At 61.5% G+C, this 55,808-nt stretch carries 54 protein-coding genes, 1 tRNA gene and 2 pseudogenes; 24 read left to right on the top strand and 33 right to left on the bottom strand.

From position 1 onward, the window contains the following. Positions 1-139: 139 nt before the first annotated feature. The 7 genes from ACVWVY_RS13105 to ACVWVY_RS13075 all read right to left on the bottom strand — a co-directional run bounded on the left by ACVWVY_RS13105 (position 140) and on the right by ACVWVY_RS13075 (position 7,073). On the bottom strand, positions 140-973 hold the full coding sequence (locus ACVWVY_RS13105) for a class I SAM-dependent methyltransferase (protein WP_456626757.1): 834 nt from the start codon (positions 971-973) through the stop codon (positions 140-142). Between the two features lie 1,198 nt (positions 974-2,171). Beyond that, positions 2,172-2,366 carry a hypothetical protein gene (locus tag ACVWVY_RS13100; RefSeq protein WP_456626756.1) on the bottom strand — a complete coding sequence of 65 codons (195 nt, stop codon included), beginning with the start codon at positions 2,364-2,366 and terminating at the stop codon, positions 2,172-2,174. A 590-nt stretch (positions 2,367-2,956) separates the two neighbouring features. Continuing rightward, positions 2,957-3,160: a cold-shock protein gene (locus tag ACVWVY_RS13095; protein ID WP_456632192.1), complete on the bottom strand. Its 204-nt coding sequence runs from the start codon at positions 3,158-3,160 to the stop codon at positions 2,957-2,959. Between the two features lie 717 nt (positions 3,161-3,877). Next, positions 3,878-4,342: a recombinase-like helix-turn-helix domain-containing protein gene (locus ACVWVY_RS13090; protein WP_456626755.1), complete on the bottom strand. Its 465-nt coding sequence runs from the start codon at positions 4,340-4,342 to the stop codon at positions 3,878-3,880. Between the two features lie 431 nt (positions 4,343-4,773). Continuing rightward, a complete protein-coding gene (locus ACVWVY_RS13085) occupies positions 4,774-5,430 on the bottom strand; it encodes a helix-turn-helix domain-containing protein (protein ID WP_456626754.1) in 657 nt (218 codons plus the stop codon). A gap of 202 nt (positions 5,431-5,632) precedes the next feature. Beyond that, positions 5,633-5,851, bottom strand: a complete 219-nt coding sequence (locus ACVWVY_RS13080) for a helix-turn-helix transcriptional regulator (RefSeq protein ID WP_456626753.1) — start codon at positions 5,849-5,851, stop codon at positions 5,633-5,635. An 85-nt stretch (positions 5,852-5,936) separates the two neighbouring features. Then, positions 5,937-7,073 (bottom strand): hypothetical protein, encoded by a 1,137-nt coding sequence (locus ACVWVY_RS13075; RefSeq protein ID WP_456626752.1) that lies wholly within the window; start codon positions 7,071-7,073, stop codon positions 5,937-5,939. 382 nt (positions 7,074-7,455) lie between these two features. Here ACVWVY_RS13075 and ACVWVY_RS13070 point away from each other — a divergent pair, with 382 nt between their 5' ends. Genes ACVWVY_RS13070 through ACVWVY_RS13060 form a run of 3 tightly spaced genes read left to right on the top strand, consistent with a single transcriptional unit; the run spans position 7,456 to position 9,628 of the window. After that, entirely contained in the window at positions 7,456-7,902 is a 447-nt protein-coding gene (locus tag ACVWVY_RS13070) for a DUF2924 domain-containing protein (RefSeq protein ID WP_456626751.1), read from the top strand. After that, positions 7,899-9,233 carry a recombinase family protein gene (locus ACVWVY_RS13065; protein ID WP_456626750.1) on the top strand — a complete coding sequence of 445 codons (1,335 nt, stop codon included), beginning with the start codon at positions 7,899-7,901 and terminating at the stop codon, positions 9,231-9,233. The genes ACVWVY_RS13070 and ACVWVY_RS13065 overlap by 4 nt, the downstream gene beginning before the upstream one ends. Next, on the top strand, positions 9,230-9,628 hold the full coding sequence (locus tag ACVWVY_RS13060) for a hypothetical protein (RefSeq protein ID WP_456626749.1): 399 nt from the start codon (positions 9,230-9,232) through the stop codon (positions 9,626-9,628). Before ACVWVY_RS13065 ends, ACVWVY_RS13060 begins: the two co-directional genes overlap by 4 nt. A 111-nt stretch (positions 9,629-9,739) precedes the next feature. On the opposite strand, the gene ACVWVY_RS13055 is transcribed toward ACVWVY_RS13060, so the two are convergent. From ACVWVY_RS13055 to ACVWVY_RS13045, 3 genes are all read right to left on the bottom strand, one after another. Beyond that, positions 9,740-10,030: a hypothetical protein gene (locus ACVWVY_RS13055; RefSeq protein ID WP_456626748.1), complete on the bottom strand. Its 291-nt coding sequence runs from the start codon at positions 10,028-10,030 to the stop codon at positions 9,740-9,742. 415 nt (positions 10,031-10,445) lie between these two features. Beyond that, positions 10,446-10,979, bottom strand: a complete 534-nt coding sequence (locus ACVWVY_RS13050) for a hypothetical protein (RefSeq protein ID WP_456626747.1) — start codon at positions 10,977-10,979, stop codon at positions 10,446-10,448. Between the two features lie 73 nt (positions 10,980-11,052). Then, positions 11,053-11,203, bottom strand: a tRNA-Met gene (locus ACVWVY_RS13045). Between the two features lie 131 nt (positions 11,204-11,334). On the opposite strand from ACVWVY_RS13045, the gene ACVWVY_RS13040 reads away from it, so the two are divergent. Beyond that, a complete protein-coding gene (locus ACVWVY_RS13040; protein ID WP_456626746.1) occupies positions 11,335-11,703 on the top strand; it encodes a hypothetical protein in 369 nt (122 codons plus the stop codon). On the opposite strand, the gene ACVWVY_RS13035 is transcribed toward ACVWVY_RS13040, so the two are convergent. Continuing rightward, positions 11,648-13,006 (bottom strand): tyrosine-type recombinase/integrase, encoded by a 1,359-nt coding sequence (locus ACVWVY_RS13035; protein ID WP_456626745.1) that lies wholly within the window; start codon positions 13,004-13,006, stop codon positions 11,648-11,650. The two genes, ACVWVY_RS13040 and ACVWVY_RS13035, sit on opposite strands and share 56 nt — an antisense overlap. A 1,399-nt stretch (positions 13,007-14,405) precedes the next feature. On the opposite strand from ACVWVY_RS13035, the gene ACVWVY_RS13030 reads away from it, so the two are divergent. After that, positions 14,406-14,636: a hypothetical protein gene (locus ACVWVY_RS13030; protein WP_456626744.1), complete on the top strand. Its 231-nt coding sequence runs from the start codon at positions 14,406-14,408 to the stop codon at positions 14,634-14,636. A gap of 7 nt (positions 14,637-14,643) precedes the next feature. Here the strand turns inward: ACVWVY_RS13030 and ACVWVY_RS13025 are convergent, their stop codons facing one another. From ACVWVY_RS13025 to ACVWVY_RS13005, 5 genes are all read right to left on the bottom strand, one after another. Beyond that, positions 14,644-14,784, bottom strand: a complete 141-nt coding sequence (locus ACVWVY_RS13025; protein WP_456626743.1) for a hypothetical protein — start codon at positions 14,782-14,784, stop codon at positions 14,644-14,646. Between the two features lie 113 nt (positions 14,785-14,897). Continuing rightward, positions 14,898-15,089 carry a hypothetical protein gene (locus ACVWVY_RS13020; protein WP_456626742.1) on the bottom strand — a complete coding sequence of 64 codons (192 nt, stop codon included), beginning with the start codon at positions 15,087-15,089 and terminating at the stop codon, positions 14,898-14,900. 122 nt (positions 15,090-15,211) lie between these two features. Continuing rightward, positions 15,212-16,534 (bottom strand): M20/M25/M40 family metallo-hydrolase, encoded by a 1,323-nt coding sequence (locus ACVWVY_RS13015; RefSeq protein WP_456626741.1) that lies wholly within the window; start codon positions 16,532-16,534, stop codon positions 15,212-15,214. A 23-nt stretch (positions 16,535-16,557) separates the two neighbouring features. Next, the gene (locus ACVWVY_RS13010; RefSeq protein ID WP_456626740.1) at positions 16,558-17,073 is read right to left on the bottom strand and encodes a hypothetical protein; all 516 of its coding nucleotides are present in this window, start codon (positions 17,071-17,073) and stop codon (positions 16,558-16,560) included. Positions 17,074-17,106: 33 nt separating this feature from the next. Beyond that, positions 17,107-18,654, bottom strand: coding sequence for an acetolactate synthase large subunit (locus ACVWVY_RS13005; RefSeq protein ID WP_456626739.1), 1,548 nt, complete (start codon positions 18,652-18,654; stop codon positions 17,107-17,109). Positions 18,655-18,882: 228 nt separating this feature from the next. Between ACVWVY_RS13005 and ACVWVY_RS13000 the strand changes: the two genes are divergently transcribed. From ACVWVY_RS13000 to ACVWVY_RS12990, 3 genes are all read left to right on the top strand, one after another. Beyond that, complete coding sequence (locus ACVWVY_RS13000) at positions 18,883-19,473, top strand: L,D-transpeptidase (protein WP_456626738.1); 591 nt, start codon at positions 18,883-18,885, stop codon at positions 19,471-19,473. Between the two features lie 123 nt (positions 19,474-19,596). Further along, positions 19,597-20,382, top strand: coding sequence for a DUF2927 domain-containing protein (locus tag ACVWVY_RS12995; protein WP_456626737.1), 786 nt, complete (start codon positions 19,597-19,599; stop codon positions 20,380-20,382). A gap of 331 nt (positions 20,383-20,713) precedes the next feature. Next, a complete protein-coding gene (locus tag ACVWVY_RS12990) occupies positions 20,714-21,712 on the top strand; it encodes a LysR family transcriptional regulator (protein WP_456626736.1) in 999 nt (332 codons plus the stop codon). 10 nt (positions 21,713-21,722) lie between these two features. On the opposite strand, the gene ACVWVY_RS12985 is transcribed toward ACVWVY_RS12990, so the two are convergent. The 3 genes from ACVWVY_RS12985 to ACVWVY_RS12975 form a co-directional block, all read right to left on the bottom strand. Next, positions 21,723-22,874, bottom strand: a complete 1,152-nt coding sequence (locus ACVWVY_RS12985; RefSeq protein ID WP_456632191.1) for a M48 family metallopeptidase — start codon at positions 22,872-22,874, stop codon at positions 21,723-21,725. A 12-nt stretch (positions 22,875-22,886) separates the two neighbouring features. Next, positions 22,887-24,047, bottom strand: coding sequence for a DUF898 family protein (locus ACVWVY_RS12980; protein ID WP_456626735.1), 1,161 nt, complete (start codon positions 24,045-24,047; stop codon positions 22,887-22,889). 74 nt (positions 24,048-24,121) lie between these two features. Beyond that, positions 24,122-25,294: an isovaleryl-CoA dehydrogenase gene (locus tag ACVWVY_RS12975; protein WP_456626734.1), complete on the bottom strand. Its 1,173-nt coding sequence runs from the start codon at positions 25,292-25,294 to the stop codon at positions 24,122-24,124. Between the two features lie 222 nt (positions 25,295-25,516). On the opposite strand from ACVWVY_RS12975, the gene ACVWVY_RS12970 reads away from it, so the two are divergent. Together ACVWVY_RS12970 and ACVWVY_RS12965 are read left to right on the top strand one after the other, a co-directional pair. Beyond that, the gene (locus ACVWVY_RS12970) at positions 25,517-26,788 is read left to right on the top strand and encodes a cytochrome P450 (protein WP_456626733.1); all 1,272 of its coding nucleotides are present in this window, start codon (positions 25,517-25,519) and stop codon (positions 26,786-26,788) included. A 38-nt stretch (positions 26,789-26,826) separates the two neighbouring features. Continuing rightward, the gene (locus tag ACVWVY_RS12965; protein WP_456626732.1) at positions 26,827-28,101 is read left to right on the top strand and encodes a cytochrome P450; all 1,275 of its coding nucleotides are present in this window, start codon (positions 26,827-26,829) and stop codon (positions 28,099-28,101) included. Positions 28,102-28,189: 88 nt separating this feature from the next. On the opposite strand, the gene ACVWVY_RS12960 is transcribed toward ACVWVY_RS12965, so the two are convergent. Continuing rightward, positions 28,190-29,281, bottom strand: coding sequence for a sensor histidine kinase (locus tag ACVWVY_RS12960; protein ID WP_456626731.1), 1,092 nt, complete (start codon positions 29,279-29,281; stop codon positions 28,190-28,192). A 206-nt stretch (positions 29,282-29,487) separates the two neighbouring features. Between ACVWVY_RS12960 and ACVWVY_RS12955 the strand changes: the two genes are divergently transcribed. Then, positions 29,488-30,957: an FAD-dependent monooxygenase gene (locus tag ACVWVY_RS12955; protein WP_456632190.1), complete on the top strand. Its 1,470-nt coding sequence runs from the start codon at positions 29,488-29,490 to the stop codon at positions 30,955-30,957. A 622-nt stretch (positions 30,958-31,579) separates the two neighbouring features. After that, positions 31,580-33,052, top strand: a complete 1,473-nt coding sequence (locus tag ACVWVY_RS12950; RefSeq protein ID WP_456626730.1) for a tetratricopeptide repeat protein — start codon at positions 31,580-31,582, stop codon at positions 33,050-33,052. A gap of 184 nt (positions 33,053-33,236) precedes the next feature. Here ACVWVY_RS12950 and ACVWVY_RS12945 read toward each other — a convergent pair whose 3' ends face one another. Beyond that, entirely contained in the window at positions 33,237-34,160 is a 924-nt protein-coding gene (locus ACVWVY_RS12945; RefSeq protein ID WP_456626729.1) for a LysR family transcriptional regulator, read from the bottom strand. Positions 34,161-34,286: 126 nt separating this feature from the next. Here ACVWVY_RS12945 and ACVWVY_RS12940 point away from each other — a divergent pair, with 126 nt between their 5' ends. The 5 genes from ACVWVY_RS12940 (at position 34,287) to ACVWVY_RS12920 (ending at position 39,451) form a co-directional block, all read left to right on the top strand. Further along, positions 34,287-35,453: an acyl-CoA dehydrogenase family protein gene (locus tag ACVWVY_RS12940; protein WP_456626728.1), complete on the top strand. Its 1,167-nt coding sequence runs from the start codon at positions 34,287-34,289 to the stop codon at positions 35,451-35,453. 9 nt (positions 35,454-35,462) lie between these two features. Then, the gene (locus tag ACVWVY_RS12935) at positions 35,463-36,593 is read left to right on the top strand and encodes a CaiB/BaiF CoA transferase family protein (RefSeq protein WP_456626727.1); all 1,131 of its coding nucleotides are present in this window, start codon (positions 35,463-35,465) and stop codon (positions 36,591-36,593) included. Further along, entirely contained in the window at positions 36,590-37,453 is an 864-nt protein-coding gene (locus ACVWVY_RS12930; RefSeq protein ID WP_456626726.1) for an FAS1-like dehydratase domain-containing protein, read from the top strand. The genes ACVWVY_RS12935 and ACVWVY_RS12930 overlap by 4 nt, the downstream gene beginning before the upstream one ends. A gap of 115 nt (positions 37,454-37,568) precedes the next feature. Beyond that, positions 37,569-38,606, top strand: coding sequence for an aldo/keto reductase (locus ACVWVY_RS12925; RefSeq protein WP_456632189.1), 1,038 nt, complete (start codon positions 37,569-37,571; stop codon positions 38,604-38,606). Continuing rightward, on the top strand, positions 38,606-39,451 hold the full coding sequence (locus ACVWVY_RS12920; protein ID WP_456626725.1) for an amidohydrolase family protein: 846 nt from the start codon (positions 38,606-38,608) through the stop codon (positions 39,449-39,451). The genes ACVWVY_RS12925 and ACVWVY_RS12920 overlap by 1 nt, the downstream gene beginning before the upstream one ends. 41 nt (positions 39,452-39,492) lie before the next feature. Here ACVWVY_RS12920 and ACVWVY_RS12915 read toward each other — a convergent pair whose 3' ends face one another. The 4 genes and pseudogenes from ACVWVY_RS12915 to ACVWVY_RS12900 form a co-directional block, all read right to left on the bottom strand. Then, the gene (locus ACVWVY_RS12915) at positions 39,493-40,776 is read right to left on the bottom strand and encodes a cystathionine gamma-synthase family protein (RefSeq protein WP_456626724.1); all 1,284 of its coding nucleotides are present in this window, start codon (positions 40,774-40,776) and stop codon (positions 39,493-39,495) included. A 107-nt stretch (positions 40,777-40,883) separates the two neighbouring features. Continuing rightward, positions 40,884-41,783 carry an NAD-dependent epimerase/dehydratase family protein gene (locus tag ACVWVY_RS12910; protein WP_456626723.1) on the bottom strand — a complete coding sequence of 300 codons (900 nt, stop codon included), beginning with the start codon at positions 41,781-41,783 and terminating at the stop codon, positions 40,884-40,886. A gap of 58 nt (positions 41,784-41,841) precedes the next feature. Next, positions 41,842-42,777: pseudogene (locus ACVWVY_RS12905) on the bottom strand (ABC transporter permease); the annotation flags it as partial. 104 nt (positions 42,778-42,881) lie between these two features. Further along, complete coding sequence (locus ACVWVY_RS12900; RefSeq protein WP_456626722.1) at positions 42,882-43,622, bottom strand: ATP-binding cassette domain-containing protein; 741 nt, start codon at positions 43,620-43,622, stop codon at positions 42,882-42,884. A 392-nt stretch (positions 43,623-44,014) separates the two neighbouring features. On the opposite strand from ACVWVY_RS12900, the gene ACVWVY_RS12895 reads away from it, so the two are divergent. Further along, a complete protein-coding gene (locus tag ACVWVY_RS12895; protein WP_456626721.1) occupies positions 44,015-45,007 on the top strand; it encodes a sugar-binding protein in 993 nt (330 codons plus the stop codon). A gap of 190 nt (positions 45,008-45,197) precedes the next feature. Then, positions 45,198-46,820, top strand: coding sequence for a benzoylformate decarboxylase (mdlC, locus tag ACVWVY_RS12890; protein WP_456626720.1), 1,623 nt, complete (start codon positions 45,198-45,200; stop codon positions 46,818-46,820). Here the strand turns inward: mdlC and ACVWVY_RS12885 are convergent. Continuing rightward, complete coding sequence (locus ACVWVY_RS12885) at positions 46,817-47,437, bottom strand: hypothetical protein (RefSeq protein ID WP_456626719.1); 621 nt, start codon at positions 47,435-47,437, stop codon at positions 46,817-46,819. The two genes, mdlC and ACVWVY_RS12885, sit on opposite strands and share 4 nt — an antisense overlap. A gap of 120 nt (positions 47,438-47,557) precedes the next feature. On the opposite strand from ACVWVY_RS12885, the gene ACVWVY_RS12880 reads away from it, so the two are divergent. Beyond that, positions 47,558-47,962, top strand: coding sequence for a hypothetical protein (locus ACVWVY_RS12880; protein WP_456626718.1), 405 nt, complete (start codon positions 47,558-47,560; stop codon positions 47,960-47,962). A gap of 403 nt (positions 47,963-48,365) precedes the next feature. Beyond that, positions 48,366-48,764, top strand: a complete 399-nt coding sequence (locus ACVWVY_RS12875; RefSeq protein WP_456626717.1) for a hypothetical protein — start codon at positions 48,366-48,368, stop codon at positions 48,762-48,764. A gap of 49 nt (positions 48,765-48,813) precedes the next feature. Here the strand turns inward: ACVWVY_RS12875 and ACVWVY_RS12870 are convergent, their stop codons facing one another. Further along, complete coding sequence (locus ACVWVY_RS12870) at positions 48,814-49,608, bottom strand: SDR family oxidoreductase (protein ID WP_456626716.1); 795 nt, start codon at positions 49,606-49,608, stop codon at positions 48,814-48,816. Between the two features lie 25 nt (positions 49,609-49,633). After that, on the bottom strand, positions 49,634-50,329 hold the full coding sequence (gene trhA, locus ACVWVY_RS12865) for a PAQR family membrane homeostasis protein TrhA (RefSeq protein ID WP_456626715.1): 696 nt from the start codon (positions 50,327-50,329) through the stop codon (positions 49,634-49,636). A 171-nt stretch (positions 50,330-50,500) separates the two neighbouring features. Between trhA and ACVWVY_RS12860 the strand changes: the two genes are divergently transcribed. The 3 genes and pseudogenes from ACVWVY_RS12860 to ACVWVY_RS12850 all read left to right on the top strand — a co-directional run. Continuing rightward, positions 50,501-51,964, top strand: a complete 1,464-nt coding sequence (locus ACVWVY_RS12860) for a YcjX family protein (protein ID WP_456626714.1) — start codon at positions 50,501-50,503, stop codon at positions 51,962-51,964. After that, the gene (locus ACVWVY_RS12855) at positions 51,961-52,992 is read left to right on the top strand and encodes a YcjF family protein (RefSeq protein WP_456626713.1); all 1,032 of its coding nucleotides are present in this window, start codon (positions 51,961-51,963) and stop codon (positions 52,990-52,992) included. The genes ACVWVY_RS12860 and ACVWVY_RS12855 overlap by 4 nt, the downstream gene beginning before the upstream one ends. Positions 52,993-53,148: 156 nt before the next feature. Beyond that, positions 53,149-53,352: pseudogene (locus ACVWVY_RS12850) on the top strand (alcohol dehydrogenase catalytic domain-containing protein); the annotation flags it as partial. 102 nt (positions 53,353-53,454) lie between these two features. Here ACVWVY_RS12850 and ACVWVY_RS12845 read toward each other — a convergent pair. The 5 genes from ACVWVY_RS12845 to ACVWVY_RS12825 form a co-directional block, all read right to left on the bottom strand. Next, positions 53,455-53,679 (bottom strand): hypothetical protein, encoded by a 225-nt coding sequence (locus tag ACVWVY_RS12845; RefSeq protein WP_456626712.1) that lies wholly within the window; start codon positions 53,677-53,679, stop codon positions 53,455-53,457. A gap of 249 nt (positions 53,680-53,928) precedes the next feature. Beyond that, entirely contained in the window at positions 53,929-54,075 is a 147-nt protein-coding gene (locus tag ACVWVY_RS12840) for a hypothetical protein (protein WP_456626711.1), read from the bottom strand. A 78-nt stretch (positions 54,076-54,153) separates the two neighbouring features. Next, the gene (locus ACVWVY_RS12835; RefSeq protein WP_456626710.1) at positions 54,154-54,432 is read right to left on the bottom strand and encodes a DUF2934 domain-containing protein; all 279 of its coding nucleotides are present in this window, start codon (positions 54,430-54,432) and stop codon (positions 54,154-54,156) included. 179 nt (positions 54,433-54,611) lie between these two features. Next, positions 54,612-54,797 carry a DUF3606 domain-containing protein gene (locus tag ACVWVY_RS12830; RefSeq protein ID WP_456626709.1) on the bottom strand — a complete coding sequence of 62 codons (186 nt, stop codon included), beginning with the start codon at positions 54,795-54,797 and terminating at the stop codon, positions 54,612-54,614. Between the two features lie 299 nt (positions 54,798-55,096). After that, positions 55,097-55,693 carry a LabA-like NYN domain-containing protein gene (locus ACVWVY_RS12825; protein ID WP_456626708.1) on the bottom strand — a complete coding sequence of 199 codons (597 nt, stop codon included), beginning with the start codon at positions 55,691-55,693 and terminating at the stop codon, positions 55,097-55,099. Between the last annotated feature and the right edge of the window lie 115 nt (positions 55,694-55,808).

The raw sequence follows: 55,808 nt of genomic DNA, 5'->3' as shown, positions 1-55,808 counted from the left end.
TGGGTTGAGTGTCGCCTCGTGGCACTTTTCGGACCTGACAGGCCGGACTGACGATGTCCGTTGGGGGTAGAGCGGAAGTCGTCGGTACGCGGTCAAACCGACGCGATCGACCCTAAGCTGACTTCGCTTGTCCGCCCATTCAAATCGGTCGCTGGCCCGAGCCAATCTTGAAAGCGATAGGCAGGTTCAGCCCATCGACTGATTTGTAGACGCTGGCGCAACGTTCGAACGCGGTTCGGATCAAGTCTTGAGTCGCCTGATCCTGGTTTCTGATGACGGCGCCGGTCAGAATCAGACTGCCTAATCCGCCTCGCCAGAGAGTCTCCGTATCGGGGACGAAGTAGGTAGCAGCATGCTCGGTTACCTTAACTCCCGTGAGGCCAGCTCCGTCCAGCAACCGGAGGAATTCGCCCGAGTTGGAAAAACGAAACACATTGTGGCCCTGCGGCACGTCCAGCGGTGCCGGGACGCCAATCTCGGCAATGGCGTCGCGGAAGATACCTTGGATACGTTGGCGCGATGGATCATCCCACCACGAAAATGCAATGCGTCCGCCTTGCGATAGGGTTCGTATGCACTCTGCGACAGCAAGTTCCGGCCGGGGAAAATGTCCAAGCCCGAAAGCACAGACGATCGCGTCGAACGCATGATCAGGAAATGGGAGACGTTCTACGTCAGCCTCACGAAATTCGATCGTGGGGTGCAGTTGCTGGGCCAGTTCTATCATCCGCGGCGACAAATCAACGCCGACCGGGCGTGCGCCGCGGTTTGCGGCTTCGGCTGTAAGAGCACCGGGCCCGCTTGCGACATCCAGCAGACGCATAGCTGGATGCAAATGCACGTCGTCGAAAAGAGGATTGGTAGCCAGAGCAGTCACCGCCGCAAAAAATGCGTGATAGCTACTTGCCAAAGCATCATGTCCTTGGCGCTCAAAGGCTCGCAGTCGCTCCGCGTCGCTGCTCGACAGTTCCACTGGAGACACAATCATCATTCCCCTAGACGCATGTCGGCTCAACAATAACAGGCTCTAAGGGCGCAGCAACATCCTAGATGTCTGGATGTGGCACAAAGCGGACCAGCAGATCGCACTGGCGGATGTCCGCTTTCGGAATAGCGAACGCGGACTAAGTCCCTGCGACGCCGCGCGGCCTCGGTGTTGCGGGCAGACTATTTCTTCTTCTCGGTTTTGAATGAAACGCCCAGCCGCATTGCAACTTTGCGAATGCGCTCAGGTTTGCGCTTCATGATACGAGCGGCCTCCTCTAGGGACTTCGAGGCTTTGGCGAGTTCGATAACGTGACGATCATCTGCATAAACCAAGACTTGCCAGCCATCGGTGGCGCGCTCCTTTGAAGAAAAAGCCGCCAGCGGAATATGTTCGCTGACGGCTTTGCTTGGGGACCGGACGAGGGCAATTGCCCGGCGGTTCTTATCGATAGCTCAACTTCTCGATAGAGCAACGCATGTCGCGAGTTAAGCTAACTGCTCAACCTTACCGATGCAGTATCCAAACGGCGATTACGAAGACCTCCGTATTTTTACGCTAGATTGAATGCCGTTACGCGGCAGTCTGATCTTCTTTGTCATGGTGCCGCTCTTGCGGAACCGCTGACCTCTTCTTCATCCTGAACCATTCGCAATGTTGCTGAACATCCATTCAAAAAAGTTTCGACGTCGTTCCCGAAACATCACGGCCCGTCGTTCGTTTTCTTTCAGTGTCACTAACGAGAGGAGACGACACATGAGAAAGCTCTCTTACGTTCTCGCCGCGTTAGCAACCATCGCCATTGCGGCCCCTACAGTCGCAAGCGCTCAGGGTTTTAGTGTACGGATTGGCGGCGACCGAGACAACTATCGCGACCGCGACTATTACGGTCCGCGGGTTGGGTTCTATGGACACGACCGTGGTTGGCATCGCGGATGGGATCACCGCTATGGTGACCGTGACATAATCATCAGGCGTCACCATTACTGGGACTAAGGAAAGACTAACGCGGAAAATGGCCCCTTAACCGGGGCCATTTTTTTCGCCTGTTAAATTCGTTGAATGGGCACAACGGAAGCGACTGAGACGGATCAGGCCCGCAACACGGCATCCGCCACTGGGTGGCTGAACCCGGACACAAGAACGGCGGCGCCGCCGCCCACAACCTCGGAGCAAGCCAAATGGTTCAGGCTGTATGTCGAAGCGATCTTCCATAATGCTTGAAGAAGTTATCAAGCTTCACAGGTTCGCCGGTATCTCGCCAGAAAAGGCTCTTACCGAGGCTGGCCGCCTGCGAGAGGCGATGGTGGCCGCCGATCAAAGTATGGTCATCCGTTGCTTTGGCGATGATCTCGCCGGCCTCGTCGATGATGACTTTCATGCGCTGCCTCCAGTGCAACGCCCCTCGGCGCAGCCACGATCCTGCGAGATTTATCCAACCTCGCACCGGCCCCGGCGTTCCACAAGAAGGTCGCGGATTTCGTATTGCCATGCGCCACATCGCCCGGCTCCGAGGGGCATCTTTACTTTCGTTTGCGTCCTGTTCGGTTCCGGCTGAGACGTTTGGCGTTTGCCGCCACCTTTCTCCGATACTGCTCAAGGTATGCCGGAGGCGAGACCATGGCGGAGGTGGCCATAGACTACGGCTGCGGGGAGGCCACGATCTGGAGAGCCCTTGCCTGAAGGATGGGGCAGGCGGTTAAGCCCCTAAATTCTGAAAGTTGAGGCAGGCAGGGATCCGCAACGGGAGAATTCGGGCCTTTTTCAGCGATCTCAACCTTCCTGCTTAACTGGCGCTTTTTCAGAGGAACTAATGTTCCCGAAGGGAGTCTTGTTGTGGCTCTCAGCTGTTCCAGCCCCCAAAGCCCCAGCTGAGAGTTGGCGGCCCCGGTGAAGCGGAGAAACGCCGGGGCCGCTTCCAAAGAAAGCCCGCCAGCGTGAACCGGCGGGCCTCCATATGGATAACGACGGTCAACCTACCCTCAGGTTTTCGGCCGATTCCTTCCCGCGATTTGCCGTCACTTCGTAGCTTACCTTAGCGCCCTCATTCAGGCTGCTCAGACCTGCTCTCTCGACGGCCGAGATATGGACGAACACGTCCTTGCCGCCAGTGTCGGGCTGGATAAATCCATAGCCCTTCGTCGCGTTGAACCACTTCACTGTACCTGTCGCCACGTCGATTCTCCCGAGAATGATCGCGCGCGATAGGATGGGGCCGGTACTGAGCTGGTCGGTATCTTTCCACCCGTCGCCGTCTTTGTAGCTTTTGGATAGCACGGTGTTGTAGTGCTCGCCGTTTTGCCAAACGGCGGCAGTGACGTAACCCAAACGAAATTTCATCGGGTTGTTTAGGCATCATGTACCTCCATCCCGCCTTGGTTGGTGTGCGGGACGAAGCGGGTGAGGATGTGCGCCTCACAGTTTTCATACTCAGGTAGCTTCTCCCTTTCTGTATGTCCCTCGAAGGTATCTAGACGTAACGCTCGCCTAGGAGTGACATGCCTTATCTTTTCGGCCACCGCTTCATCCGAACACCAACGTACATCCACCTCCAACTCCCCAGGAGAACGAGGAGGACGAGAGCGACGCAGATTTTATTCCAGGCTACGATGACGGTGAGGCCGAGCCGTCAGAGGAAGATACTGATTTCGAATAGGTTATGGATACTATCATCATTTTTGCTGCGTTGGTGCTTGGGCTCTTTAGTGATGACTTGCTTATCATCAGCAGAGCCGCTGCTCGTTGGATCGTGCGGAAGTTGGAATCACGTTCATTACTCAAGTCAGAGTGTTGATTGGGCAACGCCAAAAGGAGTCTCTGACGCATCCACCCGGGAGCTGGCAAATCGTCGCGTTCAATAATGCAACTCCCGACAAGGCGCGAATTTCCCGTCTATAAAAAGGCCTGCTCCGTGGACCGTCCAGTCATATTGGCCACTGAAGAAGGATGCCATTCGCCTCCATTCGGCGACTTGATCCCTTGCCTATTCAACGCCGCCGCGATCGATCGAAGTGTAGTTGCCCCTTGCAACTGAATAGCCTGAAGGGAAGGCGCCAATTTCCTCGCGAAGTCGTCGGCCCGCTCGACCAGCCTGGATCGGCCGATCGCGCCAGCCTCGTTCAAATTCCGAACGTTGCCCAAAACACCCCCCGCGGATTTTTTTGCCGCCAGGGCCGCTTTGGTCCGCTCAGATATCAATCGGCGCTCTTTTTCGGCTAAGCACGAATGCTCCCCGCGATCTCGGCCGGGGCTATGGGTCCGCGCGTTGGGGGCGTAGGGGATCAAACGATTGAGCGGCCAGTATTCGATCTGCAATCGATGCGATGTGATTGCCGGTGTTGTGCTGGTTTGGTCCATTATTTAGTTTTCCTTCGCGTTCAATTCCATCACCGCGCTACCCCTCCCCTGCTGAATTACGCGACGTTTTTTCAAACGCACTGTCGGTGATTTGACTTACTTTTTCGCTCCGGCTTCTGCGATCTCTGTCCCGATGGTCGTTGCTCCAAAACAAAATAATTCCCAAAATATCGCGGCAAAAAATGCGTGCCTAACCCACCGGTCCCCGCTCTTAGCGTCCAAACTTTTGGGCGCCCCCCTACCCCATGTTGAGCCTCCGGCTCTTGCCGCCGACGCAGCGCTCAAGATCAGTTCTTGCAAAGCGCAGAATAGTGATGGGCTTTTTGTATTTAATTCCAGATTTTTGCGTGCGAACCACTGCAACCGGTCTACATCCCGATTGCCATATAGTTTTGGCGGCCCCCACATGTTTGATGGGCTGGTCATCGCCGTCATCGCGTACTTCCGAGGCGGATCTCAAGGACCGCCTTGATTAACGTCGCATCATCTAGGCGCCCCTGTCGCTCCAGCGTGGATAGACGTGAGCGCTGCCCATCGTTCATTTCGCCCAAAACAAGCCAACCGTCGCTCCCAATGCGGCGAGCTATGCGATTCTGAACAACCTCCGCTCCTTCTTGCTTCTTCTGGAAAGCCAACAGTCTTCCTGCGGAATTACTGTTCGCTTTTGTGCGTGAAGGTTCATATGGAGGTTCTATTGAAGGTTTAAGCCGCAAGCTCTGCGGCCTGGTGGGGGCGGAAATTGCGGCCTGGCCGAGCCGCACATCAGGACGCCGAGCCGCACTTTGCCCCCTCGGGCCGCAACCAGCGTGCAAGCATAGCGTATAACGATATCCCTGCCATTGACCGCGGCGTTTGGGCATGCGCTCACGCGTGAGAAGCTTCAGTTGCTCGAGGACATCAAGCTGGCGCTGAACGGTGTCTACCGACTGCTCGGTGTCTCGCGCCAAAGTCTCTTGTGATGGCCAGCAAACACCGGTTTCGTCTGCATAATTGGCGAGCGCTAGCAGGAGTAGCTTTCGCCTCGCAGCTCCGGTGGTCTGGCCGAGGGCCCAGGCTGTGGCTTTCCAACTCACGAGCGCCTCGCCCATGCTTTACGAATAGCGGCAAGTGCCCTCGTCCTGACACGAAAATTCCCCAAGGGGCGATCAAGGACGTCAAATGCTTTGAATCGTTTGCGATCGAGTTGAACGTATCGGCCAAGCCGTTCCCGACCAAGATAGAGCGAATGGTCAACGGCCTTCTGGCGCTTCTGGACATCGCGTGTGCTCTTTGATGCGGGCACTGGCGCCATCATGACCGCCCCGACCGCGCCCCGATCGTGTTCGCCTCAATCCAAGCGACGAGATCGCGACGGCGATAGCGGACCGCGCGACCAACCTGGACAAATGGGGGCCCGGCCAATCGGATACGCCAGGACTGAAGCGTCCGAACCGAAAGGCTCAGGAAGTCGGCTGCATCCTGCTCCCTAAAAAGGGCGTCTGCATCCTGGGAAATAGAGTTTGACGACATCTCAATGTTGCACCTGTTGCGATGCTTTGAGACTGCCTACGATCCAATGCGCTAAATAGCCGCTACGATTAACGGAGTGCGACGATTAAGAATGCGTCGATTTCGGCTTTCGACCCGCGGCTTTCCAAGCCCAAGCTTCGGTCAGCGAAATAGCGTGGTCCCGAGTCGTCAAAAATGCTCTTTTGGTTATTTTGCCAGGCCATCTTGACTGCACCTCATTCCATAGATCCTCCTTGGATCTGGGTGCGATCTCTGGATTAGACATCAGACCTTGGAGCCAAGTGAAACACTCAAGACGGGATTTCTCTTTGGTCTGAATTTGCCCAAAAGCTTTTTGAGCCGCCTGGGTGATTTTTCGGGCTGGAGCGTCCGGCGCATGATTCGCCGGATCGGGCACCTTTGGTAGCCGCAAATCCACACCGGTCCACTTGGGCACAGCGCGATAGTCCTCGCCGTGGCAGAGATCACCGCTTTCCACATCGATCGAGATTTCGCTACGGGTCCACTGGAAACGTCCGATTGGCCCCTCAATCCCTGTCTGCGCAAATGTGCCGAACGCCACGACTTGTCCGCTGGCGAGGAGGCGTCGCAACGCTCCAATGCGATCAGCGAGTACTTTGGATACCGCAGATATTGCTTTCGAAGCCGTTGGGAGAGGCGCATCGAGATATATCAAATGAGAATCGTCAAATCGATACTCGATCAACGATGCCGTTGTCTGAAGCGGCCAATGAAAGTCGCCAGACGGCCCCGGAGCCTGACCGTCCCGAAAGACGGCAGAGTGGCGATCGCCATCTTTGAGGACCCTCTTAGCTAGAGAGACAACTTCTGGATCTCGAATGACGTACCTTCGGAAGACCTCACGAAGTGATTGTCCATTCAATTTGGCTGGGGCATTTGGAGCGTGAAGAACTGGAAACACGCGAACATTGAATATCTGAACATCGGACCCGGCGATCCCGCGTAGTCCGGTCGAGATCGGTCCGGCCCAATTCAGAGTAGGGAAATCCTTTGGATCGATTGCAACGGGTGGCCCTGATGGAGTGTCGAAGCAACCCGTGGCAAGAAGGTCCCCTTCAGAAAGCCGCTTCCACATAGCGGTTCGTTGCAAGCCCAATGCACCCGCAGTTCCGTCCGCCGGAGCGATCACGTCCGGATCGGAGGTTCGTTCGATGGCCTCGGCAAGCGTCCAGCCGAGCGAAGAATCTGTTACGTCGTTCATGGCAAGCTCTGTCGGTGCGCCGGCGCTTCGGTGCGAATCACTTCGTTATGTTGCAACGGTCACGTCCCGATTTTTCACCTTGCTGATAATGGCGCACAGGCATTTTCGGGCGATGCTTGTTCGTCCGAGTACTATGACCTGCGCGGCTCTACCGTTTCATGTGAAATCGTAGACAGGATCTGAACGCTCACCGTTCAATGGCGTATGCCCGCCGCCCTCCAAAACGAACATCTGATCGAAATCGCCGAAATCCTGGCTGTCGGCCTCACGCGTCTGGAGGCCCGGAAGTCCGGTCGAAAACCTGCGGACTTCGGAGAAAGTTCGCTTCACTTCTCGCCCGACCAGAGCGCTGGTGTGCCTCCCTACTCTCCCGAGGCTTCCCATGAATGATCCTATTCTTGCCCAATTGGCTGCCCTCAAGGGCGCACCTGCGCCGGTCCTAAAGGCCAAATGGCGTACTTTGTTCGACACAGAGCCGCCGCCCTATAACCGGCGCTTTCTGGAAAGCCGGTTAGCCTACCGCATTCAGGAGCTGGCTTACGGCGGCCTGAAAAGAGAGACCGTCGAGCGGCTGCGGGTGCTCGGAAAGCAGTACGAGGGTAAAACCGGCGAAAGACCCAAGGGACGAAGCCAACGCCTCCCGATCGCTGGGACCCGCCTTATCCGCGAATGGCAGGGCGTAGAGCATGCGGTCACCGTTCGCGGTGACGATTTCGAATATCAGGGACGGCCCTATAAGTCGCTATCCGCAATTGCCCGGGAGATCACAGGCGTCCGTTGGAACGGCTGGGTATTCTTCGGGCTGAAGAACCACCGCGGTGCCGCATGACCAGGAAGCAGCCTGACAAGCCCTCCCCGCTGCAAAAGCTCCGGTGCGCGGTCTACACCCGCAAATCCACCGAGGAGGGGCTGGAAATGGAGTTTAATTCCCTGGATGCCCAGCGGGAGGCCTGTGAGGCCTACACGGCAAGCCAACGTGCTGAGGGCTGGCTTCTCGTGTCTGACCGGTATGACGATGGCGGATTCTCCGGCGGCACCCTCGATCGCCCTGCTCTGAAGCGATTGCTCATCGACATCGAGGCCGGCAAGGTCGATGTCGTGGTGGTCTACAAGATCGACCGGCTATCGCGCTCGCTGATGGATTTCTCCCGGCTAGTCGAAGTATTCGATCAGCACAAGGTCACATTTGTTTCAGTGACGCAGTCCTTCAATACGACAACGTCGATGGGCCGGCTCACGCTGAACATTCTACTGTCATTCGCACAGTTCGAGCGGGAGGTGATCGGCGAGCGGATCCGAGACAAGTTCGCGGCATCCCGTAAACGGGGTATGTGGATGGGCGGTTGGGCTCCGCTGGGCTACGAGGTCAAAGACCGGAAGCTGATCGTCAATGAGTTCGATGCCAAGCTCGTTCGGTCGATCTTTGAGCGCTTCCTCAAGATTGGCTCGGCCACCACGTTAGCACGGCAACTCATCGCGGAAAAAATTCGCAACAAATATGGCAAGCTGATCGACAAGGGCATGCTCTACAAACTGCTCAACAATCCCGTTTATGTCGGTGTCGCCCTGCATAAGGGTGTCTCATACCCCGGCGAGCATATCGGCATCATCGATCGTAAGATCTGGGACAAGGTGCAAGCCAAGTTTCAGGAAAGCCCACGCAAGCGCGCGGCCGCCGCACGGGCGCAAACGCCCGCGCTGCTAAAGGGGATCATCTATGGCCCCACCGGCACCGCCATGTCGCCGACACACACGCGGAAGAATGGAAGGCTCTATCGCTACTATCTCAGCCAGACCGTGCTGAAGCAGGGTCCGGATGATTGTCCCGTTGCCCGTGTGCCGGCCGCCGAGATCGAGAAAATTGTGATCGATCAGGTTCGACTTCTACTCCTTTCCCCCGAAATCATCGTCCAGACTTGGCGAAACGCCCGCAAATCCATCAAGGGCTTGACCGAGGCTGACGTCCTAAGCTCGCTGTTGGCATTCGACCCGCTTTGGAATGAACTATTCCCTGCCGAGCAATCCCGCATCATTGAACTCCTCGTCGAACGCGTGGATGTCCGGCCCGACCGTGTTGATATCAAGCTCCGGATCGATGGCGTCACCTCGCTCCTCGGCGAATTGACCGGCAATTCCATCACTCAGCAGGATGCCGCATGACGACCGGCGCTCAAGCAGGCAAAGCCCATATTAGCAAAGATGGGCGCACGGCGGTGGTCAGCATTTCCGTGAGCTTTCTTCAGCGCGGCGGCCGCAAGCAGATCCTGTCGCCTCCGGGAACGGCACCATGGTCGCCCGCCCCGCGTGTTGACGGCGCGGTGGTCAAGGCCGTGGTGCGTGCCCACCGCTGGCGACATATGCTCGAGAGTGGCGAATATTCCTCCTCGGCAGAACTAGCCAAAGCCGAAAAAGTCAACGATTCGTACCTGAGCCGCATCCTCCGGCTAACCTTGATCGCGCCAGACATCATCGAGGCGATCCTGGCCGGACGCCAGCCCCGCACGCTTCAGCTTGATGATCTGCTCAAACCTCTGCCTGCGGCATGGCAACGGTAGCGCTCCGAGCTGCTTTGACAGTAACGGAAATATTTCGATCGCGCTGAGCCTCCAAACCCGCAGCTTCGCTGATCCGGGGCGATGTTTCACTTGACATACCTAGCGGCAAGATCAGTTGCTTGCACGTTCCCGCTCATCTTTGATGCATTGCGCTGCTCGGCGGGCCACCCGGCCGAGAAGCCAGAATAACAACACTGGGACTGCCGCGATCACGAGCAGAATTTGAAGTTCGGCGGCCGTAGACCCCTTCGCGATGGCGAAAACCATCCCGAAGCACCAGAGGAACGCAATGAAATTGGCAACCGAACCGATCAAAGGACCGATCAGCACTGTCAGCGATTTGTCAGACTCGTGAATGGCGATCAAACGCCGCTCGTGGGCTGTTGGGCCGCGCCGCTTCACTTTGGCTTCCGAGGTTTCACCACGGCCTTAAAGGCGCGCTCGGCTCCCTTGGCCGTCTCTGTCAAGTGAAATATCGCCTGTCTCATCGGCACCAGCTCTCGCTCATAGCGCTTCCGTCTAACGTGGAATTCCGCCAATGTAGATGTCGTCGACGATCTTGCTCCATCTAGGCTCCATACGAACACCCGAGCCCGGATTTGCCCGCAAAAATTCCGCCACCTCATCCAGGGACGAGAGCTCGACGGCGTCCACGTTCGAACCCCGATGGTGACAATGATAGTTGCCGGTCTTACGGCTTCGCCCAGCACCAGCTACAACTAATCCGGCGACGATCTTCTCAACGCGAGTAATGGGCATTTTGTATCCGAATCATCAATGCTTGTTCGACAGCCGCGGTAGAATCTCTGAGGCTTGGCTAGGAAGCGATTGCTGCTATGCCGCGACTGAAACGCGGACGTCCGGTCGTGAAGAAGCCGCTACAGTTCTTCTTTTCGTCGCATCGGTCGCATTCTTCGACAAATGCATTCTTCCAATCTGATATCGACTGCAGCGCATGCGGCCAGACCGAACGGGACAGTACACACTTCGGAAGATTGTAAACCGACACATTCACACCAGCGGCGGCCAGGTGATCAACCGCTCTCGCCAGCCCCTCGCGATAGTCCATGGGATCCATCCAGAGCATCGCATCGTTCGCAATGGCAAAACCGGTGTTTTCGAGTCCCATCAACGCGACGTGATCGACAAACGGCAGATTTCGGGCGAGCCACCGACATGTCTCCGCGATAACCGGCGCGGTCAAGGCATGCAGGACAACGCGGATTTCAACGCGCTGGCCGCGATCTTTGAGCTTGAGAATTCCTAGCACGGTTTCGTCGAAAGCACCCTTGTCTGCCCTCGCCGTTTTTACGCTACGACTTTCCTCCTGGCGCTTCCACGGCGCTTCCACGAGCGAAATTTCTAGTCAAATTCGGAGCAGCAAAAAGCCCTCGAAAACGATGTGTTCTCAAGGGCTTGATGTCTGGTTGCGGGGATAGGATTTGAACCTATGACCTTCAGGTTATGAGCCTGACGAGCCGGTGATCTGGTACTTTAATTGGTATCGGCAGAAAGACGTTGATATTCTTCTTGGTTCCGAAAACACAAAAGGACGTTACGGGTCGACCTCCCGCAGACCGATTCCGGTTCGTCCTATTTGTTCGCCACAGCTACCCAGCAGCCATACCTACGCTCCAGATTTCTTTCTTGCTGGAGAAGACTACGATCTTATTGCCTCAGACCGATCGGTGGTTTGGGGCGGAGGCATGGGCGATAAGCACGAAAAGACTCGGATCGAGGGATTAGGGTCGCCAGGTAGTCGGAACATGCCACGTGCCACGAAGCGCCATCGCAAGAACCGTGGCATGCCGCCGCCCGCGTCGTTCGATATCGATACGCTGCCGGGCAGCTCTAATTTGACGGCATTAGAGGCGGCCGCGGTCATCCGGCGCACGCCCGGAGCGCTGGAGCAGTGGCGGCGCGATCCGAACCACCCGCTGAAATGGCGCTACGTCGATGGCCGCCCGCTCTATCGTGTCGATGCGGTGCGCGGCTATCTGGCCGGATGCGACAAGGCAACTAAGCGCCCCCAGCCGCATAATGCTCGCGGAGACGGCCAAGCAGCTCGGCCTTGATGGGGTCGAGCGGATTCGTCCGCTGCAGGCGCACGACCTTGCCGACCCGTTTCGCGCCGACCAACTCCGCGATGTAGTCATGAGCCGCTTCGAACGCCATCTTGCGGATGATCCACTGTTCGTCGTGATTGTAGACCTGATCGATTCCGCGTGGCTTTTGCCCGACACACAGCCGCTGGATTTCGTTGTCGTAACCGCAGCGTGACATGACGGTACGCAAGCTGCGTCTCAAATCATGCATGGTGAACTTGGCGACATCTGCTTCCTTGACCAGGCGGTTGACCATCTTGGTGAAGCCCGACATCTGGCCACCGGTCTTCGGTGACGGGAAGACATAGTCGGATGTCGCGCGCTGGAAATGTTTCGCGGCCGCGAGCACCTCGCCAACGAGGTGGGTGCGTGGCACGTCGTGGTGCAGGCCCATCTTGGTCCATGCTGCATCGAAGGTGATGCGGTCATCCATGATGTGCTTTCGCCACTCGATCATGGTTGGCTCGCTGCGGCGCGGGCCACCGAGTAGACACATGCGTGCTAATTGCCCAAAAGCCCCGAGCTTGCCCGACGCGTGCCAGACCTTGATGATCTCCTCATCGATCAGCGCGCGGCCCTTCGTTCGGCGCCCGACCCTCTGCGCCCGGGTTTCCTTGGGCGCGCGATAGCCAGCGAGCACGTTGTGCTCCACGTAACCTTCGCCGACACACCATTCGAGGAGTGTGTGCGTGTGCTTGCGCAAGTCCTTGGCTGCGCCGCGCTTACCGGTCTTGGCGATCCTCTCCACCGCCGCCATGATTTGCCGTCGCGTCAGCTCGCCGATGGCGAGATCGAAATGTTCCTTAAGACCGCGTCGCAGTGCCGACATTGCCGGTTTCCAGTTGACGACCTGGCGTCCGGTCAGGGACGTTTCATAGGGGCCGGATTCAATGATCAGGGTCGCCAACGTGGTGCACTGCTTCTCGGCCAGCTGTTGCCGCTTTGCCTCGCGTTTGGCATCGTTCGGATCGACCCCCATGACCACCTCGCCAGCGGCGACGGTGGCGGCCTTGCGCGCGGCCTTCTCATTGAACTTAGGCCATGCGCCCAGCGTCTTGCGTTGGGTGCCTCGCATCCCAGGCTTGGTGAACAGGAAGACCCAGGTCCGCCCACCAGTCGCGCGCATCCTGACGGCAAGCCCTGGCTGCTCTGTGTCGTGCAGATAGTGTTGCGATTTGCCTGGCGGCAGCGTGGCTGCACGTATCGCCGCGTCAGTGAGCCTCAGGTAGCTCGTCGTCACTTCGGCTCTGAGACCCTTCTCGCTATTTTCCATCGTTTGTGCCCTCGCTTCTTGTGCCCTGGGATACGTCGAGGGAGACCCAAGAAACGGATCACAAACCGTTCCCTCCACGTTCCCAGTTCTGTTGTGCCCCACGGGAGAATTCACGAAGGGCACAGCGCGGGCATACAAAACTTAGCAAGTCCAGCTATGGCTCACTATGGGCCGCTATGGCCGCAAATCCCTGCGCTGCAAGGACTTTTACAACTTTACTATGGCTGGATTTGGTCGGCTGAGGTCTACCGATTGTGGTTCACACGGGAGAGGTCCAAGGTTCGATCCCTTGTGCGTCCACCATTCAAAGCCCCGCTGTCGGGGCTTTTTGCATTTTTGAAACAGGCCCTATTGGGAAGCCGGTAGTGACGCTGCAATACGTCTAGCGGCGCCACGATCCGTTAGCCGCAATGGGAGATATGAAGTCCCTGTGCAGGCAAGTTGATCTTTTGGCGCCATCGAACAGCACGGTGACGCCCGTGGTACGAGGACTGACGTCGACAACGACGCCAGTCCGGCCAGCCAGCTCTGGGCATCGATCGGCTCCAAGCTCGCTCATTTTAAAGCGAGCGCCGACAACAATTCTGTCGGTGTCCTGAACCATCATCAAAACTTTTCAATAATGAAAACAATCGTCTTGGCGTAAAGCCCAAGTAAAAATCTGATTCGGGACTACAATGAGACGAGCTTGGGGAAGACCTTAGGGGACGTCCTGCATTGCGGCATTGATCCCCACATGACTTTTTTTGGCCATCAGATGCCGCATTGCAAAACCCCCGACCGATACGGGAATTCAGAAGACCCTGCCTAGCCCAACCGCGATGCCGGAAGGCAACGCTCCGACGGAAAGTGATTTCTGGCCCAATAATCTCGTTGGTTTTTCCCGGCACCTGGCGAATCATCCTGGCAGCCACTTTTGGGGGCGATCATGGATTTATTCCTCGCTGAGAAAGTCGCCGTCTTGCAAAGCGAGACGACGCACAAGACCTGCCGTTCCTGTGGTGAAAGATTGAAGCTGATTCGAACGATGGTCAACTCGCGCTCGGGCTCCATCGTCCACATGTTCGAATGCCGGTGCGGGGAGCGCACGTGGGACGACTAGAGACCAGGCCGAAGCGAGGTTGTGATCGCAATCTTTTCGGTGGCCGGGCTTAGAACAGTAGCTTGACGCGGTGCCGCGCGGGATGCCGCCAACTTTTTGATTGCGCCAACTTTTCGATTGCAGTGGCGGCGAGTTCGGAATGTGGGACGGGGTCTAAACAGTCGAGCTCTTCGGTGTATCTTGAGCGCGGCAACCGCTCAATGCCGTGAACTCTTTCGCACGCAAACGAGGCTGCGCACCTTCACGTCGTGTTTGCAGCCAGTCAATTTGCACGAAGCCATTGCCGGATAGCCGACGATGACCGCTCAGAAGCTTGTGATTGGTATCATCACCCTGAGCGGCGGCGCGATTGGATTGTTGGCGCCCATCGGCGTCGTCAAATGGCTGTTTCAAACCGATCCCGAAGACGCCGGCATCCTGACGCTGTTCTTCTTTCCGGTGTGGTGCCTGCTGGTAGTGATGGGCCTGTTGATCGGGCGCAAGGCAGGCCTGCTCGTGACCGGCGGCAAGCGGGTCGCGCAGAGGTAAGCGTAAGTCAGATCCCCAGCAGCCAGATCGCCACGATGGTGCCCAGCGTCGCAAGGCCGCTGATGGTCCATCCGGTTGCGTAGGAGACTTCGTTGTCGTCGACGCCGCTCATCAAGTCGGCATCCGTGGTTGCTGAGCGCCACTGCATGGCACCGCTCCTCAAAGCCCTGACCGTAACCACAACGCCGGCCGAGGCCGCCGGTTCCATCTCAAGGTCAGAGCTCTGCTCCGGGCCGGCCTATCGCCGCCGGGAGCGGAGAATCACGCGTAGGCCAGCAACCGGCGATTGGCCTGAACCGGCGGAACCATCTCCTGGTTCTGATCGCTAACGATGATGGTGACTTCCCAGCCTTCGCTTGCCCACACCCGCGCCTTGGCGACCGCCATCAGCGAACTGCTTCTGTCCATTCTGACGATCTCGTTTCCGCGTTCCGCCACGATCCTGTACGCCATGCCACACCCCCTACACACGTAGAACTACTGGGGAACGATGTTCGGTTACCGCTTTGGCCGCAATTGGCCGACAATTTGTCCAATCGGGGGCATGGTTAACGGCGCTGGGGGCGATTCAGGCCCTATTTGGCGGCTTTTCGTTCCACAAGCGCCGGTTTGGTGACGCCGTCGAGGCCGGTCAGGATCAGGACGGTCAACAGCGCGTTCTGCGGGCCGTACCAGGCGTTAACCGGTTTGTACCACTCGTTGCGCGAGTGCCAGTTGCCGCCCTCGCCGCCGCCGCCGATGGTGACGGCCGGGATGCCGAGCGACATCGCAATGTTGGAATCGGTCGAGGAGCCGGCAAAGGTCGGCCGCGGGCCGCGGGTGACGGCCGAAACCGCGCGCTGGGTTGCCTGCACGATCGGCGAATCCATCGCCACGATGCCCGCCGGCCGGTCGCCGATCAGCTTGGCCTCCACCGTCATCTTGTCCGATTTCCAGCGCGCGTTTTCATCCGCCACCGCCTCCTTGACGAGGTCGAGCAGCCGCGCCTCGAGCTTGAGCAGTTCGTCGGTCGAGTTCGAGCGCATGTCGACGGCCATCCGCGCTTCGACGGCAATCGCATTGACCGAGGTGCCGCCGTTCACGGTGCCGACGGTGAACGTCGTCTTGGGATCGGATGGCGGCTGCAACTCCGAGATTTTCGCAATCGCCCTACCCATCGCATGGATCGCGCTCGGCAATCCGAATTCCGCGAACGAATGCCCGCCGGGGCCCTTGAAGGTGAATTCGTAGCGGTGGCTGCCGGTCGCCTGGTTGACGACGCGGGTGACGCCGAGCCCGTCGATCGAGATGAAGCCGTCGATATCGGTGTGATCGCGGAACAGCGCCTTCACGCCGCGGAGATTGCCGAGTTCCTCCTCGCCGACCGTGCCGACGAACATGATGTCGCCGACCGTTGCGACCTGGTTTTCGTTCATCGCCTTGATCAGCGACAGCATCGCCGCAAGCCCGCGCGAATCGTCACCGATGCCCGGAGCTATGATGGCGCCGTCCTTCTCCTTTATGGTGACGTCGGTGCCTTCGGGAAACACCGTGTCGAGATGCGCCGACACCACGAGCCTGGGTCGACCGCCGCCACTGCCCTTGCGCAGCGCGATCACATTGCCTTCGCCGTCGATGGCCGCATCCTTGAAGCCGAGCTCCTGCATCCGCTTCTGATAATATTCGGCGCGGACTTTTTCCTTGAACGGCGGCGCCGGAATTTCGGTGATGCGCTTCTGTTCGGCAAAGGCCCGCTCGTCGTCGGCCTTGATGTCGTCGAGCGCCTTGACGATTTTGGGATGAGCGAGGATGGCTTCCAGGTCCGGCGCGGGAGCCGCCTGGGCCCGAACCTCTCGCATCGGCGCGTGCTGCGCGAGGGCGACAAGGGCGATGGCCAGGATCGATCGAGTAAGCGTCATCAGTAAATCTCCGTTGGCAGGTTTCATCCTGCGCTTAAGCCTGCATCCTTCAGCCGCGCCGCGAACCAGCCGGACAAGGCCTGGTCGAAGACGCCGCTGGTATAGACTTCCGACGTCGTGACCTGCGTCTTGCCCAGCGTCAGCAGCACGCCGATCCAGTAGGCGAACCACAAATGCGGATCGGTCAGCGCCCGCAGCTTGTGCTGGTCATGCTCGAGCGGCTGATGATTGGCCGATTTCCGCACCTCGACCGCGAGCAGGTTGTTGGGAATGGCGCGCTGGTGCACCACGATGTCGGGATAGATGGATTTGGCGAGATGATCGTCGGTCGAGACGATCGTTCCGTGCGGCAGCCGCAGCGTGCGATCGCCCAGCCGGTCGTATTCGCAGTCGATCTCCCACCCGGGGAACTGCTTTTCGAAATGCACCGCCAGCCGGTGCGTCAGCGCGCGCTCGCCGGCCTCCTTTTCGAGCAGAAAGGCTTCGTGCTCATAGAACTCGTGCAGGGCGGTGATGACCTTGTTCAGTTCGGTCTGCATGACGCCTCCACCAAGGCGAACCGTCAGGTCGCCTCACATCTGCACTTCGATCAACCGCGGTCCCGGTTCGGCGATCGCTTCCGCCAGGGCCTTGTTGAAATCGTCGGCATTGGCGACCGAGCGGCCCGGCACGCCCATGCCCTTGGCGAGCGCAACGAAATCGAGGTCCGGGCGGTCGAGCTTGAGCATGTCGAGCGCCCGCTGTCCCGGCTCGCCGGCGCCGACGCCGTCGAACTCGCCACGCAATATCTGGTAGATCTTGTTGGCAAATACAATCGTGACGACGTTGAGGCCTTCGCGCGCCTGTGTCCACAGCGATTGCAGCGTGTACATCGCGCTGCCGTCGCCGACCATGCAGATGACTTTACGATCGGGACACGCCACCGCGGCACCGGTCGCGACCGGGGTCGAGAAGCCGATCGAGCCGCCCATGTTCTGCAGCCAGTCATGCGGGGCGGCGGCGGCCGTCGGCGGAAAGAAGCCGCGGCCGGTGGTGACGGATTCGTCGACCACGATGGCGTTTTCCGGGATCGCCATCGCGATCGCCTGTGCGATCGAGGCATGCGTGAGCGCGCCGGTCGGTTTGGCGATGTCGACCAGCTTCTGCGGCTGACGATCGGACGGCTGCGCGTGAAGCGCGCCGGCCAGCGCTTCGAGCGCAGCGACGGAATTTTCGGCGCCCGAGGTCATGCGATGCACTTCGCAGCCCTGGGGCTTGAGCATGCTCGGCTTGTTCGGATAAGCGAAAAACGCGACGGGGTCGTTGGCCTCGACCAGCACGATGTTCTTGAAGTCCTTGAGGATCGGCAGCGCCTGCTCGATCACGTAAGGGATGCGGTCGATCGCAAACCGGCCCTTGCCGCGCGCCATCCGCGGATTGTAGGTCTGGCCCATCACCTTGCAGCCGGTCTTGCCAGCGATCTGGGCGGCCAGCGCCAGCCCGTGCTCGGTGAGCGCGCTGCCGGTCATCAGCAGCAGCGTCGAGGCGCCGCCGTTGCGCAGCACCTTGGCGGCATGGTCCACGGCTTGCGCAGAATAATTGGCGCGCTGGCTTTCCGCCGGAACCTGGGCGATGCCGTCGGCCTCGTTCCAGGCGGTATCGGCCGGCAGGATCAGCGTTGCGATCTGCGCCGGCGCGCTCCTGGCCGCGGCAATCGCGGCGGCGCCATCGGCGGAAACGGAGTTGGCATCCGGCGAAGTCCGCACCCAGGATGACATCGGCCGCGCCAGCCCCTCGATGTCTGACGTCAGCGGGGCGTTGTAGCCGATGTGATAGGTGGCGTGCTGGCCGACGATGTTGACGATGCCGGAATTGGCCTTCTTGGCGTTGTGCAGATTAGCGAGGCCGTTGGCGAGGCCGGGCCCGAGATGCAGCAGGGTCGAGGCCGGCGTGCCCTTCATGCGGTAATAGCCGTCGGCGGCGCCCGTCACCACGCCCTCGAACAGGCCGAGCACGCAGCGCATCCCCTCGACCCGGTCCAGTGCGGCGACGAAATGCATCTCCGAGGTGCCGGGATTGGTGAAGCAGACATCCACGCCGCCTGCGACCAACGTCCGCACCAGACTTTCCGCACCGTTCATCGTCTCGTTCCCCTTCGCGCTTGGTTCCCTGGAGCCGCTGACGATCAATCATTGTTCACACGTTTCGTCAAAGGTTTAGCCGCACAATGCAGCCATCGCATCGGGCAGGTTGCCTTTTTTAACCGCGGCGTTTGAATATGGCCGGGGTCACGGGGTCGTTGCTTGCACGATCGCCGCAATTATGGCCTGTCTTCTGCATATTCAGATTTTTTCACGAGGAAGAAAAAGATGACCCGGGCTTTTGCTTTGCTGTTTGCGGCGCTCACCATGCTGGCGGGGGCCGGCCAGGCGCGGGCCCAATTCATGTCGGACGAGTGGCGCGACATCATGGGCGGCGGCCCCGGTTTCTTCCGGCCCGGCATGCCCAGCGGATCGAGCCCGATCCCGCGCACGACCGTGAACTTTGCCGGCGGTTACGCGCCCGGCACGATCTACATCAGCACCGCTGAACGCCGGCTCTATCTCGTTCTCGGCAACGGCCAGGCGATACGGTACGGCATCGGCGTTGGCCGCGACGGCTTCCGCTGGGGCGGAACCCACCGCATTTCCGCGAAGAAGGAATGGCCGAGCTGGACGCCGCCGGCCCAGATGCTGCGACGCCGGCCCGATCTGCCGCGCCACATGTCGGGCGGCATCGACAATCCGCTCGGCGCGCGGGCGATGTATCTGGGATCGACGCTCTATCGCATCCACGGCTCCAACGAGCCCGAGACGATCGGACAGGCGGTTTCCTCCGGATGCTTCCGCATGACCAATGAGGACGTGACCGATCTCTATAGCCGCGTGTCCGTCGGCACCCCGGTGGTCGTGAAGAACTAGGCCATCATCCTGGAACCGGTGCAGGAATGCGCGCAAGCGCAGGATCGCGACTTTCAACCCTTGCACGCACGCGCCGATTGCTGCAGCGTCGGTTGAATGCGCACGCCCCGCCGATTCCTGTACATGCGGACGCTCGCGGCGGCCCTGGGCGCCGTTGCGCTGGGCGAAATTCTGGTGCCGTGCACGGCCTTAGCGGACATTCCCGCCGTCGCGCAGCGCCAGCGCACCGAGAAAAAAATCTTCACCGACGGCGAGATCGTCGAAGGCTTTCTGAAGACCGCGTTCGGCGCCGAATATCATCTCGCCGGCCGCGTCGACCGTATCCGCAAATATGACGGGCCGGTGCGGGTGTATGCCGACGGCACCCGGGCCGACCGCAAGGCGCAGCTTGCGAAAATCGTGGCTGACATCGCCGCGCGCGTTCAGCACCTCGACATCGCCATGGCCGGCAGCCTCGAAGAGGCCAATGTGCAGGTCAAGCTGGTGCGCGACCGCGACCTCCAGCGCACCATCGCGACGTTCTACGGCATCGATCGGGCGAAAGAGATTCGCTCTTCGCTCGACCCGCAATGCCTGTCGGGTTTTCGCAAGAATGAGAAGTTCGAAATCGAGCATTCCGACGTGATCCTCACCGTCGACAATGGCGACTTCGTCTTCTTCGACTGCGCCTATGAGGAATTGCTGCAGTCGCTGGGACCGATCAACGATACCTCGAGCGTGCCCTGGACCATGTTCAACGACAATGTGTCGATGGGCTATTTCGACGTCTACGACCAGTATCTCCTGAACCTGCTCTATGATCCCCGAATCAAGCCCGGCATGACCGTGCAGGAGGTCAGGGAAGTGCTGCCGGATGTGCTGGCCGACGTGCGCACATGGGTGAGCAGGGTCAACAGCCTGCCGCAGTGATAAACTCGGCCAACCGCCAATGCGAACATCGCGGAGCCTGTCGTCGTCACTGTGCGAACGCAATTGCGCTCCTCGCGGGGCGCGCATTCGCACGACCCGTTGGCTCGCAATGGCGGCGAAGAATTCGGGTAACTCCCTGCTGGCGGCAGTCGGGACAAAGCCCTTCGTCACGTCCGCGAGCGCCCCTTACGCGGCGGTTGAAGATTCCCGCGCCCCGTGCAATCCACCTTTATTCCAATGACAACGCAAAGTTTTATTGACGAAAGATTGTGACTTCCAAGAGCAAATCCTGTCTAATGGGATTCATGAGCGCTTTCCATAAGTTTTCCAAATGAACGATCTGCCACGTCTCCAGGCCTTGCGCTGCTTCATCACCGTGGCCCGCGAGGGCACGGTTTCGCGCGCAGCCACCTTGCTGCATCTGACCCAGCCCGCCGTCAGCCTTCAGCTAAAGGGGCTGGAAGAGAGCACCGGCTTGCTGCTTTTCAACCGCACGCCGGGCGGCTTTACCCTGACCGAAGCGGGCGCCGCCCTGCTGCCGCTGGCGCACCGGACGGTCTCGGCCTCGGCCGATTTCAGGAGCGCGGCCGATTCCTTGCGGGAATCGCAGCGGGCAACGCTGCGCGTCGGCACGATCCTGGATCCCGAGTCGATCCGGCTCGGCCCGTTCGTGCGAAGTCTCGCCACTTCCTCGAAGAAGACCGAAGTCTTCCTGCGCTACGGCATGAGCGACGACGTGCTGGCCCAGATCGGCAGGGGCGAGCTCGACGTCGGATATTATATCGATGCCACGCCGTTCGAATGCCTTGCGTCGGGAATGCTGGCCGAACGCACCATCGAGGATGGAAAGTTCCGGCTCACGGCCTTGATGCGCTACGGCTACCGCGTGATCGCCCCTCGCGAATGGAGCGACAAGGTGCTGGGAAAGGACTGGGCCGATCTCATCGACCTGCCCTGGATTACCACGCCGCATGCCTCGGCGCATCGCAGGCTGATCGACGACGTCTTCCGGCCAACGGGGTCATTGCCGAAACGCGTCGCCTTCGCCGATCAGGAAGACGCCATGATCGAGTTCGTCGAAGCCGGCAACTGCCTCAGCCTCGTCCGCGATTGCGTGCTCGACCGCATCACGCGCAAACGGAATTTCGTGATTGCCGACAAGGTGGCGCTGACCTGCGACCTCAGTTTCGCCTGCCTGACGTCGCGGCGTCACGAGCCGATCATCTCGCAGGCCTTCTCGGCCATGCAGGCGGTATGGGAGCTGAACCCGGGCAGCGCGGCGCCTGCGCCGATCGAAGCGGCGAGATCGCGGAAAAGCGTCCGGCGATAGCCCGATCGGTTCAGATTTTGGCCGGGTCAGGCTTTTTGGCTGGGTCACGCTTGGCCGAGTCAGGCTTGCCATCGCAGATCGACTTCAGCGATCGCCACTCCTCGGCCGTCAAGAGCGGGGTGCCGCTGGCGGAGCGGTCTTCCCGGGTCATCCGCGCCAGCCGGTCCTCGCTCAGGGGATGGGTGGAGATGATGGAGAGCCCCTTGCCCTCCTTGCCGGTGACCCGAAGCAGCAATTCCCCGGTCGGCTTCGCCGGCCGGCCGAGCCGGTGCATGACGTCGATGGCAAAACCGTCGGCATTGGTCTCCGCCTCTCGCGAATGCGACGACGTCACCAGCGTGCGCGAGCCGAAGATCAACGCGCTTGAGCCCGTGATGTCGCCGAACAGCAGTCCGATCAGGAACGACGTGCTGCCGTCGCGGATCAGTCCGCGCATGCTGTCGCGATGCTTGAGATGGCCGAGTTCATGGGCCAGCACGCCCGCGATTTCGTCGGCGTTGTCGGCCTTCGCCAGCAATCCGTCGAACAGATAGATCTTGCCGCCCGGCAGCGCGAAGGCATTTGGAATCGGACTCGACAGCACGCCCGACTGCACCGAGGTGTCGAGGCCGGCGGATTCGCGAATTGAAGTGACGAGCTTGACGAAGGCCTTCTGCCCGGCGGCATTGTCGCAAACCCTGGCATTGAACATCGTCTTGATCTGGCTGTCGGCGACTTCGCCGAGCCGCCGTTCGAGTGCTTCGGGCACCAGCGGCGTGAGACGATCGGCGATCAGCGGAAGCCCGAACAGCACCACGGCAACGATCGAAACCGCTGCCGCGAGCGACCAGCCGACAATGGCGGCAACGCCGCGGCGGCCGGGCGTGTTTTCATCCAGCTTGGCGCAGCGTGAGACCAGCTCGGCTGCAAGCGCATGGTCGCGAACCTCCAGCCGAGCCAGCGCGGGGGCGCTCAGGCAGCCGAGGCGCAGCATGCCCGATGGGCTGTCGGCGCGGCGGATGTCGTCATAGTCCCACGCCGCCAAAACCTGTTCGTGTTCGCTGATTTCGAGCCGGTCGGAGAAATGCAGCGCAACCGCGCGGCGCCGGCTCGACGCCCCGTCGAAATAGGCCGCCGTATTGGCCGGCGGCGTTTTCGAAATCTCTGGCGTGTCGCTATCCATGGTCATTACGCTCTAGAATCCGCCGACATCGAGACCGTCGGCAAACCCTTCGCCAAGCGCGTTGGCCAGATCGCCCCGCGCCGCAACGTTGGCGGCAGCCTCGATACCGCTGATGTTGACCGAACCCAGCACGGTCACCCAGAGATCGCGCGTCAGATAAACCCGGATCACCACGTTCATCGCCAGCGCCAATACCAGATAGCCCAGGCCCGCCAGCGCCAGCAGCGGAATGCTCCTCATCAATTCCGGCGTCTTGAAAAACTCCATCAATTCCTCGCCGCTCATGCTGGCGACCAGCACCGCGCACAGCGCCAGATAGGCCAAGAAGACCAGCCCAAGCAGGGCCATCCAGCCGACCACTTTCCAGTACAGCCCGATCAATGCGCTCTTGGGCAACGACGATTCCACACGCACGCCGCCGAACCGGATGCCGGACAGCCACCAGCGCCATTCGATGGCCTTGTAGCCTGCGTAAATGAAGGGGGCGATCGGACTTATATAGAGTGCGATCGGCGTCAGCAGCCACAGCCACCAGCCGCGCTTGAAGAATTCCCAGCCGCGCCCCTCAAAACTGCCCTGCAGGTCGCCGTAATGGGAGTGCCGCATCTTGTAGCGTTCGAGTGCCGCAGCGCGCCATGGCAGGATCAGTCCGAGCGTGAGGATCATCAGCACGCCCCACAGCGACGCCTGCAGCGCATAGATCCAGCCCGAACCGGTCATCCAGAAGCGCACGCCGCGCCAAACCGTGCGCGTCAGGCGGTAGCGCCGCGCGCGGTAGATCGCGAACTGGCCGAACAGAAAGAAAAAGGCGATCAGCGGAATGCTGGCGAACGCCTGATAGTGCTCGGCCTCGAGACCGATCAGAAAATAACCGAGATAGATCGGCACCAGGATCGCGAGCGCGACCAGAAATCCGATCAGCAACTCCTTGCCGCGGCCGGTATATTCGGCGGCATCGCCATCGATCAATGTGTTGGACCAGAGATGGCGGCGGATGTCGGTGAGGAGCCAGAATCGATAGAAGCCGAGGGTAACAAACTCCAGCGCGGCGCCGCGCTTGGCCAGATCAAAGAATTCGCCGCGGCCGCCGGAAAACGCCACCGGCATCGGCGGCGGCACGGGCATGGGCGGCGGCCCGGGCGGCCCCAGCGGGGTCCAGCTCATCTGATTCATGGTTCAACTCCAGCGCGAGGGTGGCGGATCAAACCACAAAATTGTCGGCCGTTGTGTGGCCCAAGTCCCACTCTCTATGCTGATTTTTCGAACAGCTCCCGCCCGATCAGCATGCGGCGGATTTCGCTGGTGCCGGCGCCGATCTCGTAGAGTTTTGCGTCGCGCAACAGCCGCCCGGTCGGGTAGTCGTTGATGTAGCCATTGCCGCCCAGGAGCTGGATGGCGTCGAGGGCGCATTGGGTGGCTTTTTCCGCAGCATAGAGAATGGCGCCGGCCGCGTCCTCGCGCGTGGTCTCGCCGCGGTCGCAGGCCTTTGCCACGGCATACACATAGGCCCGCGAGGCGTTCATCGTGGTGTACATGTCGGCGATCTTGCCCTGCACCAACTGGAAGGTGCCGATCGGCTCGCCGAACTGCTTGCGCTCATGCACGTAAGGCAGCACGACGTCCATGCAGGCCTGCATGATGCCGATCGGCCCCGCCGCCAGCACCGCGCGCTCGTAATCGAGGCCGGACATCAACACGTTGACGCCGCGGCCGACCTCGCTCAGCACGTTTTCTTCCGGCACTTCGCAATCCTCAAACACCAGTTCGCAGGTGTCGGAGCCGCGCATGCCAAGCTTGTCGAGTTTCTGCGCGGTGGAAAATCCCTTCATGCCCTTTTCGATGATGAAGGCGGTCATGCCGCGCGGACCGGCGTTGAGATCGGTCTTGGCATAGACCACCAGCGTATCGGCGACCGGGCCGTTGGTGATCCACATCTTGTTGCCGTTGAGCACAAAGCGGTCGCCCTTCTTGTCGGCGCGGGTCTTCATCGAGACCACATCGGAGCCGGCGCCCGGCTCCGACATCGCCAGCGAACCGACATGTTCGCCCGAAATCAGCTTCGGCAGGTATTTCCGCTTCTGGGTTTCGCTGCCGTTGCGGCGGATCTGGTTGACGCAGAGGTTGGAATGCGCGCCATAGGACAGGCCGACCGCGGCCGAGGCGCGCGACATTTCCTCGAGTGCGATGCAGTGCTCGAGATAGCCGAGGCCGCTGCCGCCATATTCTTCCTCGACGGTGATACCGTGCAGGCCGAGCGATCCAATTTTGGGCCAGAGATCCCTGGGGAATTGGTTGCTGCGGTCGATTTCGGCGGCGCGCGGCGCGATCTCGTTCTGCGAGAAGGCATATACCGTCTCGCGTATGGCGTCCGCAGTCTCGCCGAGATCGAAGTTGAACATCCGATGGGCGTTGGGGATCATGGTCGCCTCCCGGCGAATTAAACGTTGTTTCAAACAGCCTTATTCTTTGAGGATACGCTTGTCACGAGGCGAATGCGCCGGCACCGCCCAAGGCCGGGACCGGTGTAGATACGGCCAAATACATCCAACTCGTCCTTGCGCCGGCGCGCGGCTCGGGATGTAATAAGGTAAAACATCGCCTCACCGGCACGCTTCGGCGGGGGAACAGTCAGGGAGATTCTCATGCACGGAACCATCGATCTCGCCGGGGACTCCCATCAGCGGGCCGCACGCGAAAGGGCTCAGTCGATTCCGCTCGGTGATTTCGACGTCAGCAATCCCGAACTGTTCACGACCGACTCGTTCTGGCCTTATTTCGACCGGCTGCGCCGGGACGATCCGGTGCATTACTGCAAGGACAGCATGTTCGGGCCGTATTGGTCGGTGACCAAATACAACGACATCATGGACGTCGAGACCAACCATGCGGTGTTCTCTTCGGCTTCTTCGCTTGGCGGCATCACTATCCGCGACGTCGCGCCGGACCTGCGTCGCGAGAGTTTTATTGCCATGGATCAGCCGCGCCACTCCGCGCAGCGCAAGACGGTGGCGCCGATGTTCACACCCACCCATCTCGATCAGCTCGCGATCAACATCCGCAAGCGTTCCGCCGAATGCCTCGACAACCTTCCTGTCAACGAGGTGTTCGACTGGGTCGACCAGGTCTCGATCGAGCTCACCACGCAGATGCTCGCCGTGCTGTTCGATTTCCCCTGGGAAGACCGCCGCAAGCTGACACGCTGGTCCGACATCGCGACCACCCTTCCCGGCCCCGGCGGCCTCGTCGCGACCGAGGAAGAACGCCAGGCCGAACTGATGGAATGCGCGACCTATTTCGCCCGGCTCTGGAAAGAGCGTATCAGCCAACCGCCGAAGAGCGACCTCTTGTCGATGATGGCGCACAGCGACGCCACCCGCGACATGGACCCGAAGAATTTTCTCGGCAATCTGATCCTGCTGATCGTCGGCGGCAACGACACCACGCGCAACACGCTGTCGGGCAGCGTCTACGCGCTGAACAAAAATCCCGATCAGTACCGCAAACTGCGCGACAATCCGGAGCTGATCGACAGTTTCGTCCCCGAAGTGATCCGCTGGCAGACGCCGCTGGCGCATATGCGCCGCACCGCGCTCGAAGACATCGAGTTCCGCGGCCGGCAGATCAAGAAGGGCGACAAGGTCGTAATGTGGTACGTTTCGGGCAACCGCGACGAGGAGGTGATCGAGCGCCCCTACGAATTTATTATTGATCGCGCCCGGCCGCGCACCCATGTTTCGTTCGGCTTTGGCATTCACCGCTGCGTCGGAATCCGACTGGCCGAGCTACAACTCAAGATTATCTGGGAAGAAATTCTCAAGCGTTTCGAGAATATTGAGATGGTCGCCGAGCCCAAGCGGGTGTATTCGAGTTTTGTCAAAGGCTACGAGACCCTGCCGGTCCGGATCGCCGGCTAAACCCCGGCATTTGAGCCCTATCCTGGGATGATCGAAAAATGAACGTCCAATCCGCCATCAGAGCCGACAAGAAAGAGCTTCTGCGCGCCGCGCGCGAAGAGGCCTATTCCACGCCGCTGAAGGATTTTCATCCCGGTTCGCCAAAACTTTTCCAGAACGACACGCTGTGGCCGTGGTTCGAGCGGCTGCGCAAGGAAGAGCCGGTGCACTACTGCACAAACTCGCCGATCGAGCCCTATTGGTCGGTGACCAAATACAACGACATCATGCATGTCGATACCAACCACGGCATCTTCTCCTCCGACTCGACACTCGGCGGCATCTCGATCCGAGACGTGCCGCCCGGCTACGACTATCCGAGCTTCATCGCGATGGATCAGCCGCGGCACTCGGCGCAGCGCAAGACGGTGTCGCCGATGTTCACGCCGACGCATCTGGATGAGCTGGCAAAGCTGATCCGCGAGCGCGCGAAAAAGGTGCTGGACGATTTGCCGCGCAACGAGACCTTCAACTTCGTCGAGCGCGTCTCGATTGAACTCACCACGCAGATGCTGGCGACGTTGTTCGATTTCCCCTGGGAGGAACGGCGCAAGCTGACGCGCTGGTCCGACGTCTCGACCGCGCTGCCCAAGAGCGGCGTCGTGGAATCGCCGGAACAGCGGCGCCAGGAGATGGACGAATGCTACGCCTATTTCTCCAAACTCTGGAACGAGCGCGTCAACGCGCCGCCGCGCAACGACCTGTTGTCGATGATGGCGCATAGCGACGCGACCCGGCACATGGACCCCGACAATCTGATGGGCAACATCATCCTGTTGATCGTCGGCGGCAACGACACCACCCGCAACACCATGAGCGGCTCCGTGCTGGCGCTGAACGAACATCCCGAGCAGTACCAGAAGCTGCGCGACAATCCTGCGCTGATCGATTCCATGGTGCCGGAAGTGATCCGCTGGCAGACCCCGCTCGCCCATATGCGCCGCACCGCTTTGGTCGACACCGAGATCAGCGGCAAGAAGATCAAGAAGGGCGACCGCGTCGTGATGTGGTACGTCTCGGGCAACCGCGACGAGGAAGGCATCGAGAAGCCCGACGAGTTCATCATCGACCGCACCCGCCCCCGCACCCATCTGTCGTTCGGCTTCGGCATCCACCGCTGCGTCGGCATGCGGCTCGCCGAACTGCAGCTCAAGATCGTGTGGCAGGAAATGCTGAAACGCTTCGACCGCATCGAGGTGGTCGGCGAACCGAAGCGGGTCTATTCCCCCTTCGTGCGCGGCATCGAGCAACTCCCGGTGCGCATTCCCGGGTGAGCCGCGAGCCCAACCCGCCCATCAATCGGCGGACGTCCGCGTTGGTGCGAATCCCGGACTCAAGTCGAATATCGCATGGGGTTGCACCCTATTCGGGAGAAATTGCCAGATTTTCGAGGGGCGCCGTCAGGCGGCAAATGAGTCCGCTTGGTTGATACGACACTTCCACGGAGCCCCCGAAATCATCCTGTAGCACCCGGGAAATCAGGCGCGAACCAAAGCCCACACCGGCGGGCTCCGATGCAGGCGGGCCACCGAACTCCCGCCAGACGAAAACGAATTTTGGCTCCCCCTCCTGATCCTCGGATCTCCATGCAATCGACACCTGCCCGCTCGCCACAGTCAGAGCGCCATACTTCAAGGCGTTGGTTGCAAGCTCGTGGATGGCCAGGGACAGAGCGAGCGCCTGTCGGGATTTGACAATAAGTGGCGGACCCGAGACCGCAAACCGGCTGTCGCCTGTTCGATAAGGGACCAGGGCGGTGCTGATCACGTCCTGGAGCGGCGCTGCAGCCCAATTTGCGGCGGTAAGCAGGTCGTGCGCTCGTGCGAACGCAGCAAGCCGTCCCTGATATTTTTCGAGATCGGCTTTGCTGGCTTGGTCGCGAAATGTCTGAGTGGCCACGGCACCAAGCACCGTAAGGGTGTTCTTGACGCGATGCTTCAGCTCCTCGTTGATGAGGTTCAGCGCTTCCCTTGCCATGTGCTCGGACGTGACATCCTTGCAGACGACGAGCACGCCGCCCACTTTGCCTTCGAAATCGATCGGACCAAAGCTATAGGTCCACCAGACATCCTCGCGACGGCCGTGACGCGTTACCGGTACCAGCTGGTCCTCATGCCAGGTCGCCCCGTTGCCTGCCATAACGTACTCGATCTGGGGGCCAATGATGTCCCATATCTCATCCCAACAATCGCGCCCCCGCGCTCCCAGAGCGCTTGGATGCCTCTCGGGCCCCATCGTCTCGCGGTAGGCGTCGTTATAGAACTGGATGAGTTCCGGTCCCCACCAGATGAACATCGGGTGACGCGAGGTGAGAACGAGCCGCACCGTGACCCGAAGGCTTTGCGGCCATGTTTCCGGAGAGCCGAGCGGCGTTTTTGACCAGTCGAATGCCCTCGTCAAAGCCCCCATTTCGCTGCCGCCCGCCAGGAAGTCGCCGACTATCTCCCCGTCCATAGGCCCGCGACCTCACTCAGACGCCCATCACCAAGCGGAAAGCAGAATACCATCTCCCACTCTAATATGTAGCGCACAACGGGCTTGCTTCAAGCCCCGCCTCATCGCGTAGAACCGCCGACCGAAGCCACAACCTGCGGGGTCACGAAATGAGTGCACTATTGTCAACGAGCGGTTCGCGCGCGGCCGAAACGACTGGCGTGGCGATGACCAACCATGCGGTGGTGATCGCCGGAGGAGGTCCGACCGGGCTGATGCTGGCGGGCGAGCTGGCGCTGGCGGGCGTCGACGTTGCCATTGTCGAACGGCGCGCCAGCCAGGATCTCGCCGGCTCGCGCGCAGGCGGTCTGCACGCGCGCGCCATCGAAGTCCTCGATCAGCGCGGCATCGCCGATCGGTTCCTCTCGCAGGGACAGGCGGCGCAGGTCGGGGGGTTCGCCTTGATCCCCTTGGGCATCAGCGACTTTCCGACGCGGCACAATTACGGGCTCGCGCTGTGGCAGAACCACATCGAGCGCATACTCGCCGGCTGGGTCGGCGAATTGGCGGTGCCGATCTATCGCGGACGTGACGTGACCGGTATCGCCCAGGACGACACCGGCGTCGACGTCGAGCTGTCCGACGGTTCGTCGCTACGGGCGGAATACCTCGTCGGGTGCGACGGAGGACGCAGTCTGATCCGTAAAGCCGCCGGCATCGACTTCCCCGGGTGGGATCCGACAATCAGCCACCTGATCGCCGAGGTCGAGACGTCCGCGGAGCCGGAATGGGGCATGCGCCGCGACGCCCTCGGTACCCATGGCCTGAGCAGGTTGCAGGATGGGGGGCCCGTGCGGGTCATGGTGACCGAACAGCACCTCGGCGCGGCCGGCGAGCCTACCCTGCGCGATCTCAGCGAGGCGCTCATCGTCGTATACGGGACCGATTACGGGATCCACAGTCCAACCTCGATCTCCAGGTTTACCGATATGACTCGGCAGGCCGCCGCCTACCGCAGCAATCGGGTCCTGCTGGCTGGCGACGCCGCACACGTGCATTACCCGGCGGGCGGACAGGGCCTCAACATCGGTGTGCAGGATGCGGTGAATCTGGGGTGGAAGCTGGCCCAGGTCGTCAAGAAGACGTCGCCGGAGAGCCTTCTGGACACGTATCATGCGGAGCGCCACCCGGTCGCTGCCCGCGTGCTGCGCAACACGATGGCGCAGGTTGCGCTGCTCCGCACAGACGACCGCACCAAAGCCCTGCACAACACCGTTTCCGAGCTCCTCGGCATGGACGAGCCTCGCCGACGCATTGCCGCCGAGATGTCCGGCCTGGGCATTCACTACGACCTCGGCGAGGGGCATCCGCTGCTCGGACGCCGCATGCCCGATCTGGATCTGCTCGCCGCCGACGGCCCGCTGCGGGTCTACACCTTGCTCCACGATGCCCGGCCGGTGCTGCTCAACCTTGGTGAGCCAGGCGGCTTCGACATCACGCCATGGGCGGATCGGGTCAAGCTGGTCGATGCGCGATACGATGGTGCGTGGGAGCTTCCGGTGCTTGGCCCGGTCCCTGCCCCCGACGCCGTGTTGATCAGGCCCGACGGCTATGTGGCCTGGGTCGGCGAGCAGACCCAGCCGGGGCTCGCCGACGCGCTAACCATCTGGTTCGGACCGCCCAAGCGCCAATTCTAGCATGTCCGCAGCATGTGCTGTTAAGAGCACAAGCAGACATCGCGATTCCTACCAAATACGGCAAGCGAGACCGTACCGCCGCACGTCAGGACGATGCGGCTCACGCAGGGCAATCTGCGTTACGTCGCCGACCTTGCCGTAAAAGGAAATGCACGGGCCAAGGTCGATTTCGATAGCGGAAGGCAGACGGTTTGCGCTCCCATCCTCGACTTGCACCGAAAGGATATTTTGTGAGCATTCCTTTGACATTGCGAGAACCCGCGCGGAAAAGACTTTCGCTCCATCAAACGGTTTATCGCATGATCTGAACTGGCCGGGCGCGCGGCATTGAGCCTCGATGCAGGACTTATCCTGTGCAGAGGCCGTGAACGGTTGAACAACACCCGCCAGCGCAAGCAAGACGGTGAGCGACCTCGTACAAGGCATGCCTCATCCTTTGATCTGTGGGGCCGCAGACTACTAACGCACTGCTTGCTGCGGCAATAAAGCGGGAAGGAATGAAAGGGACGGGACCGCCAACTAAAGCCTGTTACCGCCGGCGAAAAGCGATCGAACGCTATCTGGACATCTTTGCGGTCGGACTATAGCCTGCCTTGATCGGACCTCGGAGGGACGATGGACGGTGGAAACGCCAGTAAACGACGCTCCGAAGCTGGACGGCGCCGATTCCGCCTCGCTCATCGACCGTGCTCGTCAGCGCCTCAGGAAGATCGGCGCGGTCATCGCGTCAATCGCTGCGGTTGGTGCTGTCGTCAGCGGACTCGCTGGCTACTGGAGTTTTTGGAAGACGGTCAAAACAGATCTATTCCATGAAGCGCAGGTGGGCGGCAAATCTGCAAAGACCGCAACATCGTCAGGGTTGATCGTTTCAAAGGGGCCTTCCGTTGCTGTCCTGCCGATCACGAACCCGGCCAAGGCGACGGCGCTCGAACCCGTCGCCGGCACGATAACGCAGCAACTCGCATCCTCTCTCGGCAAGTTCAGCACGTTGCGGGTGATGCCGCGCGCGACTGCCGCGAATTTTCCGAAGCAGGACGATACGATTGAGGCCGCGCGGAAGGCAGGGGTTGATTATCTTGTGACCGGCGAGATCTACCCTCTAGGCGAAGGCGCTCGGGTGAGCATCCAGGTTGCTGACCTCCATACCGGCACGGAAATCTGGGCGAAGTCATTCGATGCAAGCGCCGAGGGCGTGAGGACTGAAACGGATGCCTACGAAATCGGAGACGCCGCTGCTGCGCAGATCGGAGCCTACCCCGGCGCAATATCGATCGCCGACTACAAGAAGATTCAGAGCAAGCCCGTCGCCGATCTCAACTCCTATCAATGCATCATTTACGCGGCCATCGGAAGCACGATTGGATCATCCTCTGCGGGTCTCAAGGCGCTTGAATGCTCGAAACGACTTACCGAGGACGAATCGAGCAATGCTCTCGCGTGGGCCGCGCGCACGAGCGTCTTGTTAAGCCAGAGATTCCTTGGATTTGGCCTGGCGCCCGACCAGGCTCAGCACGTCGAAAAGCGCCTTTATCTAAATGAAGAGATTATACGCACCGCGATGCGGGCCATCGAGCTTGCACCCGACGATGCATATGTGCGCAGGCTTTTCGCCCAGGCGATTGGCACGAAATGCCAGATCGATCTGTTCAGGCGGGAGGTCCAAAAGGCCCTGTCACTCAATTCGAACGATCCGGCGCTCGGGGGTTTAGGAATCAACCTTGCCTTCATGGGAGATTGGGATGAGGGCTCCGCAATCGCGGAAAAGGCCATTCGGCTGGCAGGCTCCAACTCCTCCTTTACGTGGTGGTACGGGCCGGCGAAACGGCACTGGTGGCGGGGCGAACATCAACAGGCGCTGGACGATTTTCGGCACGCCTATCTCGAGGGATTCTGGCTAAGCCATCTCGACGCGGCATATACGCTGCCGTTCCTCGGTCGGCTGGATGATGCCAAGACAGAAGTCACCAAGCTCCTGAAGCTCCGACCGGCCTTCACGATCCGCGAGGCTGATGCATTCTATCGCATGTTCTGCTTTTCGCCTGAATACATCAAAAAGATGAACGACGGACTGCGGCAGGCGGGGCTGCCGGAATGACGAGAACGCTGGAGCCGATGTAAGGGCGCTCAATGCCCGCCCCCATGCAAAAGCGGCCTTGGAGCGGCTAGGAGCCACGCGCAGCCCTGCCCTATACAATTGCGGCATGACAGCTGTAGCCAGATGAGAATGCCGCCCCTGGCCGTTTTGTTCTAAGCCAATCCGTAAAGGCCCTCGCATCGGCTCAGGCGAGCTTGATGTCCCAGAGGCCCTCTTCGCGGCAGGCGGTGAGTTCGTCGCGGAGAAGCTCGCTCACAAGACTGATCGCCGTCGAGCCGGGATGATCGATGGGAGACGCAAGGGTCAGTTCGCGCATCGGCGCGGGTTTGGCGATGGCCGCCGTTTCCAGCCGGCCGGAGGCTACTTCGTGGCGCACCGAGGAAGGCGGCAACAGCGTGTATCCCAACCCTTCTTCGACCAAACTTGTGAGCACCCGAAACGAATCCGCTTCCAGCTTGACGTCGAGCTTGATTTTCTTCTTCGCCGCCGCCTGCTCGATCAGCGCCCGGAGCCCGTGCGAATGACTGGGCAGCACGAGTGTCTGTTTCAGCAGCCAGCCGATATCGACCTGCTTCCTCTGCGCCAGTCCGCTGCCGCGCGGCCCGACCGCCACGATCGGATCGCGGCCGAGACTCTGCACGGTCAGATGCAGGTCGCTCGACGGCCCGTAGATCAGCGCCAGGTCCATTTCGCCGCGGTGCAGCCATTCCATCAGATGGCCGCTGTAGCTTTCGACGATGCAGAGCGAAATGCCCGGATATTTGTCGACGGTGCGCCGGGCGAGCCGCGCCGAAATCACGCAGCTCACGGTCGGCACCAGCCCGAGCACCACGCGGCCCGACGGCGGGCCGCCGGCGGACTGGATTTCGTCGCGCACCTGATCGATCTGCCGGACAATGCCCGTCGTCCTCGCCAGCAGAAGGCGGCCGGCATCGGTCAGGACCATGCCGCGGCCGTTCCGGGTAAACAGCTCGGCGCGCAATTCGTGCTCGAGCAGCTTGATCTGGCGGCTCAGCGCAGGCTGCGCCACCCGCAGCGTGTCGGAGGCTTTGCTCAGGCTGCCGAGTTCCGCCACGCAACTGAACGTCCTGAGCTGCCTGATATCCATCGCTTGCCTATCTTCGAAGGCAGATTCATACGCTATAACAATTCAGCATAGGAGACCGGCTTTGGTTTCACAACCGCCCGCGATCCGGCAATTGACATCCCCCACCATCCATCGCCAGAAAATCAAATGACCGCACAAGAACAACAAGACGAATTCCACGACATCCGCGACGCCGTCGCCAAACTCTGCGCCCAGTTCCCCGGCGAATACTGGCGCAAGCTCGACCGCCAGATGGCGTACCCGAAGGAGTTCGTCGACGCGCTGACGGAGGCCGGCTACCTTTCGGTGCTGATCCCCGAGGAGTATGGCGGCTCCGGGCTGAAGCTTTCGGCCGCGGCCGCGATCCTGGAAGAGATCCAGCGGGCCGGCTGCAACGGTGGCGGCTGCCACGCCCAGATGTACACGATGGGCACCGTGCTGCGGCACGGCAACGACGCCCAGAAGGCAAAATACCTGCCCGGGATCGCCAGCGGCAAATTGCGCCTGCAGGCGTTCGGCGTCACCGAGCCGACCAGCGGCACCGACACCTCGTCGCTGAAGACCGTCGCCAAACGTGACGGCGACCACTTCATCGTCAACGGCCAGAAGATCTGGACCAGCCGCGCCGAGCATTCCGACCTGATGATCCTCCTGGCGCGCACCACGCCGAAGGAGCAGGCGAAGAAGCGCACCGATGGTTTGTCGGTGTTCATCGTCGACATGCGCGAGGCGAAGGGCAAGGGTCTCGAAATCCGCCCGATCCGCACCATGATGAACCACGCCACCACCGAGGTGTTCTTCACGGATATGCGCGTGCCGGCCGAAAACCTGATCGGCGACGAAGGCAAGGGCTTTCGCTACATCCTGTCAGGCATGAACGCCGAGCGCATTCTCATTGCAGCCGAATGCATCGGCGACGCCAAATGGTTCATCGCAAAAGCCACCGCCTATGCCAAGGAGCGCGCCGTGTTCGGCCGTCCGATCGGCCAAAATCAAGGTGTTCAGTTCCCGATCGCAAAGGCCTACGCCGCGATGCGCGCGGCCGAACTGATGGTGAAGGAAGCCACCCGCAAATATGAAGCCGGACTCGATTGCGGCGCCGAGGCCAACATGGCCAAGATGCTGGCGGCGGACGCCTCATGGGAAGCGGCCAATGCCTGCGTGCAGACCCATGGCGGCTTCGGCTTTGCCGAGGAATACGACGTCGAGCGCAAGTTCCGCGAAACGCGGCTGTATCAGGTTGCACCGATTTCGACCAATCTGATCCTGTCCTACGTCGCCGAGCATGTGCTTGGCCTGCCCCGCTCCTACTGAGTACATCAGATGCTGCCATTGGAAGGTTTGATCGTCGTCTCCGTCGAACAAGCGGTCGCCGCACCGTTCTGCAGCTCCAGGCTTGCCGATGCCGGCGCGCATGTCGTCAAGGTCGAACGCCCCGAGGGCGACTTTGCCCGCGGCTATGACGCGGCAGCGAAAGGCCAGAGCAGCTATTTCGTCTGGCTCAACCGCGGCAAGAATTCCGTGGTGATCGATCTCGCCACCAAGGAAGGCCGCGCCGCGCTTGAAGAACTGATCGCGAGCGCCGACGTGCTGCTGCAGAACCTCAAGCCCGGCTCGATGGACAAGCTCGGCTTCTCGCTGGAGCGCCTCAAGAAGGACTATCCGGCGCTGATCTGCTGCACCATCTCGGGCTATGGCGACGACGGCCCCTATGCCGACCGCAAGGCCTATGACCTCCTGATCCAGGCCGAGAGCGGCCTCGCCTCGATCACCGGCGGCCCTGAAGGCCCATCCCGCGTCGGCATCTCCGTCGTCGATATCGCGACCGGCGCCACGGCACATGCCTCGATCCTCGAGGCGCTGATCGCGCGCGGACGCACCGGCAAGGGCGCGGACATCCGCATTTCGATGTTCGACGTGATGGCTGACTGGATGGCGGTGCCGCTGATCAATTCGGAAGCCGGCAACCCGCCGAAGCGGATGGCGCTGGCCCATCCGTCGATCGCGCCCTATGGCGTGTTCAACTCAAAAGACGGCAAAGGCATTTTGATCTCGATCCAGAGCGAGCGCGAGTGGAAGAAGCTCTGCGCCGAAGTGCTGGATCAGCCCGACCTGCCAAACGATCCGCGCTTTGCCAACATGGTCGAGCGCGTGCGTAATCGCTCACTCACCGACAAGACGGTGGCCGACAGTTTTGCGGCCATGAATCGCGTCGATCTCCTCAAGCGCCTGGACGCTGCCGATATTGCGTTCGCCGAGGTCAACACCATGGCCGACCTTGCCGTGCATCCGCATCTTCGCAGGATCGAGGTCGATACGCCGAAGGGCAAGGTGAGCTATGCCGCGCCCGCCGCGATCTTCGTCGGCGAGGACAGGCACTATGGCGCGGTGCCCGCCGTCGGCGATCACGTCGAACTTCCCACGGCGACCCGCGCGCGGGGCCTCAAATCATGACCTCTGCCGCTGAAAAGCCCGACCTCGACCATCTGCGCCAATGGATCGGCCGCAGCACGGAGGCGTCAGACATCGTCACCGCCCAACTGGTGAAGGGTTTGCGCGCAACGCTGTTCCAGGACATCGGCGAGCCGAAGACAGGCGACGCCGCGCCGTGGACCACGCATTGGTGCCTGGCGCAGCCGGTGTTTCCGATGTCGGAGCTCGGCCCCGACGGTCACCCGACCCGCGGCGGCTTCCTGCCGCCGGTGCCGCTGCCGCGCCGGATGTGGGCCGGCGGCGAGATCGAATTTATCGCGCCCCTGCGCGTCGGGGATGAAACGACGCGCACCTCGCGGATTTCAGACGTGACGATGAAGACCGGCTCCACCGGCGTGCTCTGCTTCGTTGCCGTCGAGCACACCATCACGACGCCGCGCGGCACCGCGATCCGCGAACGGCAGGACATCGTGTATCGCGACATGGGCGGCGCGGCGCCGGCCGCGGCGGCCAAGGCGCCTCCGCCGCCGCCCGTCGCAAAGCATCGCGAAAGCCATGTCAGCGATCCCGTGCTGCTGTTTCGTTACTCGGCGCTGACCTTCAACGGCCACCGCATCCATTACGACCGCGACTACGTCACCAAGGTCGAAGGCTATCCGGGCCTGATCTTCCATGGCCCCTTGCAGGCGGCGCTGATCGTCGAGTTTGCCGCAAAGCTTCACGGCGATAGCGCGCCGAAAAAGTTCAGCTATCGTGGCGTGCAGCCGCTGTTCGAGGGCGGCGAGTTCTCGATCAACGCCAACGAAACCAGCGCCGGCATGGAACTGTGGATCGCGAACGCCGATGGCCAGCCGACGATGAAGGGAACGGCGACGTGGTGAAGGCTGCAACGTCCGCCTTGCGCGCAAGGCGGCGATGCGCCGGTTACCCCAAGCCGACCTCAAAAAGGCAAGCGCCGGCGCGACGGGGGAACGAACCGGAGGAAAATTGTCCGACATGATTCCGCTTTCGGCAGTGCCGCGCCGTGTGCTTGGCCGGACCGGACTCCAGGTCTCGGTTCTGGGATTCGGAACGGCGCCGCTTGGCGATCTCTACGCGAAGTTGGACGACGCCACGGCTATCGCCGCGGCGGAGCGGGCATTCGAGCTGGGCATCAACCTTCTCGACACTTCCCCGCTCTATGGCCGCGGCCTGGCCGAACATCGCTGCGGGACGGCGATCAGGCGCCTGCCGCGACAGGACATTGTGGTCTGCACCAAGGTGGGTCGCTGGATGGACCCGTTTCACCTGCCAAGCGACGGTTCCGGCTTTGTCGGTGGGCAACCGCACCGCGCGGTGGTCGATTATTCCTATGACGGGACCATGCGTTCGGTGGAACAGTCGCTGTTGCGGCTGGGTACGGACCGGCTGGACCTGCTCTTGATCCACGACGTCGATGTCTGGACCCACGGCAGCGATGCGATCGAGGACCGCTTTCGCGAAGCGATGGCAGGCGCCTATGTGGCGCTCGACCGGCTTCGCGCGGAGGGCGTGGTCGCGGGCATCGGGGTCGGCGTGAACGAGGCCGAGATGTGCGTGCGTTTCGCGCAAGCCGGATCGTTCGACACCATGCTGCTCGCCGGGCGCTATTCGCTGCTTGAGCAACCGGCGCTGGCGCAGTTCCTGCCGCTGGCCGAGCGACAGGGAATCGGCGTGCTGCTCGGCGGCGTGTTCAATTCAGGCATTCTGGCAACCGGCGCAGTTCAAGGCGCGAAATACAACTATCGGGACGCGCCACCTCACATCCTGGCGAAGGTGGCCGATATCCAACGCGTCTGCGATGCCCATGGCGTTGCCTTGCCGACTGCGGCGCTGCATTTCGCCCTGGGCCATCCGGCCGTGGTCAGCGTTGTGCTGGGGGCGCAAAGCCCGCAGGAGGTTGAGCGCAACGTCGCCGCACTCTCCAGTCAGGTGCCGTCAGCGTTTTGGACCGATCTGAAGGCGCAGCATCTGCTGGATACGGATGCGCCCGTTCCGTCAACGGCGCTCCGCTGATGCGGATCGATGCGCATCAGCATCTGTGGACTCTCTCCCGTGGCGACTATGGCTGGCTGACATCAGAGCTGGCGCCGATCTATCGTGACTTTCGGCTCTCGGATCTGGCGCCGCATCTCGCCGCCACTGCTATCGAGGGCACTATCCTGGTGCAGGCCGCGCCGACCGAGGCCGAGACGATGTTTCTGCTCGATATCGCGGAAAGCGCAGAATTGGTGCGCGGCGTGGTCGGCTGGACGGATTTCAATGCACCCGACGGCGTCGCGCGCATCGATGCGCTGGCGGCGCAGAACCTTCTGGTGGGACTGCGGCCGATGGTTCAGGACATCGCCGACGACGACTGGCTGCTTGGTCCGGCACTAACGCCCCTGCTGGCGGCGATGGCCCGAGCTGGCCTGGTATTCGATGCGCTGGTGCTGCCGCGCCATTTGCCGAAACTCCTGGAAGTGATCGGCAGACATCCCGATCTGACATTTGTGCTCGACCATTGCGGCAAACCGCAGCTTGCGACCGGCGAGATTGCGATCTGGCAACGCGATGTCGCATTGCTTGCCGAACATCCGAACATCGTCTGCAAACTGTCCGGACTGGTTACAGAGGCTGCGCCGGACTGGCAGATTGCGGATCTGCGCCAGGCGGTGGATCACGTCCGCGCGTGCTTCGGGCCACATCGACTGGTGTGGGGAAGCGATTGGCCAGTCGTCAATCTGGCGGGAGGATATGCCAAATGGTTCGCTGCCGCCGAAACCTTGCTGGCCGATCTGTCACCTGACGAAAAGGCAGACGTCTTCGGCGGCAATGCGGCGCGCGTCTATCTCTCAAGCCGGGGACGACGGCCACGTTGAAGCTGATTCTCTGAAGCTGCTCCAGGGCGCAAAGCGCGCAGCTAGGCCGCGTTCAAAGCCTGCGCGATATCAGCGATCAGATCGGACGGGTGCTCGATGCCGATCGACAGCCGGATCGTTGAGTCGAGAACGCCGATTTTTTGCCGGATGTCAGCCGGAACGCCGGAGTGGGTCATGCTTGCTGGCAGGCTGGCAAGCGACTCGGTGCCGCCGAGGCTCACCGCCAGCTTGAAGATTTGCAGCGCGTTCAGGAATTTGAATGCGGCAGCCTGGCCGCCGACGATATCGAACGAGAACGTGGAGCCCGCGCCGGTGCATTGCCTCGCGAACAGACGGCCGGCCGGGGAGCTCGCTTCGTGGTGAGCAAGGTAATGGACCTTGGCCACCTTGGCGTCGTCGCGCAGATAATCCGCCACGAGCCGCGCGTTTGCGTCAGCTTTTTCCATGCGGATGCTCAGTGTTTCGAGCGACCGGCTGAGCATCCAGCAGGAATGGGGGTCCAGTTGGGTGCCGATGGCGCCTCGCAACGCCTTGACGTCCTTCATGAGGGCTTTTGAGCCGAGTGCAGCGCCCGCGATCAGGTCGGAATGACCGCCGATATATTTGGTCAGCGAGTACAACGAAAGATCCGCGCCGTGTTCGATCGGCCGCTGAAACACCGGCCCGAGCAACGTATTGTCGCACGCGACGATTGGTGTGTGCCCCTGAGTCTGGCCGATCATTTCGGCGACGCGGCGGACCATCGCGATGTCGACCAGGCCGTTGGTGGGATTTGCCGGGGTTTCGATAAAAATCATCGCAACCCGGCCTTTGCGCATGGCGTCTTCCGCCGCCAGCCTGACTGCGGCTTCGTCGATGCCGTCCGCAAAGCCCACCGCCCCGATCGAGAGGCCCGCAAGCGTCTTCGCAAACAGGGTTTCCGTCCCGCCATAGAGCGGTTGAGAGTGCAGAATGACGTCGCCAGGGCGGACGAAGGCGAGGATCGTGGTCGCAATAGCTGACATGCCGGACGAGAACAGCGCGCATTTGTCGGTGCGCTCGTAGACAGCAAGCCTGTCCTCGACGATCTCGCTGTTGGGATGATTGAACCGCGAATAAACCAGGCCCGCGCCCATCCCCTCGGGAGGCTCGCGCCGACCCGAGACGAAATCGAAGAAGTCCTGTCCGTCTTCGGCGGTCGTGAAGACGAAGGTCGAGGTGAGGAAGACCGGCGGTTTGACGGCGCCCTCCGACAGTTGCGGATCGTAGCCGTAGTTCAGCATCAGCGTTTCGGGATGCAGCATGTGGTTGCCGATGTGGGTCTTCGACGGAAACGGTTTCACCATGGCCTGCCTCCCTGTCTGGATTCCGGGCAGCCGACAGTACTCTGCCGGGACCAAAGGACAACCAATGACTGCGCAGGGAGGATGACGCGGGATGCAGTATCCGGCCGCTACCCGGCCTTGACGTATTTCCGCCAGTTGTGCGCTTCCCGGAAGCCCAGCACCTCGCGCGCCTTCCTGTTCGACAGCGGCGCCTCGTACTCGCCGAGTTCGCGGGTGATCGGGACGTTGGGACAATAGCGGCTCAGCACTTCGCGGGTCGGAACGTTGGCGGTGACGGTGTCGTTGACGGCGTTGAACACCTGAAAGCCGAGCCCGTCCGTCTGGATCGCCAGATGCACGATCTCGCCGAGGTCGCGTGCGTCGATATAGCCCCAGGCATTGCGTTTTCGCGACGGCAGATTGGCCAGGAAGCCGGGAAACATGTCGTATTCATGCGGCTCGATGACGTTCGCGATCCGCAGCGCATAGACGTCGATGCCGTAGCGCATGGCGAAGGCGCGCGCGGTCTTTTCATTGACGACCTTGGAAAGCCCGTACGAGTCCATGGGATCGGTGTCGTAGTCCTCCTCGAGCGGGAAGCTCCTGAAGTCCTTCTCGCCTTCGGCAAAACAGACGCCGTAGGTGGTTTCGCTGGAGGCGATCACGATCTTGCGGACGCCGAGTTTCGCCGCGGCCTCGATCACATTATAGGTGCTGACCGTGTTGACGCGGAAGGTCTCGTTATCCGGTTCGATCAGTACCCGCGGTATCGCGGCAAAATGCACGACGGCGTCCGGCGCCGCCGGCGGCCTGCCGGCTTCGAAACGGTCGAAGCCGAAATGCGTGGTCAGGGCGTTGAAGGCCTGCCCGCTGTGCGTCAGATCGGCGATCAGGGTACTGATGCCGGGATGATCGAACGGCTTGAGATCGACATTGAGAAGGTCGTAGCCCTTGCTCTGCAGATGCGGCAGGACGTGCCTGCCGGCCTTGCCGGTTCCCCCGGTGAATACGACGCGCTGGCCTGTCATTTTCTTTTTCCGTCCGTCGCTGATCGAATGGTGGAGACGTACTGTGATCCGGCCGCGCTCATGTCGGCGACCGGAAATTCCGGATCCGGTCGAAGGCCACGGCAACGATGATGAAGGTGCCGATAAAGGTACCCTGCCAGAACGCGCTGATGCCCAACAGGCCAAGACTGTTGCGGATCACCTCGATCAGCGCCGAACCGATCAGGGCGCCGAAGGCGGTACCAATTCCACCGGCGAGATTGGCGCCGCCGATCACCGCCGCGGCGATCACCTGCAGTTCCATGCCCGACCCAAGATTGGTGGTGACGGCGCCGAGCCAGCCCGTCTCGATCACACCGGCAATGCCGGCCGAGAGCGCGGAAATCATGTAGACGGCCACCTTGGTTCGCCGCACCGGCACGCCCGTGACGATAGCGGCATGCTCGTTGCCGCCGATCGCGAACACGTAGCGGCCAAATCGCGTGTAATGCAGCACAAAACCGGTCAGCAGCGTAAGCGCGAGCATGTAGATCACGGGGTTGGCGATCCCGAACAGCCACGCGCCGCCACCAAGGAACAGGAGCTTTTCGTGATCCGGACCGAACTGGAACACCACGGTATTGTTGGACGCGACCATCGCGAGACTCCGCGCGATCGACAGCATGCCCAGCGTGACCACAAACGGCGGGATACCCAGATACGCGATCAGCACGCCGTTGATCGCGCCGATCAGCAGCGCCGTTCCGAGCGAGGCGGCGATGCCGACCTCGATGCTGTAGCCGGCGTGCATCACGACCGCGAGAATCATGCTGCACAGGCACAGCACCGAGCCGACCGACAGATCGATGCCGCCGGTGATGATCACGATCGTCATCCCGAGCGCAATGATCGCGACGAAGGTGAAGTTGCGGGCGACGTTGTAAATGTTGTTCGAGGTCGCAAACGAGTTGGTCGCGAACGACAGGAAGATGCAGGCCAGGATGACCGCCACCGTGACCCAGAAGGCCTGTCGCGAGGTCAGCCAGGTGAGCAGCGGGAATCTGGCGCGCTTGATGTTGTCGTCGAACTGAATATCCATCCATGAAACTTTCGGTTTCCTGCAAGCGTCGAGATGCTTCACTACGCGCGTTCGATTGCCCCGGTGATCAGCCCCGTGACTTCCTCCGGCGAACTGGCGGCGACGTCCTTGTCGGCCACCTTGCGGCCGCGGCGCAGCACCACGACGCGATCGGCAATGCTGAATACATCGGGCATGCGATGGCTGATGAACACGATGGCGATGCCGTGATCGCGCAGCCGCCGGACGAGATTGAGGACCTCGGCGACCTGCCGCACCGAGATCGCCGCGGTCGGCTCGTCCATCAAGACGATCTTGGCGTCGGCGATCCGTGTTCGGGCAATGGCCACCGCCTGGCGTTGTCCGCCGGACATCTGCCTGACCAGATCGCGCGGCCGGGTTTCGGATCGCAGCTCGGCGAAGATCTGTCCGGCCCGGCGATACATCGCGGCATAGTCGAGAATTTTGAACGGGCCGACGCCTTTGCGGATTTCGCGGCCGAGGAAAACATTGGCGGCAGCGGTGAGATTGTCGCAGAGCGCGAGATCCTGATGCACGATTTCGATACCGTGCCGGCGCGCTTCAATCGGCCGATGCATGGACAGCTCCCCGCCTTCCATCTGCATCGTCCCATGGGTCGGACGAAAATTTCCGGCGATGATCTTGACGAGGGTGGACTTGCCGGCCCCGTTGTCACCCATCAGTCCCACCACCTTGCCAGGCTCGAGCGACAGCGAAACGTCGGTGAGGGCATGAATCGCGCCGAAATGCTTCGAAACGTCTTTCAGTTCGAGGAGGGCCATGCCGGTGTTTACCTCGCGCGGAGTCGACGCCGCGACACGCGTCATATCTTTGAATGGTAGGAAGAGGCATTGAATTACAGGGCCCTTGGTCAGTCAATGATTCCGGCGCCAAATCAAACACCTCAAACCCCTCAATATTGATTTCCCGGAACATATCCGTTGACTCGCCGAGCGACCGAATTATCCTTTTCAAGCGCTGATTGTGGCTATCGCCATCGGACTCTTTCGTCACTGCGGATCTCATTCGAGGACAAGCTCGAAATAGTGCGGATGCCTGGGACCTGATAGCCACCCCCACATCAAGCGATTTCCTTGCCCTCGTAAAATTTTGAACTAGGCGAACTTTGGCAAGCGGGCGAATGAACGTCCGCTGCAACACGTGGGAGGGACAAATGAACAAAGCACTACTGGCGTTGGTCGCTGCGGCGATGAGCCTGTCTGCCGGATCGGCCATGGCTCAGAAGAAGCAACTGGTCATCGTCGTCAAAGGCCTCGACAATCCGTTCTTTGAGGCCATTCATCAAGGCTGCGAGAAGTGGAACAAGGAAAACGCCAGTTCTCCCTATCACTGCTTCTACACGGGGCCTGCTTCGACCTCGGACGAGGCGGGCGAGGCTCAGATCGTCCAGGACATGCTTGGCAAGCCCGACACCGTGGCGATTGCGATCTCGCCCTCGAATGCGCCATTGATCGCCAACGCGATCAAGGCCGCCAAGCCCAAAATTCCAGTCATGACGCTCGACGCCGACCTCAAAAAGGAAGACGCCGCGCTTCGCAAGACCTATCTCGGCACTGACAATTACCTGATGGGCTTTCGGCTCGGCGAATATTTGAAGAAGGCAAAGCCGAACGGCGGCACGGTCTGCTTGATCGAGGGCAATGCCGCCGCAGACAACATTCTGCGTCGGGCCACCGGAACGCGCGATGCCCTGTCCGGCCAGAAAGGTCTGGACAGATTGAAGGGCGAAGGCGGCTGGACCGAGATCGCAGGTTGCCCGGTCTTCACCAATGACGACGGGCCGAAGGGCGTGCAGGCGATGTCGGACATCCTCACCGCCAATCCGAAACTCGATGCGTTCGTGATCGAGGGCGGTTGGCCGCTGTTCGGTGCGCCGCAACCCTATCGTCAGCTCACGGATCAGTACAAGGCGCAGATCGCCAGCAAGTCGCTGGTGATCGTCGCCGCCGATACCATCGGCGATGAAGTCGCGATCGCCAAGGAAGGTCGCGTCGAAGCGCTGGTCGGTCAGCGGCCGTTCGAGATGGGTTACAAGGCGCCGTCGGTCATGATCGACCTGATCGAGGGCAAAAAGGTGGATGACCCGGTATTTACCGGCCTCGACGAATGCACCAGGGAGACCGCCGATACCTGCATCCAGAAATAGCCGCGCATCCCGGCAGGGATCGAGCACGGTCGCAGGTTCGCATGAAAAAGGGGAGGCGCGTGGCGCCTCCTCATTTGTTTTCGGGGCCGGCTTGACTTCCTAAAGCAATCCATCGAGACGTGGATTGCTTCCACCTTTGCTCGAGAGCGATGGTGGAACACAAGCAGATCCTGATGGGAACCGCCGCCCGATGTCGTCCCGAAAACCAGCCAAAGCCGCCACCACCACCGTCAAGGACGCCACCTTCAGCCTGCTCCGCGCGTTCGGCATCAAGCGCGTGTTCGGCAATCCCGGCTCGACCGAATTGCCGTTCCTCAGCGACTGGCCCGACGACATCGATTACGTGCTCGGCCTGCAGGAGGCCAGCGTCGTCGGCATGGCCGACGGCTACGCGCAGGCGACCCGCAACGCCGGCTTCGTCAACCTTCATTCCGGCGCCGGCGTCGGCAATGCGCTCGGCAATATCTATACCGCCCACCGCAACCAGACGCCGTTGGTGATCACCGCCGGCCAGCAGGCCCGCTCGATCCTGCCGCTACAGGCCTTTCTCTATGCCGAGCGCGCTTCCGAATTTCCGCGGCCCTACGTCAAATACAGCGTCGAGCCGGCGCGCGCCGAAGACGTGCCGGCGGCGATCGCGCGGGCCTATTACGTCGCGATGCAGCCGCCCTGCGGGCCGACCTTCGTCTCGATCCCGATCGATGACTGGACGCGCCCCACGCAACCGGTCGAAGCCCGCCACGTCAGCCGCGAACTCGGCCCCGACCCGGAAGCGATGAAGGCGCTGGTTGCCGCGCTCGCGGCGAGCAAGCGCCCTGCCCTCGTCGTCGGCCCCGGTGTCGACCGCGCCAGCGCCGTCGATCTGATGGTGCGGGTCGCAGAGAAGACGAAGGCCGCGGTATGGATCAGCCCGTTCTCGGCGCGCTGCTCTTTTCCCGAACGTCATCCGCAATTTTCCGGCTTCCTGCACGCCTCGCCGGGCCAGCTATCGGACACGCTGCGCGGCCATGATTTGGTGGTGGTGATCGGCGCGCCGGTGTTCACCTTCCATGTCGAAGGCCATGCCGCGATCTTCGACGGCGCCACCACGATCTTCCAGATCACCGATGACCCGGACGCCGCAGCCGTAACGCCGTCGGGTGCCAGCATCGTCGCGACCATGAAGCCGGCGCTGGCAATGCTGCTCGACCTGCTTCCGGAATCAAAGCGCGCAATGCCTTCCGGCCGCGTGCTTCCTCCGGCGCCATCAGCCACCGATCCGCTGCCGGTCGAATTCCTGCTGCATTCGCTGTCCGAAGCCATGCCCGCCAATGCGGTGCTGGTGGAGGAAGCGCCCTCGCATCGCCCGGCGTTGCAAAAGTTCATGCCGATGCGCGGCCAGGACAGCTTTTACACCATGTCGAGCGGCGGCCTCGGCTACAGCCTGCCCGCCGCCGTCGGCATGGCGCTGGGAAGACCCGCTACGCGCACCGTCTGCCTGATCGGCGACGGCTCGGCGATGTATTCGATCCAGGCGCTGTGGACCGCGGCCCGACGCAACCTGCCGCTCACGGTCGTCGTCATCAACAATGCCGGCTACGGCGCGATGCGTTCGTTCAGCCAGGTGATGCAGGTGCGCAACGTGCCGGGCCTCGAACTGCCCGGCATCGATTTCGTCAAGCTCGCCGAAGGCATGGGCTGCCACGCCGTGCGCGTGACGAAATCATCCGAACTCGCAGGCGCGCTCAACGATGGCCTTTCGCATGACGGCACCAGCCTGATCGAGGTGATGGTGGATTCCGCCGTGCCATTGCTCTACGCGCAGAAAAGTTAGGGCCGACGCCCGGCCCGCGCCGCGGCGATTTCGTTCGCAAGTCGGCCATAGTCTGCCCAGACCAGATACAGGAACAGCGGCGGCTCCTGCTGCGCCTGCAACAGTTGCGCGTAGCGCTCCTTGGCGCCTTTCATCTCCCACCATTTCTGCGCCGACATCGCAACTCTGCGGAAGTGGTTGAGCGTTCCCGAAAACTTTCGGCGGTCGGCGCCGGAAAGGCCGGCGCAATGATTGAGCCAGTTGAATCCGGCGATGACGGCAATCGCCAGATCGCTCATCGTGTTGCCGGTGAATTCGATCACCGTGTCATCGTGCGGCAACTGGCGAAGATAGCCGTCCAGTATCGCCGATTGCGAGTTGGGTTCGGCAAGTAGTCTGAATTCGCTCCGCGGCACCGTCAGCAGATAGCGCACGGCTTCCAGCCGCGTATGGTTGCCGACCTGGTCCTTGTCGGCGCCGGCATCCGACGCGATCCGCTTGCAGGCTGGATAGACCCATTTCCCGTTGTCGGCCTCGTCGAGATATTGCCTGCCCTGTTTCTCGATATCAGCCAGCAGTGCATGCGGAGCATCCGGCGTCGCCGGAGCTTTTCCGAATGGCCAGCCACGCCAGCTCATGAAGCCTCTTCTTGATTCAAAGGCCGAACAATTCGTCCGTAAGTTCCGTACGCGGCGCTACTTGACGGCCCTCTACGCTCGCACGAGAATTCAGCATGGGGCAACCCTGGAGTGAATATAATGAAACATCCTAGTTTCGGAAAAGCTGCCCTCGCCGTCTCCGTCTTCACATGCGCGACCATGCTCTCGTTTGACTGGAGCGAACCAAAGGGCGCTTCGCTGTCTATCGAGCGTGCGCAGGCACAGATGAGTGATCCCTACACCCCGGGCGTTACCCGGCGGCAGGCGCGGCGGGCCGCGGCCGGTGTAGCCGCGGTGGGCGCCGGTGCCGTCGCAACCGGAGCGACCGCCGCCTACTATGGCAGCGGTGGCGACTCCTACGCCTATTACGGCGACGGCGGCTCCGCTGCCTATTACGGCGGTCCGGGCGTATGGAGCCAGGACTACGCGGCGCGCAACGGCATCATCTGCCAGCCCGGCACGATGGTCCGCCTCGACGACGGCCTGATGCACCGGTGCCAGTAAAAGGGGCTATCGGGAAAGGCGGCCGAAACGCCGCCCTTCTCGTTCGCAATCCCTGAGAAAATTCGTAGCCCCGATGGAGCCAACGGGCCGCGCGAATGCTCGCCCCACGACGAGCGCAATTTCGCTCGCACAATGACGAGCGCAATTGCGCTCGCACAGTGATGGCAGGCTCCGCGCAACCCGGGATCCATTCATCCGCCCGGCAACCAGCGCATGAGACGCATCCTGCGTCACCGGATTTTTTCTGAATGGCGAGGCCAGCCGGTTCAAGAAACCTCTTTCGAATCAATGGCTGAATACCATTTCCGCCCGCGACGCGCGGCATTTGCTTTGACATAGCGCAAGGGTCGGCCATGGACGCTCGCACGATAATTCGGCGTGGGGCAACCCGGGAGAGAAAACCATGAAACAGGTAAGTCTGGGAAAAGCCGCCATCGCGATCGCCGTCTTCGCGTGCGCGACAATACTCTCTGTCGACTGGACCGAACAAAAGGGCGTCTCGCTGTCTGTCGAGAGCGCCCAGGCACGGGTAGGTCGTCCGCTGACTCCCGTCAGCGTCGCGGGCGTTGCCCGCCGGCAGGGCCGTCGGGCCGCAGTCGGTGCCGCCGTGGTCGGCGCCGGTGTGGTGGGCGCAGGCATTGCCGCAGCTGGCTATTATGGAACTCCGGCCCCGTACTACGGAGTCGGCGGCGGCCCCTACGCCTACTACGGCGGCCAGGATTACGCGACGCGCAATGGATTCCTCTGCCAGCCCGGCGCCATGACCCGTCTGGATGACGGCCGGATGTACCCCTGCCAGTAAAGGTAGGGGAAACGGGAAAGGCGGCCGAAAGGCCGCCCTTCTCGCTATGCTATTTCCCGTAACTCTCCCGCATCTTCGCCTGGATCTTCGCCATGCCCGAGATCCAGCGGTCGTAATTCTCGGTCTTCTTGCGCATGTAGCCCAGCACCTGCGGGTGCGGCAGGATCACAAAAGTTTCCTCTTCCAGTCCCTTCAGCACGTCCTCTGCCACCTGCTCCGGCGAAAGATCGCCGTCGCCGGATTGCGGGCCCTTGGGGATCGAGCGCAGCATGTTGGTGTCGACGCCCTGCGGGCACAGGATCGAAACCTTGATGTTGTCGGCCTTGTGCGAGATCGCCAGATTCTCGGCAAAACCCACCGCCGCATGCTTGGTGGTCGAATAGGCCGGGCTACCGACCTGCGACAGCAAGCCCGCTGCCGAAATCGTGTTGAGGAAATAGCCGCCGCCGCGCGTCTTCATGCGCGGGATCAGATGCCGCGCCGCATAGACATGCGCCATGACATGAACGGCCCAGCTGCGCTGCCACGGCTCGTCCGAGCTTCCGCCGGCGTTGACCGACATAGGATCGAACCCGCCGCCGATGCCGGCATTGGAGCAGAACAGCGCGACCGGGCCGAATTGATGCTCGGTCTCCTCGATGACGTGAAGGATGTCCTTCTCTTTTCCGACATCGCATTTGAAGGCCGCCCCACCGATCGGCGTGGCGACAGCCCGCGCGCCATCGGGATCGATATCGGCGACGACGACCTTGGCTGCGCCGGCGCGATGGAAAGCCTCGCACATCGCCTTCCCGATGCCGTTGCCGCCACCGGTGACAACCACGACTTTGCCCGTTACCTGCATGGCCGTCTCTCCCTGTTATTGTTTCTTACGTCAGAACCATATCAAGGATAGCCGTATAGTGGCAGGCCGCGCCGAGCAAGACGAAGCCATGCCAGATTGCGTTCTGGAATCGCAACCGCTGCCAGGCATGGAAGATAACGCCGGAGGTATACAGCACGCCGCCTGCGAGCGTGAAACCCAGCGTCAGTGCCGGTAACTTCTCCATTACGGCGTCATAGAGCATCATGCCGCTCCAGCCCATGGCGAGGTAAAGTCCGGTCGCCAGCCGATCGTATCGACCCGGCAGTGCGATCTTCAGTGCGATGCCGACGATCGCCAGGCACCACACGCCGATCAGAAGCGCGATAGCCAAGGTGCTGTGCTTCAGTTCCATGATGAACGGCGTGTAGGTCGCCGCGATCAGCAGATAGATCGCCGAGTGATCGAAGCGGCGCAGCACCCATTTGGCGCGCGAGACCGGCCAGAGATTATAGGTCGCCGACAGCACCAGCATCGCCAGCAGGCCCGCGACATAGACCGACACGGCGGCGATGTCGACGGCGGTAGCATAGACGGCGGTCAGTACGATCAGCGCGGTGGCGGCCACCAGTCCAAAACAGATCCCGACGATATGCACGACGCCATCGGCGATCAGCTCGGCGCGGTCGTAGTTCCACTGCATGGCGTCGGCCGCCGCATGGAAGGAAGTCGAGGCGATTTGCTTTAGTCTGAAAATGGTCATGCAGGCCTGCGGCAGGTAATGAGGGAGCGACCGGTGGAGCCTGTCATCGGGCGCGCATTCGCGCAACCCGGTGGCAGGATATGACGAAAGCTTGATTTCGGCCCGCCAATCGCCACTTTTCCGGTGATTACCCCACCAAAGCCTCTCTCGCACCGAGCCTTCCACACACCCATGGCCCCCAGTTTTTCAGACATCGTCGAGGAAGCGCGCCTGTCGGCGCGGGCGCTCCTGGACTACGGCGACAGCTTCTTCCATCCGACGGTGCGGCTCGGCGTCACCGGCCTGTCGCGCGCCGGCAAGACCGTGTTCATCACCGCACTGATCCATGGCCTCACCCGCGGCGGAAGGTTTCCGGTCTTCGAACCCTATGCCACGGGCCGCATCGCCCGCGCCCGGCTCGAACCGCAGCCGGACGATGCCGTGCCGCGCTTCGATTATGAGAACCACGTCCGCACCCTGATCGAGGAGCGGCGCTGGCCGAACTCCACCGTCGACATCAGCGAATTGCGTCTCGTCATCGACTACCAGCGGCAGAACGGCGCCGACCGCACGCTGACCATCGACATCGTCGATTACCCCGGCGAGTGGCTGCTGGACCTCCCGCTGCTCAACAAGAGTTTTGAGCAATGGTCGACCGAGAGTCTTGCGCTGTCGCGCGAAGGCCCGCGCGCAAAACTCGCAGCACCCTGGCACGAGCACCTGAAGACGCTTGTCGCCGAAGGCCGCGAGGACGAACAGGCGACGCGCATGGCGGCAAAGCTGTTTACGGATTATCTGCGCGCCTGCCGCGACGAACGCTTTGCGATGAGCCTGTTGCCGCCGGGGCGCTTCCTGATGCCGGGCAATCTCGCTGATACGCCGGCGCTGACCTTTGCGCCGCTCGATGTTGCGGCCGACGGCAGCGCGCCCGACGGTTCGCTGTGGGCGATGATGCGGCGGCGTTACGAGGCCTACAAGGACGTCGTGGTGCGCCCGTTCTTCCGCGATCATTTTGCCCGCCTCGACCGCCAGATCGTGCTGGTCGATGCGCTCGCTGCCTTCAACGCCGGACCGGAAGCGCTGCACGATCTCGAAGCCGCGCTGACGGGCATTCTCGATTGCTTCCGGATCGGCCGCAGCACGATCCTGAGCAGTCTGTTTCGTCCCCGGATCGATCGCATTTTGTTTGCCGCCACCAAGGCCGATCATCTGCACCATCAGAGCCATGACCGGCTGGAAGCCGTGCTGCGGCGGGCGGTCGCCAAGGCGGCCGACCGCGCCGAATATGCCGGTGCTGCCATCGACGTGGTCGCGCTATCGGCGGTGCGCGCCACGCGCGAGGCGCAGGTCGCGCGTGGCCGGGAGAAGCTGCCGTCCATCATCGGCACGCCCGCGCCGGGCGAGACCGCCAATGGCGAGGCTTTCGACGGCGAGACCGAAGTCGCGACCTTTCCGGGCGACCTGCCCGCGGACCCTGAGGAACTGTTCACCGGCGGCTTTCGCGGCCTTTCCAGCACGGCTTCCGAACAGGCCGATTTCCGCTTCCTGCGCTTCCGGCCGCCGCTCCTGGAGCGCACGGCCAGCGACGAGCCCGCGCTGCCTCACATCCGCCTCGACCGCGCCCTCCAGTTCCTGATCGGAGACCGACTGCAATGAGCGAGAAAACGCCGCATCGGCGGCCGGCAACGTTCAAGCTCGGCGATCCCGGCGTGGTCTTGATGGGCCCGGATGAAACCGGACGCCCCGCCCGCGGCACCGTGCAGATCACGCCCGAAGCCGATCCGGTCACCCTGCCGGTACCGATCGATGCGCCGCTTGTCCCGGCGCGCCGCGGTTTTCGCTGGGGCACGATGTTCTGGTCCGCCGCCGGTGGCCTCGTGCTGCTGGCCTCAGGTCTCGGCGTCGTCAACCTGATCGAGGACCTGTTCGCGCGCAGCGAAACCCTGGGCTACGTCGCGCTGGCATTCGCCGCCACAGCAGCACTGGCGCTGGCGGTTGTCATCGGGCGCGAAGCCTTCGGGCTGGCGCGGCTGGCGGCGATCGAAAAACTGCATCAGCGCGCCACTGAAGTGCTGCGCAGCGACGACCGCGCCGAGAGCCGCGCCGTCGTCAACGACCTGCTCAAGCTCGCGCATCAAAACCCGCAACTGGCCCGCGCCCGCGCCGCGCTGGTGAGCCATGCCGACGACATCATCGACGGCGCCGACATGATCAAGCTCGCCGAGCGCGAACTGATGGCGCCGCTGGATGAGGAAGCGCGGCGGCTGGTTTCCACGGCCGCGCAGCGCGTCTCGGTGGTGACGGCCGTCAGTCCGCGCGCGCTGATCGACGTGCTGTTCGTGTTCGTCGCGGCGATGCGGCTGATCCGGCAACTGGCGCGGCTCTATGGCGGCCGGCCCGGCACGCTCGGCATGCTCAGCCTGCTGCGTCATGTCATCGGCCATCTCGCCATCACCGGCGGCATGGCAGTCGGCGACAGCCTGGTGCAGCAGATGCTCGGCCACGGCATCGCGGCAAAGCTCTCGCAGCGGCTCGGCGAAGGCGTGCTGAATGGGCTGCTCACGGCACGGCTGGGGCTGGCCGCGATCGACGTCACCCGCCCGCTGCCGTTTACGGCGCTGCCACGACCGGCGCTCGCCGATCTCGCCAAGGATTTGTTGCGCAAGCGCGACGATGAGGCGTGAGGTTCGATTTTGCTAAGGGAGCGCTGAGGACCCGTGCCCACCATCCATTGCCGAGCGCACGTCTTGATGGTGGGCACGCTATCGCTTTGCCCACCCTACGGATTGCATCAGGCTGCGTTGGACGCTTTTGTGTTAACACCCCTCCGGAGCGCGATCGGTTCCGACCTTCAACTGTTCGACGGCGTCATGCCGACAATGGAAAAGGGTGACGTGCTCGGCCATGAGACGATGGGCGAAGTGGTCGAAGTCGGTTCGGAGAACAAGGCATTAAAGGTCGGCGACCGCGTCGTAATTCCCTTTACGATCTCGTGTGGTGCGCGCTTCTTCTGCAAGCGCGGCTTCTTCTCCGGCTGCGAGCGCGCATGAATCTGGGACTTCGTCACCCTCACGCCGGTCGGCGCCGAGTTGTTCGCTTGACGGGCAAAGAAAGCGCGTTTCGGATGTCCACGGCGGGCAATCGAATTAGCCTGGCCCTGGGGTGTCGTCCTTCTTCGGCGACCGCAGGCCCGGCGAGTTAAGCCAGTCGTCCATATGGGCCGCCGCTTCGGTCTGCCGCGCCTTTTTCAAGACGGCTTCGCGGACGGGTCCAGAGGGTAACAGCTTCGCCGCGTCTCGTAGATTTTGCGCCTCCTCGAGAAGGCGCTCTTTGAGTGATCTTGTTTGTTTGAAACGATGCCGCATCTTCATGGCGCTGCTCCCCTGTTTGAGTTGGGCGGGAGCGCGACCGAGCGGTCTCATCACCGATAGCTGCCAAATGGTCCGCGCGGTGACAGCCTAGGGTGCGCCGGAATCCGGGGGAAAGCGAATCCTATGTTCTGCTCCCCGAGCGAAACTTTCTAGGAACGGCTCAAGCGGCTCAAATGGCATGACCATCTAATTTACAGCCACGGGGGTCGGGAAACAGGCCATTGTCCGTCCGGACAACCCAAAGGGCCTTCAGCGTCCAGCATAGGGCAAACGGCCATGGCAGGTTACCGCGCCTACATCATGGGGTCCGACGGCCATGTGCAAAATCGTGTCGAACTGCGATGCGATGACGATGTCGAAGCTCTCAGGCTCGCCGGGCAGGTCGTTGATGGTCACGATGTTGAGCTATGGCATCTGGACCGACACATCGGGACGCTCAGGCACACGTCTGGGCCGCCAATACTGAAGCACTGATTACTGCGGATGGCGCTCGCCGATCTCGGACTCGGCCTGAAGCCAGAACTCCAGGTCACGGCCTGGGGGACGTCCGTTCTGTTCCCAAAGTTCGTGGGCGCGGGCACTGACCGCCTGCCTTGTACGTCTCGCCTCCAGACGCTGCCGCAGCTTCTGCTTCAGATCCTCGATCCACGTCCTTAGCCGCTCCAGGGTGGTCTGATCGTTGACGCGCGAAACAATCCGGGTCGCCTGTTCAATCTTGCGCTCCAGTTCCCGGGGGTCGTCACTTTGATCCATGGACCATCTCCGTAAGTAAGACGGTTCAGGTCCGAGCTTTGTTCAATGAGACCTGTGAGTTTCGGTCCCACTGAACGCGAGAAGGGCCCCAGCGGCACCGCTGAGACCCTTCCTGAGCTGAGGTATCGCACTTGGGGGCAGGTGCGACACGGTTCAACCCACCACCTTAGCTCGCGTTCCTAACGTCCGAGCCGGCGCTCGACCCGCTTGCGACTGCTGCCCACCTTCTTGACCGCCTTTTTCACCGCGCCTGCAGACCGCTTGGTCTTCTTCGCCGTGTAGCGCACCTCGTAATCCTGCCCGCCAGCGATCCGCGCCCGATCCTGCTTGCGCCCGCGGCTTGATTGCTTCTTGGCTTTGGCCATCCCGCATTACCTCCCGTTGCGAGCGGCAACGCGACATCACGGGAGGGGTTCCAAGTCCGGTGCGCGGAACGATTAGGTCGTGCCAATTCAGTTCCGTAGTGCAAGGAGTTCATAATTGGTGGTGGATGATTTCGGCGATTAGGCCGCGCCCGGCCCGAAGCCGATTCAAGGCGCACTTGCGCCGTGCCCACCATCTGCTATCCGGATTCGTGTGCAAATGGTGGGCACGCTATCGCTTTGCCCACCCTGCGGGCGATGGACAAAGCGACAATCGAGGCAAGCGTTGAAGATCGCCGCGATTACAAATTAGTGTCGCGGTGCAAGAACTCCGGCATGTGCTGACGCAGCTCGCGCGGGGGCGGCCGCTCGGACGGGTCGCGGCCAATCTTGGATTTCAACTCCACCAGGTCAGTGAAGACATCGGCCTGGCGCCGCAATTCGTCGGCGACCAACGCCGGTTGACACGAAATCGTCGAAACGACGGTCACCCGGACCCCGCGGCGCTGCAACGCCTCGACCAGGGGACGGAAATCGCCATCACCGGAGAACAGCACGATCTGGTCGACATGCGCTGCGAGTTCCATGGCATCGACCGCGAGTTCGATATCCATGTTGCCCTTCACCTTGCGGCGGCCGCTGGCGTCGATGAACTCCTTGGTCGCCTTGGTGACGACGGTGTAGCCATTGTAATCGAGCCAGTCGATCAAGGGCCGGATCGACGAATATTCCTGATCCTCGATGACCGCAGTGTAGTAAATCGCACGAAGCAGCGTGCCTCGGCTCTGGAATTCCTTGAGCAGTCGCTTGTAATCTATATCGAAACCGAGCGTTTTGCTGGTCGCATGGAGATTGGCGCCATCGATCAGGAGCACGATCTTGCTGAGGGAGGATGACATTCCGGCAATGACCCCAAATTTGGATAGCAAGGGAACAAGGACCTCACTTCAGGTTACTGTTTGGGTGACCGGCACGACAAACCCGCCTGCGGGCATCCCAGGCCGCACTCACCGT

This window comes from Bradyrhizobium sp. URHC0002 (assembly GCF_054059515.1).
Note: the sequence above shows the minus strand (reverse complement) of the source record. Positions and strands in the feature narration are given on the sequence as shown.

Bases quoted from the DNA above. Each gene is read 5' to 3' on its own strand.
- ACVWVY_RS13100 (WP_456626756.1), bottom strand. From the start codon at position 2,366: ATGAAAGTCATCATCGACGAGGCCGGCGAGATCATCGCCAAAGCAACG.
- ACVWVY_RS13090 (WP_456626755.1), bottom strand. From the start codon at position 4,342: ATGGACCAAACCAGCACAACACCGGCAATCACATCGCATCGATTGCAG.
- ACVWVY_RS13085 (WP_456626754.1), bottom strand. From the start codon at position 5,430: ATGGGCGAGGCGCTCGTGAGTTGGAAAGCCACAGCCTGGGCCCTCGGC.
- ACVWVY_RS13080 (WP_456626753.1), bottom strand. From the start codon at position 5,851: ATGTCGTCAAACTCTATTTCCCAGGATGCAGACGCCCTTTTTAGGGAG.
- ACVWVY_RS13075 (WP_456626752.1), bottom strand. From the start codon at position 7,073: ATGAACGACGTAACAGATTCTTCGCTCGGCTGGACGCTTGCCGAGGCC.
- ACVWVY_RS13070 (WP_456626751.1), top strand. From the start codon at position 7,456: ATGAATGATCCTATTCTTGCCCAATTGGCTGCCCTCAAGGGCGCACCT.
- ACVWVY_RS13065 (WP_456626750.1), top strand. From the start codon at position 7,899: ATGACCAGGAAGCAGCCTGACAAGCCCTCCCCGCTGCAAAAGCTCCGG.
- ACVWVY_RS13060 (WP_456626749.1), top strand. From the start codon at position 9,230: ATGACGACCGGCGCTCAAGCAGGCAAAGCCCATATTAGCAAAGATGGG.
- ACVWVY_RS13040 (WP_456626746.1), top strand. From the start codon at position 11,335: ATGGGCGATAAGCACGAAAAGACTCGGATCGAGGGATTAGGGTCGCCA.
- ACVWVY_RS13035 (WP_456626745.1), bottom strand. From the start codon at position 13,006: ATGGAAAATAGCGAGAAGGGTCTCAGAGCCGAAGTGACGACGAGCTAC.
- ACVWVY_RS13030 (WP_456626744.1), top strand. From the start codon at position 14,406: ATGACCGCTCAGAAGCTTGTGATTGGTATCATCACCCTGAGCGGCGGC.
- ACVWVY_RS13025 (WP_456626743.1), bottom strand. From the start codon at position 14,784: ATGCAGTGGCGCTCAGCAACCACGGATGCCGACTTGATGAGCGGCGTC.
- ACVWVY_RS13020 (WP_456626742.1), bottom strand. From the start codon at position 15,089: ATGGCGTACAGGATCGTGGCGGAACGCGGAAACGAGATCGTCAGAATG.
- ACVWVY_RS13015 (WP_456626741.1), bottom strand. From the start codon at position 16,534: ATGACGCTTACTCGATCGATCCTGGCCATCGCCCTTGTCGCCCTCGCG.
- ACVWVY_RS13010 (WP_456626740.1), bottom strand. From the start codon at position 17,073: ATGCAGACCGAACTGAACAAGGTCATCACCGCCCTGCACGAGTTCTAT.
- ACVWVY_RS13005 (WP_456626739.1), bottom strand. From the start codon at position 18,654: ATGAACGGTGCGGAAAGTCTGGTGCGGACGTTGGTCGCAGGCGGCGTG.
- ACVWVY_RS13000 (WP_456626738.1), top strand. From the start codon at position 18,883: ATGACCCGGGCTTTTGCTTTGCTGTTTGCGGCGCTCACCATGCTGGCG.
- ACVWVY_RS12995 (WP_456626737.1), top strand. From the start codon at position 19,597: ATGCGGACGCTCGCGGCGGCCCTGGGCGCCGTTGCGCTGGGCGAAATT.
- ACVWVY_RS12990 (WP_456626736.1), top strand. From the start codon at position 20,714: ATGAACGATCTGCCACGTCTCCAGGCCTTGCGCTGCTTCATCACCGTG.
- ACVWVY_RS12985 (WP_456632191.1), bottom strand. From the start codon at position 22,874: ATGGATAGCGACACGCCAGAGATTTCGAAAACGCCGCCGGCCAATACG.
- ACVWVY_RS12980 (WP_456626735.1), bottom strand. From the start codon at position 24,047: ATGAATCAGATGAGCTGGACCCCGCTGGGGCCGCCCGGGCCGCCGCCC.
- ACVWVY_RS12975 (WP_456626734.1), bottom strand. From the start codon at position 25,294: ATGATCCCCAACGCCCATCGGATGTTCAACTTCGATCTCGGCGAGACT.
- ACVWVY_RS12970 (WP_456626733.1), top strand. From the start codon at position 25,517: ATGCACGGAACCATCGATCTCGCCGGGGACTCCCATCAGCGGGCCGCA.
- ACVWVY_RS12965 (WP_456626732.1), top strand. From the start codon at position 26,827: ATGAACGTCCAATCCGCCATCAGAGCCGACAAGAAAGAGCTTCTGCGC.
- ACVWVY_RS12960 (WP_456626731.1), bottom strand. From the start codon at position 29,281: ATGGACGGGGAGATAGTCGGCGACTTCCTGGCGGGCGGCAGCGAAATG.
- ACVWVY_RS12955 (WP_456632190.1), top strand. From the start codon at position 29,488: ATGACCAACCATGCGGTGGTGATCGCCGGAGGAGGTCCGACCGGGCTG.
- ACVWVY_RS12945 (WP_456626729.1), bottom strand. From the start codon at position 34,160: ATGGATATCAGGCAGCTCAGGACGTTCAGTTGCGTGGCGGAACTCGGC.
- ACVWVY_RS12940 (WP_456626728.1), top strand. From the start codon at position 34,287: ATGACCGCACAAGAACAACAAGACGAATTCCACGACATCCGCGACGCC.
- ACVWVY_RS12935 (WP_456626727.1), top strand. From the start codon at position 35,463: ATGCTGCCATTGGAAGGTTTGATCGTCGTCTCCGTCGAACAAGCGGTC.
- ACVWVY_RS12930 (WP_456626726.1), top strand. From the start codon at position 36,590: ATGACCTCTGCCGCTGAAAAGCCCGACCTCGACCATCTGCGCCAATGG.
- ACVWVY_RS12925 (WP_456632189.1), top strand. From the start codon at position 37,569: ATGATTCCGCTTTCGGCAGTGCCGCGCCGTGTGCTTGGCCGGACCGGA.
- ACVWVY_RS12920 (WP_456626725.1), top strand. From the start codon at position 38,606: ATGCGGATCGATGCGCATCAGCATCTGTGGACTCTCTCCCGTGGCGAC.
- ACVWVY_RS12915 (WP_456626724.1), bottom strand. From the start codon at position 40,776: ATGGTGAAACCGTTTCCGTCGAAGACCCACATCGGCAACCACATGCTG.
- ACVWVY_RS12910 (WP_456626723.1), bottom strand. From the start codon at position 41,783: ATGACAGGCCAGCGCGTCGTATTCACCGGGGGAACCGGCAAGGCCGGC.
- ACVWVY_RS12900 (WP_456626722.1), bottom strand. From the start codon at position 43,622: ATGGCCCTCCTCGAACTGAAAGACGTTTCGAAGCATTTCGGCGCGATT.
- ACVWVY_RS12895 (WP_456626721.1), top strand. From the start codon at position 44,015: ATGAACAAAGCACTACTGGCGTTGGTCGCTGCGGCGATGAGCCTGTCT.
- mdlC (WP_456626720.1), top strand. From the start codon at position 45,198: ATGTCGTCCCGAAAACCAGCCAAAGCCGCCACCACCACCGTCAAGGAC.
- ACVWVY_RS12885 (WP_456626719.1), bottom strand. From the start codon at position 47,437: ATGAGCTGGCGTGGCTGGCCATTCGGAAAAGCTCCGGCGACGCCGGAT.
- ACVWVY_RS12880 (WP_456626718.1), top strand. From the start codon at position 47,558: ATGAAACATCCTAGTTTCGGAAAAGCTGCCCTCGCCGTCTCCGTCTTC.
- ACVWVY_RS12875 (WP_456626717.1), top strand. From the start codon at position 48,366: ATGAAACAGGTAAGTCTGGGAAAAGCCGCCATCGCGATCGCCGTCTTC.
- ACVWVY_RS12870 (WP_456626716.1), bottom strand. From the start codon at position 49,608: ATGCAGGTAACGGGCAAAGTCGTGGTTGTCACCGGTGGCGGCAACGGC.
- trhA (WP_456626715.1), bottom strand. From the start codon at position 50,329: ATGACCATTTTCAGACTAAAGCAAATCGCCTCGACTTCCTTCCATGCG.
- ACVWVY_RS12860 (WP_456626714.1), top strand. From the start codon at position 50,501: ATGGCCCCCAGTTTTTCAGACATCGTCGAGGAAGCGCGCCTGTCGGCG.
- ACVWVY_RS12855 (WP_456626713.1), top strand. From the start codon at position 51,961: ATGAGCGAGAAAACGCCGCATCGGCGGCCGGCAACGTTCAAGCTCGGC.
- ACVWVY_RS12845 (WP_456626712.1), bottom strand. From the start codon at position 53,679: ATGAAGATGCGGCATCGTTTCAAACAAACAAGATCACTCAAAGAGCGC.
- ACVWVY_RS12835 (WP_456626710.1), bottom strand. From the start codon at position 54,432: ATGGATCAAAGTGACGACCCCCGGGAACTGGAGCGCAAGATTGAACAG.
- ACVWVY_RS12830 (WP_456626709.1), bottom strand. From the start codon at position 54,797: ATGGCCAAAGCCAAGAAGCAATCAAGCCGCGGGCGCAAGCAGGATCGG.
- ACVWVY_RS12825 (WP_456626708.1), bottom strand. From the start codon at position 55,693: ATGTCATCCTCCCTCAGCAAGATCGTGCTCCTGATCGATGGCGCCAAT.